Genomic DNA, 57671 nt, shown 5'->3' with positions numbered 1-57671 from the left:
CTTTGTTTGTGCTTTGGCTAAAATATCTTTTAAACTATTAGTTAAACTATTTATATCCATAATTAACCTCCAAATAATAGTCAAATTTATTTGACCTTTTTTGACTATAATGATATTATACACCCTTTGACCAAATTTGACAATAACTTTTTCAAAAAAATTTTACTTTAAGTAGAAAAAATGATAGAATAACTGTTTAGAAAATATAAAGGAATAATATTATGAATTTTATAATAAATGACAATTATCCAACTTTACGCGAATATCTAGCAAAATTTTTATTATTATCAAAAAAAAATATCCATACATTGAATATGTCCAAAAATTGTATATTTATAAATAATAAAAATGTTAATTTATATGAACGAGTTTATAAAGGAGATATTTTAAATATTACAATTGACTTAGCTAAATCTAACTATCTATATAACGATAAAATAAAAATTGATGTTGAGTATGAAGATGAATTTATTCTTATAGCATCTAAACCATTTGGTATGAAAACTCATCCTAATGACATTAATTCTGAAAATAATACACTAGTAAACTACCTAATTAAAGACTATGAATATTTAGAACCAATACATAGACTAGACGTAGATACTTTTGGTTTAGTTATATTTGCTAAAACTCCTCTTATTAAATCAAAACTTGATAATGACTTAGAAAATAAAAGGATCAAAAGATATTACAATGCTATAGTAAAAAATAGTATTTCTCCACAAAAAATAACTACAAAAATAGGAAGACATAGCGTTGAAAAAAATAAAATGGCAGTTACCAACAACGGAAAAATAGCGATAACTAATATTCTCACTTCTAATAAAACAAAAAATAATCTTTATAAAGTTGAAATTTCTCTAGAAACTGGAAGAACTCATCAAATAAGAGTTCATTTAGCATACTTAAACAATCCTATAATAGGAGATAAACTTTATTCAAAAGATTATATTAATTATACACATATGTATTTAGGAGCTTTAAAAGTTGAATTTAATCACCCTATCATTCAGAAGAAAATTATCATAAAATCTAAATATGAAAATTTATTTTTGAATATATAAAATTACCGTACTATATAAGTATATAGTACGGTAATTTGTTTGATAATTATATATTAAAATTTTAATCTAGTAGCAATAATTAGTGCTATAAATGCTATTGCAGATGATACAAAAAATACCAAGCTAGTACTAATATCCCATATAAAACCAACAACATACATTCCTAAAAATGCACTTAACTGAAATCCTACTGCACTGTATAAATTTTGCATGTCCAAAGTTTTATCCGAAGTAAATTTACTATTAAGTAATAAAATAAAAGCTATTTGCGCAAGAGCAAAAGTTAATGCATGTAATGTTTGCATAAAAACAAAAACATAAACATTTTTAAATACAGCTAAAATTAACCATCTAAAAGTAGCAACAAAACAAGCTATAAGTAAGAATTTTTTTGCACTAATATTTTTAGGTAATTTATTAGAAAATACAAAAAATAATATTTCTGATATTACCGAAATACTTACTATAAATCCTGTTAACCATTTTAAAGATATATTAAAACTCTCAAGATACAAAACATTATAATTATTATAAGCAGCGTGGCTAAGCTGTAAAAAGAAAAATACTAAAATTAATAAAATAGCATCTATATCATTTTTCATCCATAAAAATTGTTTTGATTCTTTCTTAACTTCTCCACTATATAAATCTACAGTATTCAACATATAAGGTGCAGGTATTAATGTAAATATAAAATAAATGAATACTAAACTAGCTAAAACATAAAAAATATAACTATTACTAATATATCCTAAAACCCCACCTACAATTATACCTACAATCATAAAACTAATAGAACCAAAAACCCTAACTTGCCCATAATCAACATTTCCTTCTTTCAGAAACAATGATGATGTAGTTTCTGTAAGTGGCGTAAGACTAAAATAAGTTATTCCAAACAAAAAAGTAACAAAAAATAAATTAATCTTATTATCAACGAATCCATACATCAAAACACTTATAAAACCTGAAAATCCAATTATTTTATACGATAAATGTAGACCAAATTTCTTGATTAATGCAGTACTGAGAAATATACCACTAATAAACCTAGCTAAATAAATCATAGAAAAAACTGCACTAGCTTCTAAAACAGACAAATCTTTTATAGTAGTTAAGTAAACTATCCAATATTGAAAAAACACTCCTTGCACAGCATACTGTAAAAAGTAATTTAATGCTAACCATTTTTTTGCTTCCATAATAATTATCCCCTTAAAAAATTTGTTACGCTAAATAAACTTGCACAAATAAAACTATAAAATTCATTAAAATATGCGCCAGTATGGGTGTAAGTATTCTACCTGTAATTTTATACAATATACTAAATACAATAGACATAACAACATAAACTATCATAACAGGAGAAAAACCATCGTGTGGCAAGGAAAATATAATACCGGTAACTAAGGCAGCTAACGTAAATCTTATATAATCACTTTTAGTTTCTACAATATCATAAACATAACCAAATATTGCTTTCCTAAAAACTAACTCTTCTAATATTGGAGCAAATACTATAGCATAAACTGAATATAGCGGAACTGATTTTACGATTTGTGATATAGTAGACGTATTTTGACTACCTGTCTCAATACCAAATATAACGGATATTAATTTCAAACTAATCCCTAACATCATTTGTAACATCATCATAGCTAAAAAACCTATAATTCCGTACATAATTGTTCTTATTATTCCATGTTTATTAGTCATATTCTCGATACTATTAATTTTATACTTACTAGTAAATACTAAAATTACTATCGTTGCTAATAAACAGCTAGATAACATAACGATTATTCTTGAATTTATACTAGTAAGATTAATGAATTCTAATATAACTTTTGGTAAAAAAATAGTAAATAATATATATATTGATACTACAAAAATACTTTTCCAAAATTGACCTTTTTTCAAAGATATATTCATTCTTAAACCTCCAAACTTTATATTACATCATTATACCATAATTTAAAATAAAAGAGACCTTTGATTTATAAAAAATAAATACAAGCCTCTGATAAATCAAAGGCTTGTATTTTTATCTTTTTTGATATGCTAGAGAATATAAACCTGCTACCATTACTAGACCACCTAGTAAATTACCTATCCATACAAAAAGCATATTTTCTGCAAAGTGTAAATATGTAATATGTGCTCCTGCAAACATTGCTGCTGGTATAACAAACATATTAGCTACCACGTGTTGAAATCCTATCGCTACAAAAGTCATAACTGGAAACCAAGCTCCCAAAATTTTACCTGTTACATCTTTTGCAGAAAATGATAACCAAGCTCCCATACTTACTAACCAGTTACATCCTACACCAGACACAATCATCTGAAGTGGAGTTGCATTTACTTTAGCTTCTGCGGTATGAATAGTTTTTTCTAAAACTACTCCTTCTGTAAGTCCAACTATGTGGCCAAAGAAATAAGCTACAAAAACTGCACCAACTACATTCATAAGTGTTATAATAACATAATTTTTTAAAAGTTTTTGTATATCAATTTTTTTAGATAAATACGCTGAACCTACTGCCATCATATTACTAGTAATAAGTTCTCCTCCACCTACTAAAATACATGCAAGCCCTACAGGGAAAACTGCTGCCCCTATAAAAGCACCAAAACCTCCCCACTCATGAGGAAACGTTCCTGCTATTCTTATGTAAGCTAAATAACCCACACTAATAAATGCTCCACCTAAGAATCCTAAAGCTATCATATATAGCCATCCTGCATTTGCTTTAGCTTCTCCTTTTTTAGCGGAATATTCATATATTTCTTGAGGTTCTAAATAAAGTTTAGACATATATATTACTCCTTAATTAATATTATAGTAACTATTATACAACAATCAAATATATTTTTGCAAGAGTGTAATGTAACAAAAAAACTTATGCAAGTTTATTACATAAGTTTTTATTATCTTAATTATTCTAAAGAAAATTAATACCTTATTAAGTATTATAAAATTAATAATATTTGCAAAACTTTTCTATAACATAAATAATAAATATAGAATAATTATTCTTTTATTTTCTCTAAGTTTAAACTAGATTTAGCATTTAATGTCAATGGATCTGTAAAAATTTTATTTTTATAATAATAATATCCTACTGCTCCCATCATAGCAGCATTGTCACTACAATACTCCATACTAGGTATTAATAATTCAACATTTAATTTATCTGCTAAGGCACTAGCTCGTTCACGTAATTCTCTATTCCCTGCTACTCCTCCTGCTAAAATTAATTGATTTATATTAAAATTAACTAAAGCCTTCTCTGTTTTTGTTAATAAAATATCTACCACAGCTTTTTGAAAACTTGTAGCTAAATTTTCATTTATTATCTCTTCTCCTCTTTGCTTAGAATTATGAATAATATTTATGACTGCTGATTTCATACCAGAAAAACTAAAATTATAATCATCACTATCTATCATCGCTCTAGGAATATTATAACTATCTTGTCCTAATTTAGCCAATTTATCTATTTTAGGTCCTCCTGGATATGCTAAATTTAATTGTCTTGCTACTTTATCATAGGCTTCTCCTACTGCATCATCTAAAGTGTTACCTATAATTTTAAATTTTAATTCATCTTCTATAAGAACTAATTCAGTGTGCCCACCACTAACTACCAAAGCTAATGATGGATAATTTATATTGCTTTCAATATCAGTAGCGTAAATATGTCCCGCTATATGATGAGCCGCTATTAAAGGTTTATCCAAGGTATAGCTTAATGTTTTAGCAACATTAACTCCTACCAACAAGGAACCTACAAGTCCAGGACCTTGGGTTACACATATAGCATCTATATCGTCTAAAGAAACATTAGCTGTTTCTAGACTTTGGTCTACTATTTGTAAAATAACTTCTATATGTTGTCTACTAGCTATCTCTGGTACTACTCCACCATACTTTTTATGTGTTTCTATCTGACTACTTATAATATTAGATAATACTCTTTTTCCATTTTCTACAACAGCTACACTAGTTTCATCACAACTAGTCTCTATAGCTAGAATTTTTATATTTTTCATAGATTAAAACTCCCTTACCATAACATAAGCTGTTTCTCCATTATTTTGATAATAATTTTCTCTACGACCTGACACATCAAATCCTGCTTTCACATATACCTTATAAGCTATTTTATTACTTTCTCTAACTTCAATTATAGCTCTTTTAGCATTTTTTGTTCTATAAAGTTCCATTATATATACGAGAAATAATTGTCCTATTTTTTTATTTTGATGTGGTTTATCTATAACTATCTTATTTATTTGATATTCATCTAATACATACCATCCACCACAAAATCCTAAAATTTCATCATCATTAAAAATAGCGTAATATTCTGCATTTTTATGTTCTAATTCATTTTTCAACATTTCTTTTGACCAAGGATCATCAAAATTATTATGATCTATTTCTGATAATTTATCTAAATGCTCTACTCCTACTTTATTAATTTTTATCATTTATTAAATTCCTCTCTGCTTCTGTAAGTCTTAAATAATTAGGGACTGCAGTAAAGCTATCTACTTCTTCTGAAAAATTTTTTACGAATAAATAATCTGCTGCATCAATATCTTTTATAAATACTTTATAATCTACTTCTACATCATTATACTCAAAATTATCACTATTAGTTACAAAATTAACAGCTTTATTTTCTTTATTAATATAATCTATTACTTCTTTAAATGCGTAATATCCTTCCTTTAATATCTCTTCATCTCCTAAATAAATAGCGCTATAAACATTTCCACGTCTACCATCAAACAAAGGAACAGTTAAAACATTTTTATCACAATTTGCAGAAAATAATCTCAAAGAAGATATTGTTTTTATTGGTATTTTTAGCACATAAGATAATGTTTTTGCTATTGATAAAACCACTCTAAGTGCTGTATATGATCCTGGACCACCGGTTACAATTATCTCTGTTATATCATTTTTTTTTATACTAGCATTATCAAGACAGTTGTCTACTTCTTTTAATATTATTTCTGATAAATTCCTATAACATTTTATACTACTTTTTGATAAAATTTTATCCTCTTTTATGCAACATATTGATAAATTATTATTTGAGCCATCTATAACTAAACTTACCATAAATTTATAAGCTCTCTTTCTATATTATTGTATTTTTCTCCCTCAGATATTATTTCAACAGTTCTTATATCATTATCATAACTTATTGTAAAATTTATCTTATCATTAGGTAAAAAATCCGAAATAAACTCTGACCATTCAATAACACAAATTGAATCTTCATAAAATATGTCTTCAAAGCCTAAATCTTCTTCGTTATCTTCTAATCTATATGCATCAATATGATAAAACATAGTATCTATTGCTTCATATTCTTTCAAAATATTAAAAGTAGGTGAATTAACTACCTCTGTAACACCTAAATATTTAGCAAAAAATTTAGTAAATGTAGTCTTACCTGCTCCTAAATTCCCATTCAAAGTTAAAATAAAATTTTTTGTTACTAGTTTTGCTAATACTTCTGCTAAACGTCGTGTATCTTCTAAATTTTTGAGTACAATTGTAGACATATAAAACCTCTATATTTCTTTAATTAATAATAATATAATACATTATTTATAATTCAAATGCAATATTTTGATTATAGCAATTAAGTAATAGTAAATTTAAAAATTTTATGATATTATTAGATAATCATAAGGAGGAATTTATGAATAAAAAATTATATTCTATATTAACCACTATTTTTACAATAGCAATAATTATATTTGTATATCTTTATGGTGGTAATTTATTTAATAGTACAAAATCTAATACAATAACTATAAATGGTATACAAGTAACTGGGGATACAACAAGGTATCCTGTACAATTTGTTAGAAAAATAGACGGAGATACTATAAAAGTAAAATTTAATAATCAAGATCTTACAGTAAGATACTTATTGGTAGATACACCTGAGACAGTTAAAGCTAATACAGAAGTACAACCTTACGGGCCAGAAGCTAGTGATTTAAATGAAAAAATATTAAAAAATGCTAAAAAAGTAGAAATAGAATTCGATGTGTACGAAAAGAAAGATAAATACGATAGAGCTTTAGCTTATGTTTACGCAGATGGAAAAAGTGTTCAAGAACAATTACTTAAAGAAGGATTAGCAGAAATAAAATATGTTAAAGAGCCTGATACACGTTATCTAAATAATTTTAAAAAGGCTCAAAACGAAGCTAAATCCAATAAAAAGAATTTATGGAGTAACTAAAATAAAAGAATTAGATTAGAATTTCTAATCTAATTCTTTTTTGCAATCTTCATAGCAAAAACAATCTATAAAATGATCATTAATAATACCTATTGCTTGCAAATAACTATAAATAACTGTACTACCTACAAAAGAAAATCCTCTTTTCTTCATATCTTTACTAATTTTATCTGATAATGATGATTTCCCTACTAAATCACTAGAATTTCTATTTTCATTATTGATTTTTTTATATTCTACAAAGCTCCATATGTAATTATAAAAAGTTTCAAATTCTTTTTGAACTTCAATAAAAGCTAACGCATTTTTTCTAATAGCATAAATTTTTAATTTATTTCTAATTATACCTTCATTTTCTCTCTGTTTTTCTAGAAATTCATCACTATATTTTGCACATAAATTATAATCAAAATTATCAAATGTTTTTAAATAATTTTCTCTTTTTTTTAATATTATATACCAACTTAGTCCTGCTTGCATACATTCTAACATAAGTAATTCAAATAATTTTTGTTCAGATGTTACTATTCTTCCCCATTCATTATCATGATATTCTATCAATAAATTATTACTTGCCCAACTACATCTATTTAATTTCTTCATACATTATCCTTAATTTATAGATGGTTTTATTTCTTTTACTAATTTAATAAGTCGTTTAAGAGAATACTTATCTCCTTTATCAACTTCAATTACTAAAGTATCTTTAACCATAATTCTTATATCATTACTACTAGATAATATTTCAAATAATAATTTTCCATTCAGATTATCCAAAACTTCTTTTTCAAATGTAATAATGACCTTATTTGCTAGCTCTTTAACACTATTTACTAAAATACTTAGTGAGTTAATTTTCAGTATAGTTAAATCTAGTAAATTCTCTACTTCTAAACCAAAATCCGAGAATCTATCTATCAATTCCTCCGTAATTATGGCTACATCTTCTTCTGTTTTTGCATTATTTATTTCTTTATAAAAATATATTTTATCTGCATCATTGTTGATGTAATCTTTAGGAATAAAAGCATCAATATGCAATTTTATATCAATTAAATTATCTTCCACATCAAAAATATCATATGTTACATCTCTAGTTTTTTCTTTTATAACTTGCTCATAGTACGCTATATCTTGTGTTTTATCTTCTTTAATTAAAGGTTCTAATATTTCTTTTTTCTCTGCTAATTCTTTTTCCAACATTTGTGAATACAATGTATATCCTACAGAATCAATAAATCCATGTTGTCTCCCACCTAAAACATCTCCAGAGCCTCTTATAGATAAATCTTGCATAGCTATTTTAAAACCACTTCCCAAAGAAGTAAAATCTTTTATAGCAGTAAGTCTTTTCTCAGAAGAATCTGTTAAAACTTTGAAAGGTTTATACATAAAATATGCATAGGCTTCTCTACTACTTCTTCCTACCCTACCTCTTATTTGATAAAGTTGACTTAAGCCAAACTTATCTGCATCTTCTATTATCAATGTATTAACATTAGAAATATCTATACCTGTTTCTATAATAGTTGTTGTTATAAGCATATCATATTCTTTATTTATAACATCTATCATTATATTTTCTAGCTCTTTTTGTGTCATTCTACCATGGGCATATGCTATATTTACTTCTGGTAATAATTTTTTTAATTCTAAATATTTTTCTTCTATAGTCTCTACACGGTTATAGACATAAAACACTTGCCCTTGTCTATCAACCTCTTTTAGAACCGCTTCTCTTATTACATTTGGATTTTCACTCATAACAAAAGTTTGTATAGGCTGTCTATCTCTAGGTGGAGTTTCTATAACTGATAAATCTCTTATCCCTATTAAACTCATATGTAACGATCTAGGTATAGGAGTAGCACTTAAAGTCAGAACATCAATCATATTTTTTAAATGTTTTATTTTTTCTTTATGCTTAACACCAAATCTTTGTTCTTCATCTATAATTAATAACCCTAAATCCTTATATTTAAATTTATCATTAAGCAGTTTATGTGTTCCTATAATAATATCTATTTTTCCTGATTCTAAATCATTAACTATTCTTGATATTTCTTTTGAAGTATTAAATCTACTAACTACTTCTATGTTAACTGGAAAATTGCTAAAACGTTCTTTAAAATTGTTGTAATGTTGTTCTGATAATAATGTAGTAGGTACTAATACGGCAACTTGCTTACTATCCACTACAGCTTTAAAAGCTACTCTCATTGCAACTTCAGTTTTACCAAATCCTACATCTCCACATAATAATCTATCCATTGGACGATTTTTTTCCATATCTTTCTTTATTTCTGAAGTTACTTTTTCTTGATCTTCTGTTGCAGTAAATAAAAAGTCTTGCTCAAACTCTTTTTGCATAATTCCATCTTCACTAAAAGCATACCCTACATTAAGTTCTCTTTTTATATATAATTTTATTAATTCTTCAGAAATATCTTCTATTTCTCTGCGAACTTTATTTCTAACTTGTTGCCATTTTTTAGTACCTAATTTATTTAATTTAGGCTTTCTATTATCTGTTGAAGACATATACTTTTGAATATATTTCATATTTTCTATATCAACGTATATAACATCTCCACCTTCATAAACTATTTTTAGAAAATCTTTATATACACCTGAAACTGCAATATTTTCTATTCCTTCATATATTCCTATACCGTGATGTATGTGTACTATATAATCTCCTATATTCAAATCTTGATAATTTCTTATTTTTTCTGAATTAGAATTTTTAAAGGATTTACGTTTTTTTCTACGCTTAGCATCTTTAAATATTTCAAGAGGAGTTATTAAAATGAATTTCTTTAGTTTACTTTCAAAACCCTTTAAATTATATTTAGTTTCTTCAATGTGAATTTTCCCGTGATGTATCCCTACATAAACATCATCATACAAGTTGTAATCAAAAAGAATTTTTTCAAGATAATCACGTTGTTTTTTTGAACTAACAGTAATAACTATTTCATAATCTTCAATAACCTTGTTTTTCAACTCTTTGGCTAATTGTTCTTCACTAGAATAAAATGATAAATCAGTAATATTAATATTAACTGAAGAGTCAATAAACTTTTCTGTACTTTTTAATATAGATAAATAATATTTCTTATTAATTATATTTTGTAATTTTTCAAATGCTTCATTATCAATCACATTTTGAAATATGTAATGATGATTAATTTCTCCTAGGTTAACTGTAAAATAATCTTTAAGTTCCGTTATTTTAGCATTAATTTTGGTGTAGTTATCAAATATTATAACTGAATCATTAGGTAAATAATCTACTATACTATAAGGATTATCGTAAATATAATTAGAGAAGCTAGTCAACTCATCAAAAATATTACTATCCCTATACAGCTTGATTTTATTTTTTAAATAATTTTCTATTTCTTTATAATTACTAAAATTTTTAAAATTTTGTTTAGTTAGCTCTTCCTCTAACTTAAATACTATATAATCTTTTTCTTTAACACTTAAGAAAAAATCATCGGTAGGATATATATCAACATTATCTATTTTTTCTAATGATTTTTGACTAATAGTATCAAAAATTCTTATAGTATCCAATTCTTCATCAAAATAGTCTAAACGAATAGGATATTTATTCAATGGACTATAAAAATCTATAATTCCTCCTCTTTTTGAATATTCTCCTATATTTTCTACACTATCAACTAATGTATACCCCATATCTAGTAAGCATTTAGAAAAATCACTAAAATTTATATAGTTGTCTAGAGATATATTAATACTATAGTTTTTAAAATCTTTTGGACTTTTTAAAGTTCTATATAAGGTAGCAGTAGGAATAATAAGAATCATTTTTTTCTTATTTACTAAATTATTCAAAATCTCAAGAGATAATTGTTCAAGATCATTACTTTTATTTGTAAATCTTTTTAAAATATCTATTTCTGGATAAATATAAACATCATCTTCAAACGTTAATAAATCTTGAGATAAAGTTTCTGCTGTTTTTTTATTATCAACAATAACTACTGTCGTTTTTTCACTTTTTCTAAAAATATTAACTATAGAAAGCACCTTAGTTGTAATATTATTAGAATAAAATTCAATATTTTTATAATTTTTGTCATTGTAATCTACAATATCAAATAATTTTTTTAATAGCATAATTCTCCTAATTATATTTATTCATTAATTCAGCAAATGAAAAAGTTGCAAAATCTTTTATACAATCAGTAGATTTCTTGTAAATCTTTTCAATTTCACTTAACTCATCATTAGTAAACCTACCTAACACATAATCTGCAACTTTCATACCATTGGTAGGCCTATCTATTCCAATTTTTAATCTATTAAATTTATCTGTCCCTAAATGGTTTATAGTACTTTTTATTCCATTATGCCCCCCGCTACTTCCTCTATTACGCAATCTAAAATTAGCAGTTTTCGTGTCTAAATCATCATAAATTATTAGAACATCTTCTAATTCTAAATCAAAATAATCATAAAATTTTCTTATGGCTTCTCCTGATAAATTCATATATGTTGTTGGCTTTACTAATAAATACTTTATTCCATTAACATATCCTATACTATAATCTGCATTAAATTTATTTTTGTCAAAATAAAAATTATTTTCTTCTGCAAATTTATCTACTAACATAAATCCTATGTTATGTCTAGTATTTGCATATTGCTTACCTGGATTACCAAGTCCAACTATCATTTTCATAAAAAAGCTCCTAACTTTATTTTTATAAAATTTAAAAGGCAACTTTTTCGGTTGCCTTAATAATTTATATTATTCAAATAATACACTAACTGGTTCGTTATTATGAATTTTATCTATTGCTTGACCTATTAACTCACCTACACAAAGTGGTTTCATTTTGTCAAGTTTTTTCTCATCTGGTATATCGATTGTATTAGCATATACTAATTCTTTTATAGGTGATTTTTCTATTCTCTCAATAGCTGGACCACTTAGTACTGCATGAGAGCAACTAGCATAAACTTCTTTCGCACCTTTTTCCATAAGTGCTGCGGCTGCAAGTGTTATAGTTCCTGCTGTATCAATTATATCATCAATTAAAATGCAACTTTTTCCTTCAACGTTCCCTACTATATTCATAACTTCTGCTACATTAGGCTTAGGTCTACGTTTATCTATAATTGCAATAGGGGCATTTAGTCTGTCCGCTAATTTTCTAGCACGTGTAACCCCCCCATGATCAGGAGAAACGACGACAACGTCATCTAAATTAGGTAATTTTTCTTTAAAATATTTTGCAATAATAGGTACTGCCATTAAATGATCTACAGGTATATCAAAGAATCCTTGAATTTGTAAAGCATGAAGATCAAGTGCAACTACTCTATCTGCTCCAGCTGTTTCCAAAAGATTGGCAACTAATTTAGCAGTGATAGGCTCTCTACTTCTAGCTTTTCTGTCTTGACGAGCATATCCATAGTAAGGAATTACTACGTTTATTGTATCTACAGAAGCTCGTTTCAGAGCATCTATCATTATTAATAAAGTCATTAAACTTTCATTTACAGGGCTACTAGTAGATTGAATGACAAAAACTTCACTTCCTCGTACACTTTCTTCAATGTTTATAGATACTTCTCCATCACTAAATTTTTTAACACTACATTTGCTAAGTTCTATCCCTAAATATTCTGCAATTTTTTTTGCCAATGGTATGTTTGCATCTAGCGAAAAAAGCATCAACGGTTTTTCTTCATTATACATTTTGTTTCTCCTCTATATATAAATAATTAATAATACGTACTTTATTAATTTTATCACAAATTACTTGCTATTTCTAGATTTTTATAGTATTTTTTATCGATTTCTTTTCCTATAATTTAAATATATAAACTAAAGTCAAAATATAAAACAAAAATAAAATACGATGCTAAATTATAACATCGTATTTTTTATAACTAATTATATTTTATTAAAATTTCTTTTAAAGCATCTTTAGGTCTAAATCCTGATAATTCTTCAAGAACTTCTCCATCTTTCATTACTAATAAAGTTGGAATTGACATAACACCATACTCAGAAGCGGCTTCTTGATGAGAATCAACATTTATTTTACAAAATTCTATATTTTGTAATTCTCCATCTAATTCTTCTAATACAGGTGCTAACATTTTACATGGTCCACACCATGGTGCCCAAAAATCAAATAATGTTACTGAGCTTTTTTTTGATAATTCATAAAATTCTTTATCTGTAATTTCTCTCATTTATATTCTCCTTAATTTTTGTTGTTTATATATTACTACTTTCTCTATACAATTTCAACTATTGTTACTCCCAAACCACCTTCGTTCTGTCCGCCACTACGATATGATCCTACATATTTATTATTTTTCAAATGCTCTGCAATATTTTTCTTCAAAATTCCTGAACCAACTCCATGAATAATAGTAAATGAATCATAGCCCATTAATAAAACTTTATCCAAATATTCATCAATCGCTCTTAATGCTTCTTCTGTATTTTTACCAATAACATTTATTTCTAAAGAAACATTTCCTATATTATTTTTTATATTAATATAATTTGATTCTCTTACCTTCTCTTTAGCCAAAGGTTTAACTTCTGATTTTTTTATATTTAATTTTAAAGATCCTAATTTTATTTGCAACACATCTCCTTTTATATCAAGAACAGTTGCTCGTTGATTATATTTTAAAACTAATACATCATCACCTATAACTATACTATCATTATTATTTTCCTCTATATTAAATATTGTATTAGAAAAATTAACCTTATAGCTATCAATATCTTTTATAACTTCATTGAATTCATGCTGTTTTATACTTTGATTACTTTCTTTAAATTCTGTATATATTTTCAAAAGTTTATCTTTTCTTAATTCAATATCTTGATTTAATTCACTATACATTTTCTCATACAAACTATCTTTATACTTATAATAATCTTCTAAATGATTACTAAGTGTATTTTTTATTTTTTCTGCTTCTTTAATTTCTTTATTTAAAATAATAATCTTATTATCATACTCTTGAATATTTTGATATAACTTGTCTATAAATATATTGTTTTCTTTTTCTGTTTCTTTAAGATAACTATTAGCTTCCTCTACAATATTTTCGTCCAATCCAAGTTTATACGAAATATTTATAGCGTTAGATTTTCCTGGTAATCCTATAATAAATTTGTAAGTGGGCTTTAATAAATCAAAATCAAATTCTAATGAAGCATTTTTATAATAATTTGATCTAAAACAATAATCTTTAATTTCTGGATAATGAGTTGTACATAATACAGTTGCTCCCAGTGATTTGAATTTATTTAATAATGCCATAGATAACCCTGCACCTTCACTAGGATCAGTTCCTGAACAAAGTTCATCTAATAAAACTAAACTTTTGTTATTAACTTTCTTTAAAATATCTACGATATTAGTCATATGTGAAGAAAATGTTGATAAATTATTTTCTATTGATTGATTATCTCCTATATCAATAAATACATCTTGATAGTATCCTATTTTTGAATCTACGTTAGTAGGAATATATAAACCTAAGTGTGCTAATGCTACACATAGACCTACTGTCTTTAAAATAACTGTTTTTCCCCCTGTGTTAGGTCCAGTTATTATCAAAGAATCTTTGTCATTATCTAGATAAATATCATTTTTCACCACAATATCGGGCTCTATAAGAGGATTATAAGCTTTCTTTAAGTCTATAAATTGACTATCTACCATAATAGGTTTCACAAATCCTTTATTATTAGCAAAATTAATTTTTGAAAAAATAAATTCTACATTAGCAAAATTATCTAAAGAGTATATAAGATCATCTCCGAAGTTTGCAACCTCTGAAGTAGCTTCACGTAAAATTTTTAAAATTTCTTCTTTTTCCTTACGAGAAAGAATGCTAATTTCATTATTTATAATAACATTTTCCCTAGGTTCTACATAAAAAGTATTTCCTGAAGCTGATTCATCGTGAATAATACCACCAAAATCATTTTTATATTCCGGTTTAACTAAAATAACATCTCTATCATTTCTTTTTGTAATAATTGCTTCTGTTAATTTATTAGTATTTCGTCTAATTATATTTTTCAATATATTATCTGACTTTGATTTTAATTTCCTTTTACTATCTCTAATACTTTTTAATTCAATAGAAGCATCTTCTCTAATATATCCATCCTCATCAACTATTCTGTTTAAGTAATCAATCAAACACTTATAATCTGCTATATTATCAATATATTTTGATATATACGGATAATCTACAGATTCTAATTTTTTTATATCATTAAATCTATTTTTAAATCTACTATAAGTAATTACATTTTGCAGAATATAAAATAATTCTTTTTCAGATAATATACTTTCTATTTTAGCTTTCTTTATACTATTATAATAATTATATATTTTTAATCTGAATTCGTTAGGATACTTATTAAGTAATTTTTCAACTTCTTCATTTTCATTATGAATAGCAATTAATTTATTATAATCTTTTATATATTCTAAATTTTTAAACCTTTCTTTTGATAGTTCAGAATAACAATAATTATCTACATCTTTTAACACTAAATCTATATTCAATTTTTTATTAATTGATGATTCCATAAGCTATCTCCTTGCCTACTTTTATTGTTAAAGTATACAATTACATCTTTAATTTGTCAATAATCAAGAGAAATAGTAAATGTCTTACAATAATATAAATATTTTTCAATAATAAAGTAAAAAGATATTAAACAGCTTACGAAACTATATTTCATTTTTCTATGTAATATGATATGATGTACTTTGGATTGTAAGAGGGCTTTGTCCCTTACAAAAACTTATTTTTTGCTAGTCTTCTTTCGAGAAGACTTTTTCTTTTTGTTTCTATCAATCGTTATATTTGCTATTCATATAAGTAAGATTTTCCTATACTCAACATCAACTCACTACTTTCTTCAAAGGAATTATATCCTTTTCTTTTCTTAAAACTAGGGTCTTAATAAACATTGAAATAACATTATACTCTCCTATTGTATTTTATTTTTTTTTGTAATTTTTGAAAAAAATATTGCTAAATTCAAAAATAATAGTTATAATTATAGAAAATAGTTATTAATCACTTAAATTAGAGGGATATACTTATAGCAAAATATAGCCCTCCAGAAATAGAAAGTATTTCGCAAAAAAGCTTAACCACTTATCTCAAATAAAAGGTAAACATTATATAGTTACAAATACATTTAAGTTACAATTAAAGGCGAAACTATTGATTTAAACTATATATACGATTAAAACAAAAAAGAATACAAAAATTAATATAATATTAAAAGTAGATTTTATTATGAACAAATCTAAAATTTTATTAACAACATTATTATCAGATGCTGTTATTATAAGTGGATGCTCTAGTAAAGAAGAAACAAAGTCAACAACAGAGTCTTCATCTTCATCTTCTAGCTCATCAAATAAAACAGAAACTTCTAAAGATAAAGTTTACGGATTAAATGAAGATTGGGTCGTAGATGGGCAGTGGAAATTAAAAACTGATAGTGTTACAACTACGACAGAAAGAAATCAATTTTCTGAAGACAATCCTGCACAAGTTGTTGTTATAACCTATACGTATGAAAATCTAGGTTATACGGGAGAGATACAAGATTTATTCTTTACACCTAAACAAGTCGTAGATGAAGGTAAAAAGGTAGCAAAATATATCCTGCTGGAGCTAAAAATATACAGCATCTGTACCAGAGGGTACTAGCTCAAGAAGCTTACGGTTTAATTACAGAAAGTAAAACTATTAAAGTTATATTTGAAAAATATGACAATAATAAGAAAATACAAAAAGCTACATTTGAAGTTCCTGTACAATAACTTCAATCGAAATACTATATGCTTATCCTTTAAAATTAGAAAAGGACGAAGAAAAATAAAAAAGGGAGTAACAAAGCGTTGCTCCCTTAAAACTTAATTATTAAATAATCAATTATATAGTCATCTTAAATTCACTGATTTACAATCGTAAAAAATATTAACACTATTCGTAATTACTCGTATAGTAGGTGTTTATATATTATTTTTTCAAATTAAAATTAATTCTTTACCCTCTAAATCCACTTTTCCGTCATATTTAACCGATACATTTTTACGATTATTATTTTCAGAGTCCATAGAAATTATTGCATCTTCTAAAATAAAATCATCAATTAATACTTTTGTATTATTTCTAAATGATTCAGGTAGATTATTATCTAAACTTAATAATATCCTATTACCGAATTTAAAAACTTTAATTATTTTCATTTTCTAGCAACCCCCTGAAATCTATTTTATATATTTTATTTTCGATTTAACTTCTTATCCTTATATTTAGGTAAAGTATAGCTTTCAGAATTTTTAATATATTTTTTCTTTAGTGTACTATTATCTAATTTTTAAAAATAGATATAGGACCTTCTGAATTTTTTTATCAAATATTGTTAATTGTAATCAAAAAACTAATATAAAAATAATATGTTCATGCACAATAATTTTTCCGTATAAAATTACTATATATATATATATATATATCTTTATGACATTTGTATACTTTTTAAAATCATAAAGATATACACATAGTTATATCAATGGTCTATATGTTAAATTATCTATCACCGTTAAAAATTGAATTTTTTACAATTACATAATCTACCTTTCTTAGTGAAGATACGTCTGTACCTCCAGCATACGAAATTGATGATTGTAAATCTTGTTGCATCTCAATCAAAGTATCAAACATATCACCTTTATGAAGAGTTAAAATTTTCTTGCCTTCTACATTTTTTCTCTCACCTTTTTGGAATTCTGATGCACTACCAAAATATTCTTTATATTTCTTACCATCTATTTCTATAGTTTCTCCAGGACTTTGTTCGTGACCAGCAAAAAGTGATCCTATCATTACAAATGTAGCTCCAAATCTAATTGATTTTGCTATATCACCGTGATCTCTTATACCTCCGTCAGCAATAACAGGTTTACTTGCAGCTTTTGTACACCATCTAAGTGCAGCTAGTTGCCACCCACCTGTTCCAAATCCTGTTTTTAGTTTTGTTATACATACCTTTCCTGGACCTATACCAACTTTTGTTGCATCAGCACCTGCATTCTCTAATTCACGAACAGCTTCTGGTGTACCTACATTTCCAGCAATAACAAATGATGTAGGTAAATGCTCTTTAATAAATTTAATCATTTCTATCACTTTATTAGAGTGCCCATGAGCTATATCTATAGTTATATATTCTGGCTCTAAATTATTTTTCTTTAATTCTAGAACAAAATCAAATTCTTCGTTTTTTATTCCTATACTAATTGAAGAAAATAAATTTAATTCTTTCATTTTTTTTACAAAATTTAATCTACGTTCTGGATTAAATCTATGCATTATATAGAAGTAGTCTTTGCTAGCTAGTTGCTCTGCTAAATTTTCATCAATAATAGTTTGCATATTAGCTGGAACTACTGGTAATTTAAAGCTTCTATTACCTAGTATAACTTCTGTGCTACACTCTGATCTACTATTAACAATACACTTATTTGGTATAAGTTGTACATCTTCATAATCAAATATTCTCATATCATTTATCATATGGGACCTCCCGAAAGGTTAATTATATTTGGCTTTAGCCATAAATATAATACACTAATAGAATTTATTTGTAAAGTGATTAATTTATTTTATTTTTAAGCTTAGCTATTCTATCTCTTCCATTAATATCTTTATAAATATTTACATCATAATTATTTAAATGTGCCAATTTTTCTAATTTTTCTTTTTGGTCATATCCAATTTCAAAAAATATTAATCCATTATTAGTTAAATAATCAACTGCATTTTCTAATATTTCTCTATAAAAATACATTCCATCTTCTTCTGCAAACAATGCCAAATGTGGATCATAATCTAAAACATCACTCGTCATATTTTCTTTATAATCATATGAAATATACGGAGGATTCGATACAATTATATCAAAATTATCGTATATATTTTCAAAAATATTAGATCTTATAAATTGTATATTTTCTTTGTGGTACAAAGCATTATTTTTTGCTATATGCAAAGCTTCATCACTAATATCACTAGCAGTTACATTAATATTTAAGTCCGATAATTCCTTTTTCAAAGTAATTGCTATAATTCCGCTACCAGTACACAAATCTAATATTTTTATATTATTTAAATTGTTACTTCTTATATAATCTACTACTTTATAAACAAGTTCCTCTGTTTCCATTCTAGGAGATAATACGGCTGTAGTTACTTTGAATTTTCTATCATAAAAATAATCAAATCCTACTAAATGACTAAGAGGTTTATTATATTTTATATGTTCATTAATTAATAGAAAATATTTATCAATAATTTCTTTCGTTAAATCTTCTTTATACTTATTAATAAATTTATTAGGTTTCTCGTCTAATAAGTACATCAATAAAAATCTTGCTATACTCTCTTCTTTTCCTTGTTCTCTCAAAAGAGAACAAGCTTTTGCTAAAGCCTGTTCTCTTCTCATTATAATTCATCACCTTTATTTAATTCTGCCATTTTTTCTGTCTGCTCTGCTATACGCAAAGCTTCCATTATCTCATCTAGTTTTCCGTCTACTATCTGATCTAATTTTTGGATAGTTAATCCTATTCTATGGTCAGTCACTCGATTTTGCGGATAATTATATGTTCTTATTCGTTCTGAACGATCTCCTGTTCCTACTTTTGATTTTCTTTCCGCATCAAATTTAGCTTGTTCTTCTTGTTGGAATTTATCATAAACTCTAGCACGTAAAACTTTCATTGCTTTTTCTTTATTTTTTATTTGCGAACGTTCATCTTGCATGGATACCACTACTCCTGTTGGAATATGTGTCAACCTAACTGCCGACATTGTAGTATTAACAGATTGTCCACCTGCTCCACTTGATGCAAATGTATCAACTCTTATATCATTTTCATTGATTTCTACTTCTACTTCTTCTGCCTCTGGTAATACAACTACTGTTGCTGTAGAAGTATGGATACGTCCACTTGATTCTGTCGTAGGTATTCTTTGAACCCTATGTGCTCCACTCTCAAATTTCATTTTTGAATAAACTTCATCGCCAGAAATAATAAATATAGCTTCTTTAATACCACCTATTCCTGTTTCCGAACGTTCTAATAAATCTACTTTCCAACCTTGTGTTTCTGCATAACGAGTATACATTCTTAATAAATCACCCGCAAAAAGAGCTGCTTCATCACCACCTGCTGCTCCTCTAACCTCTACTACAACGTTCTTGCTATCGTTTGGATCTTTCGGTAATAACAAAATTTTTAATTCTTCTTCCATTGGATCTACAGAAGATTCTAATTCCTTAAGCTCTTCTCTCATCATTTCTTGCATTTCTTTATCTTCTTCTATATCAAGAAGTTCTTTTGTATCTTTAATTTGATTAATTATATTTTTATATTCTCTAAATACTGAAACTGTTTTTTCTATAGATCTTTGTTCTTTAGAATAATCCATTAATTTTTTTGTATCACTAACTATATCTGGATCGCTAAGCAATTCATTTAAGCGTTCATATCTTTCTTCAACTATTTCTAGTTGTCCTAATATTTCCATAATACCTCCTAAAATTATCTATCTATTTCGTAGCAATGACGACATCTTGCTTCATAAGATTCACTAGCTCCTATAACAACAATTTCATCATCATATTTAGCTGGTTTTCCATCTAATAATCTTTGACTTCTACTAGCTTCTCTACCACATTTACTACATACTGCGTGTAATTTAGTTACTATTTCACTTATTGCCATAATTTCTGGCATTGGATAAAAAGGTTCTCCTCTAAAATCCATATCTAAACCTGCTACTATAACTCTTATTCCTTTATTTGCTAAATTATTAATTACATATACAATATCTTCATCAAAAAATTGAATTTCATCTATGCCTATAATATCATATTTTTCTTCTTTTATATATTTATAAATATCTTTTGAATTTTCTATACATATAGAATCATAGCTATTTCCATTATGTGTTGATACTTTCCCTGCTTCATATCTATTATCAATAGTAGGCTTAAACAGTAGAACATTTTGTTTAGCTATAACTCCTCTTTTAATTCTTCTTAAAAGTTCTTCTGACTTACCTGAAAACATACTCCCACATATGCATTCTATCCATCCTCTTTTTCTATCTTCAAACATATATTCTCCTGCTATCAATTATACTATTATTTACAAAAAATATAACAAAAACAGACAACTTAATAGTGTCTGTTTTTAAAATTTTACTTGATTCCGTATTTTTTGTTGAAACGTTCAACACGTCCATCTGCTTGAGCAAATCTTTGACGTCCTGTGTAGAATGGGTGTGTATCTGAACTAATTTCCACTTTTAATAATGGATACTCATTTCCATCTTCCCAAACGATTGTTTCTTTAGCTGGTTTTGTAGAACCACTTAAAAACTTAAATCCACTAGTAGTATCCATAAATACAACTTTACGGTAATCTGGATGTATTCCTTGTTTCATTTTTATTCTCTCCTTCTGCCCTGAACATTTATTATATGAACAGAGTTATTTTTGAGTGACTAAATCACATACCTAAATATTATAATTAATAATAAAAAAAAAATCAAGTATTATTTAAAATAAAATGCATTTTTTTGTCAATTATATCTATTTACCACTCTAAAAAAGTCTATTTTTACATAATAAACAGATGTCAACAAAAAAAGTTGACACTTTTCAGAAAAATCTATTGACTTTCTTAATTTATAGTGATAGAATATTTACTAGCTTAAAACTTAGCTTATTGATTCAACTTTTCATTAAATACCCATAAACACACAAATAAATAATAAAAGTTGAAGTATAAAAGGAGTATAAAAATGGCAGTAAAAATCCGTTTAAAAAGATTAGGTGCTAAAAAATCACCTTTCTACCGTATCGTTGTTGCTGATTCAAGAGCACCTCGTGATGGTCGTTCAATAGAAACTATTGGAACTTATAACGCAGTTAAAGATCCAGCAGAAGTTAAAATTGATGAAGAATTAGCTTTAAAATGGTTAGGAAATGGTGCACAACCATCTGATACTGTAAGAAGTTTATTATCAAAAGAAGGAATAATGAAAAAATTCCACGAATCTAAATTAAACAAATAATAAAAAATACCTTAATGAAATATTTCATTAAGGTATTTTTTATTAAGCTCTATTGTTAGAATTAGTTCCAATAGATGATTGATTTCTCCTAGGTGATACTTGATTCGTTCCATTATTTATATTACTGCTATTGGGTGCAACATATTGTTGTGAAGATGCTTGTTGATCTTGAGGTACTGAATTATTAGGAATTTCTTGAACATTATTACTACTATCTTGTGAATTTTGTAAATTATCTGCTACTTTATCTGAAATAACTAATTTTTCTTCATTAGCAGGAAACGTTATTGCATCAAGTGATAACCTCAATAAAGGTATTAATTTTCCTTCTATTAATTTTTCTATATTATATATATTATTTTCTTTATCTATACTTGAAAGTAATTGATCTTTCTCTTCTTGAGATAAACTACTACTATTTATCTTATCTTTATAATAATCAACTTTTTGTTCTTTTATACTTGTTACTAATACGTACCCTTTTTCATTATTATAAGTAAATTCTTTTTCTTCCATTAATCTATAGTCATTAACAATAGTATCATTATTTCTAATACTTTGACTAGTTGTCTTTTTATTTAATGAAATTTCTATAGTTTTTTCAGTATTAGCAGCAAATTTTTCTATATATACTTCTGACACCTTACTGTCTTTAACCCCTACCTCTAATACTACATCTGCTAATTCTCTACTAGAAATATTTTTTAATTTTAATATAAGTGTGTTATTATTAACTTCTGTACTAATCTCAATATTTTTTTTATTTTCTACAACTACTTCTTTAGTAGAATAATTATTTTTAACTATATTATCACTTGCTTTTGATAGTTTATCATTATGATAATAAAGTGATCCCGCTATTATCGTAAGCGACAATAATGAAACTCCAATTCCTATTTTATTAATATTATTCATTTTATATTCCCCTAATCTAAAAAAATAAACCAAGAGATATAGCTCTCCTGGTTTGTATGACGTCCCGAAAGGGATTCGAACCCCCGACCGACGGCTTAGAAGGCCGTTGCTCTATCCTGCTGAGCTATCGAGACATAAAATAATTAAGTACTTGTCTTAAGCACTATAATAGTATACCTTTTTTTAAAAAAGTTGTCAATAGTTTTTTTGAAAAAATTGCAGAAGATTAAATTCATAATCTTCTGCATAAAAAATTATCTTCTTAGTCCTAATGATTTAATTAAATCACGATATCTTTGAATATCTTTTTTAATTAGATAATCTAATAAGTGACGACGACGGAATACTTTTTTCAATAATCCACGACGTCCTGCATGATCTTTTTTATGTACTTCTAAATGTTGTGTTAAAGCTTCAATTTCAGCTGTTAACACTGCTACTTGTACTTCTGGAGAACCAGTATCTGATTCATGAGTACGGTACTTAGCGATAATTTCATTTTTTCTTTCTTGACTAATTGCTGCCATTTGGCACCTCCATAAAAATTTTTTCCCCTTAATCTTAGTATAAAATCTGGAGTTTTTCTACACCAGGAATAAGGACTTTTTATATTCTACAATATTTTTTGCGTTTTTGCAATATATTAAATAATATTTTCTAAATTTTCTTTATAAGCAATTTCTCTGTCTAATTCTAGTTGTAATTTTAAATCATCTAAATTATTAAATTTTTTTTCTGATCTTATAAACTTATAAAATTCTAATTCAATAAATTCTCCATATATCTCTTTATCAAAATCTAATATATGTGTTTCAACAAAAATCTTATCCAAATTAGATACGGTAGGATTTCTTCCTATGTTTGTAATTCCTTTATAGTACTTTCCTAGTACTTTAACCTTAGTTATATATACACCTAATTTTTCTGGAACAACACAATTATCAACTAAATTTATATTAGCTGTAGGAAAATTAATAGTTCTACCAAGTTGTCTACCCTTTACTACTTCTCCTGATAATTTATATGGTCTTCCTGTAAATTTATAGTAAGAAGATAAATCACCGTTTTTTATTAACTCTCTAATTTTAGTTGTAGATATTTTCTCACCATTTAATAACTGTTTTTCTATTACATTAACATTTATATTATAATCCGTATATTCTTTTATAAATTCAGGACTCCCTTGACCTTGGTACCCAAAAGAATAGTCATATCCGCAGTAAACATCATCTACATTCAATCTTACTAATACATCATCTACAAATTTTTCTTTAGTTAATTTTCTAAACAAATCATTAAATTCTATAATATATACTTCATCTATACCTAATTCATCAAGTATTTTTAATTTTATATGTTCGGGCGTTATAAGATTTAATTTTGTTTTAGTAAAATATTCTTTAGGACTTTTATCAAAAGTAATTAAAGTAGAAATTTTATTAGTAGCTCTAGCTTTATTTACTGTACTCACTATTATTTCTTTGTGTGCCAAATGAATACCATCAAAAAATCCTAATGCTGCTACTCTTCTTTTTGTATCTTTATTTATTTCTTTTAAATTAGAAATTTTAAAAAAATCCATAATTTTACCTTCTATCATCATTCTATTTTCTTAGGAAAAGTTGTTTTTACAGATAATAAATCATCTTCTAAATTTTTTAATATATAGACAGCTATAGCCTCATTATTATATGTAAAAACTACTCCCTTACTAAAATCTAAAGTAGGAAATTGATCTTTCCTAAATCTAAGTCCATTCATAATTTGTTTTGCTCTAAACTTAGGAACTTCATAACTAACAAACTTTTCTAAAGCATATTCTTTAGGCAATAATTTAGTAGTAATTTCTGACCCTAGGTTTTCTATTTCACCCAAAGTTAATGTATCATCAATAGTTATTTTCCCACTTGATGTTCTAGTTAATTTACTCATACAACTTGGAACATTCAACATCTCGCCTATTTGAGTAGCTAAAGTTCTTATATATGTACCCTTTCCGCACTTTATATCTATTGTAAAATAAAGCTTCCCATCTTTTTTATAAAAACTGTTTTCTAAAATATTTATACTATAAACAGTAACTTCTCTAGTAGGAATTTCAATATCAAAATTCCCCATACGAGCATACTCATAAAGCTTTTTCCCATTAACTTTTATAGCAGAATAAATCGGTGGCTTTTGAATAATATTACCTACTAAACTATCACAAACTTTTTTTATTTTATCTAAAGAAATATTTTCTATATTTACATTTTCTAAAATATCCCCACTTAAATCTTCAGTAGTAGTTTTTATTCCTAGACAAACTTCTGCTCTATATCCTTTTCCTAAATCCATTGCATAATCGCTAACCTTTGTACTATCTCCTAATAAAATTAATAATACTCCGTCAACATCTGGGTCAAGCGTTCCTGAATGTCCTACTTTTTTCATATTTAAAATTTTTCTAAGTTTAAAAACTACGTCGTGACTAGTCATACCTCTATTTTTATATACAGGTAAAATACCGTTATACATTTTCTTTCTCTTCTTTCAAACAATTTGGACAAAGTCCATAAATTTCAAACTTGTGACTATCTACTTTATAACCTTTTAATTCTTCAATATCTAATTTACTGCACAAATCAATATGAATAATTTTAGCTTTGCCACATTTTAAACAAATATGATGATGGTGATGATGATCTGTGTCTATGCAAGATACTTTGAAAAATCTTTCTCCATTTATTTCTGTCATTTCCAAAATTCCTAAATCTACATAAGTACTCAAGTTTCTATAAATAGTGTCAAAGCTAAGCCCCGGATAATCTTTCCATAGAATTTCTGAAATATATTTTGCATTTATATATCTATCTTCTTCTACCAGTACTTGTATCATTAATCTTCTTTTATCAGTGTACTTATATCCATTTTCTTTAAGAATAGTCATTAAACTATCTACTTTTTTATCGACATCACTCATATACCATCATCCCTTCTACTAAATATTTTTAAAATCTATGAATTTTTGATTGCGTAACATTTCTATTTCATATTTGTATGGCGCAAATTCTTTATTTTCTCCGTACCAAGGTGTTTCTAGAATCTTAGGAATATTAGCAAATTGATCTAAATGTACAATTCTATTTATTGCTTCAAATCCTATTCCACCATACCCTATATTTTCGTGACGGTCTTTGTGCGCTCCTAAAAAATTCTTACTATCGTTAACGTGTAAAACTTGTATTCTATTAAGACCTATTAATTTATCAAACTTTGTAAGAACGCCATCTAAGTCATTTACAATATCATATCCAGCTTCAAAGAAATGACAAGTATCGAAAGTAACAGTTAGCTTATCATTATGAACAACTCCATCAATTATTGTAGCTATTTCTTCAAAAGTTTTTCCACATTCGCTACCTTTTCCTGCCATTACTTCAAGAGAGATATTAGTTGTCATATCTTGTCTTATAACCGTGTTTAATCCTTTTATAATACTTTCAATACCTTTATCAACTCCAGCTTGAACGTGAGCGCCTGGATGAAGAACCATATTTTTAGCTCCTATTTTTTCTGTTCGTTTTATTTCTAATGTTAGAAATTCTACTGCTAACTCATATGTTTCTGGCTTTATTGTATTACCCAAATTAATAATATACGGTGCGTGTACAACTATATCAGAAATATTATTATCTTTCATAATTTGCTTTGCTTCATCTATTCTTAATTCTTCAATCGGTTTTCTTCTTGTATTTTGCGGAGCACCTGTATAAATCATAAAAGTATCACTTCCATAGCTTAATGCTTCTTTTACTGAACCTATCATCATATCTTTTCCAGACATTGAAACATGCGAACCTATTTTTAAATTTTTCATTATTTACCTCTATTCATCCTATTTTGACGTTTTGCAAATTTTCTTCTTTCTTTTTGTTTTAATTTGTCCATTTTATACTTATGTTTTTTCTTATATCCAGGTTTTACTTTTTTACTAGATTTCAACTTAGATTTTAACTTGTTTGTTAAATTATGATCTGCTACTACTTTTTGTCTATTTTGACGTTTATTTCTATCTTTTATTTCAACAAACTCTTCGTCCTTTATATCTTTATGTTCAAAAACTATACCACGTTGTTCTAATTCTTGTAATTTATCTTCATCTTTATTACTGTATATAGTTATACATTCTCCACTAAGACCTGCTCTACCTGTACGACCAGCTCTATGGATAAAGAAATCTAAATCATTAGGAATGTTATAATTTACTATATGACTTACCCCTTCTATATCTATTCCTCTACTCATTAAATCACTAGCTACAACATAAGTAAAATCTAAATTATTAATTCTCTTTTGCATTTGCTTTCTTTCTCGAGGTGTCAAATCTCCATGTAAAACACCGACATTCAAACCACGAGATATCAAGTAACTACTTATTTCTTCTACTTCTGTTTTTTTATTAGCAAAAATAATAGCCAAATAAGGATTAATTATAGTAGTTATTTCATATAATTTTTCTAATCTACTAGAACTTTTTATAGGCAATAGTATATAGTCAATTTTACCATTGTTTGCATTGTCTACTTCTATATATTGTGCATTTTTGACATATTTTTTCAAAAAATGTGACATTTGATTAGGTATTGTTGCAGAAAAAACTAAAAATTGACAATTTTTTGCTGCTCTAGTAGCTATTTTGTCAATATCTGGCATAAATCCTAAATCTATCATCATATCACATTCGTCAACAACTATAGTTTCTACTTCTTTAATAGATAATACACTAGCCCTATCTAATTCTAATATTCTAGTAGGAGTACCTATAATAATATGTGGAGCATTAGATACTCTATCAATATCTCTATTTAAATCCTGTCCTCCTATAAAAAGAGAAATTTTTATTTCTTGTTTAGAAAATTTAGCGATATGAACTGCCATATCAAACAGTTGTCTTGATAACTCTCTAGTTGGAGCCATTATTATACTTTGAGTTTTTTTATTTTCTACATTTAATTTGCTAAATATTGGTAATAAAAAAGAATGACTTTTCCCACTACCTGTTTGTGACTTTGCTACAACATTTTTGTATTTTAACACTGGTGAAAAAACTCGTTCTTGTATTTTCGTAGGATTTTTAAAACCTAAATCTACTACAGCATCATTTACAAATTTTTCAAACTTAAATTGTTCAAAAGATTTAGATAACATTTTTTAATTCTCCATTCTATTTTCAAATCATTGTTAATTATACTATAAAAAAAAGTTTTTTTCTATTTTTTAATATATATTTATAAAATAACTATAGTTCTTTATTAATAAATTACACTATAAATAATTAAATTTAACTAACCAATATTTTAATATTAACAATAGCGTAATATTAAAATTATATATAATAAAAAAATTAGAAGAAAGTCGATATCTTTCTTCTAATTTTCTTATTAGCCGTTATATTGAGCAGTATATAAATCATAATAAAAACCTTTTTGAGATAATAGTTCTTTATGATTTCCTTGTTCTAGTAGTTCTCCATCTTTTATCACTACGATTTTATCTGCATTCTCTATAGTTGATAACCTATGTGCAATTACTATAGTTGTTTTTTCTGACATTATTTTATCCATTGCTTTTTGAATAGTTTTTTCTGTTTTACTATCAATATTAGATGTTGCTTCATCTAAAATATAAATATCTGGATTACCTACTAATGCTCTAGCAATTGTTAATAATTGCTTCTGTCCTGCAGAAATATTATCCATTTTCTCATTCAAAATGGTATTGTATCCTTGAGCTGTTTGTCTTATAAATGTATCTGCTCCTGCTCGAGTAGCTGCTTTATATACATCCTCTTCAGTAGCACTATCATTACCATATTTTAAATTATCCATAATAGTTCCATTAAATAACCAAGTTTCTTGTAGAACCATTCCCATTTTTCTTCTAACTGTTTCTTTTTTATACTTAGTAATATCTGTTCCATCTAGTTTAATTTTTCCACTTGTAGCATCATAAAATCTCATTAATAAATTTATGAATGTTGTTTTACCGCTTCCTGTAGGTCCCACTATAGCTACAGTTTCTCCTGGTTTAATATTGAATGAAATATTTTTCAAAATATTTTTAGTTTTATCATATCCGAAAAATAAATTCTCTATATCTAGTTTACCTTTAACTTCTTGTAATTCCAATGTTTCGCTATTATCTTCTTCTGGATTATCCAACACCTCAAAAACTCTATCACTTGCAGCTATTGTAGACTGTAAAAGTGATGAAATATTTGCTAAGTTACCTATAGGTTGCCCTAATTGTTTTACATATTGAATCATTGATTGAACATATCCTACTTCTAAACGGCCATTTAATACTTGAGCAAAACCTATTATCGTAATTAATACATAAGTTATATTATTAATAAACAATGATGTTGGGAAAATACTTGCTGATATTTTTTCTGCTTTTATTGCTTCATTACACAATTTATCATTTAATTTTTTGAAGTCTTTTAATGTTTCTTCTTTTCTATCAAACGTATTAATAACTTCATATCCAGTAAAATACTCTTCTACATATGAATTAACACCACCTAATGCATTTTGCTTTTTTCTATACAAAGGTTGAGATTTTTTAGCTCTTTTTAATGATACAAATATCGTTATAGGAATACTTGCTAATATAACAAAAGATAAATCAACACTTACAGTAAACATTACTACTACAATAGAAATGATAGCAAATAATGATTGTAAAAATTGAGTAATAATTTGACCTAAATTGTTACCAATAACCGTAATATCATTCGTTATTTTACTCATTATTTGACCAGTTTCATTTTGATCATAATATGATATAGGTAATTTTTCAAATTTCTTACGTAAATCTTTACGTAAACTATAAACAACATCTTTTGTTAACTTTACTGCTAAATATTGCATTACATAAGTAAATACCATTGATACAGTATATAGAGTTATTAAAACTTTAATTATAGGATACAGACTTGATAATTCTATTCTTCCAGTAGAAACAAAATCATTTATTATTATAGTAGTTGCTCTACCATAATATTTTGGCATAAAAGCACTACAAATAACTGCAACCAATGTAGCAACAATTGCTATTACTATAGAAAATTTATATCTAGATAAATATTTTAATAATCTAAATGATGATTTATTGCTCATTACATTTCTACCTCCTCTACTTGTGCGAAAATATCTTTATATGTATCATTACGTTCTAAAAGATCTTTATGTGTCCCTTGATCTATCAAAACACCTTCTTGCATAAGTAATACTTTGTCTGCTCCCATTAAAGAAGACTGACGTTGAGATATTATTATCTTAATACTATCTTTTTTATAATTATTTAAGTTATCTCTTATTAAGCTCTCTGTCTTATAATCTAGTGCCGAAAAACTATCATCAAAAATATAGACATCAGCTTCTTTTACTAAAGCACGAGCCATACATAATCTTTGTTTCTGTCCACCAGAGAAATTTTCTCCGTTTTTTTCTACTTTTGCATCTAAAAAACCATCTAATTTTTCTACGAACTCATAAGCTCCTGCTTGCTTCAATGCATCTATAATTTCTTCATTAGTGGCATCTGTTTTACCTATTAACATATTACTTCTTATAGTACCTTTAAACAATTTTTTCATTTGAGGAACATAACTTATTTTCTCTTTATAACTTGATAAATTGAAATTATCTACATTTTCTCCGTTTATCAAAATTTCTCCACTCGTTTCTCTATTTAACCTTACTAAATTGTTAATTATAGTACTCTTTCCACTACCAGTTGCACCTGTAATAGCCAACGTTTCTCCTTTATTTACAATAAAAGATACTTTCCTAATCAATGGATACTCTGCATCATCTAATGCGTAAGTAACTTTATTAAATTCGATACTGTTAATATTAGTTAAAATATTAGAAGATTTTACATCTTCAACAACTATTTCTTGATTAAACATTTCATCAATTCTACGTTTTGCCATTAACGCTTGTGGTACCATAGACATAATAAATGACATCATAATAAGAGCAATTATTACTTGCATACCGTATTGTTGTAGTGATATTAAATACTCAATATTAAGCTCGCCTTTATTGATTAAATATGCTCCCAAAAACATTACTGCTAAACTTGATAAGTTTGATATTACAGGAATAATAGTTGGAAAAAGTGCTATATGTTTATTAGCTTTAAATAAACTATTCGCAAACTGTATATTTGCTTTATCAAATTTTTTTGTTTCTGTTTTTTCTTTATTAAATGCTCTTATCACCCTAATACCAGTTATAAATTCACGTACTAATTTGTTAATTTTATCTGTATATTCTCTTTGAAGCTTAAAATAAGGATTAGCAAAAAATACAATAACTGATGTCATAATAGCCATAATAGGAATAAGTAATAAAAATATAAAAGATATACTAGCATTTATTCTTATAGCCATAAATGTAGCACCTATTAGTGTTATTGGTGCTGATGCTAAGATATATAGTGCCATTGTCATAACATTAGATATTTGATCTATATCGTTAGTTACACGAGTAATATAAGATGATGTTCCATACTTTTGAATATCTAAAGAAGAAAATTTTTGGAATTTTTTGTACAATTCATATCTAATATCCTTTGCATAATTAAATGTAATTTTTGTCATAAATCTTATACCTATCAAAGAACAACTAAAAATAATTATGGAAATAATAAACATATAAAATCCATTAGTATATATACTATTTTTATTTCCCAATAAAATACCATCTTTTAATATATGAGCAACCAATTCGGGCATTAGTAAGTTTAGTAGTACTTGTAACCCTATAATTAACATATAAATTAAAATATATTTTAAATATGGTTTGAATAATTTATTACTATTCATTTTTTCCTCCTAAAAGTTTATAATTATACCTTTTTTTTCACTTAAATTTTCATTAAATTTTTTCAATACAGCTAAACAATTATAAAACTCTTCATAATCTTCTATAACTGATAGCAAAAATTTTTCACTCTCTGTACAAAAAACATTATATATTCTTAAAGATTTCTCTGTAGGAACTATTATTGATATCCTTTTATCTTCCTTAGAATTTTTTCTTACAATTAGATTTTTCAGTTCTAATTTATTAAGAATTTGTACTACTGAGGAAACTTTTACTTTAAATTCATCTTGTAATATTTTCACATTTACTTCTTTGTTGCTATTAAATTTTTCTACTATAAATAATAAAGTTATTACTTCCTTATGAGATAAATCTCCTACTTTAATTTTCTCTATAAGTAAACTTTTTAATTTCCCTGTAGTCATCCCTAATTTTTTATACAACTTATTATTCATCTTAAACTCCTTAAAACAATATACATAGGCTACCTATTGATTATATGAAATATTTTCATTGTTGTCAATTATATTTTCAAAAAAATCTTATTAAATTAAGTTTAAACTTAATTTAATAAGATTTTTGAATTAATTTTATTCTTCTGCATACTTAGCTTTTCTAGCCATTCTTTCTCTAGCTGACTTATCTAATTCTTTTTTACGAAGTCTTATAGACTCTGGAGTAACTTCTAGATATTCATCATCATTTAAGTATTCAAGACTTTCTTCTAAAGTCATAATTTTAGCCTTTTTCAATGTTACTGTTTGATCTTTAGTAGAAGAACGAACATTAGTTTGAGCTTTGGCTTTAGTTATATTGACAGTTAAGTCGTTTTCTCTGTTATTTTCACCTACTATCATACCACCATAAACGTCTGTCCCTGGTTCTATAAATACTAGACCTCTATCTTCCAAACTAGAAATAGAATAAGCTGTAGATTGTCCATTTTCAAGTGCAACTAATACACCATTTCTACGTCCTCCCACACGACCTTTTTGCATAGGTTGGTAAGAGTCAAAAGTATGGTTTAAAATACCGTATCCTTTTGTCATTGACATAAATTCTGTTCTATATCCTATAAGCCCTCTTGCTGGAACATTAAATATTAATCTAGTTTGACCATTTCCATCTGCTTGCATATCAATCATATCACCTTTGCGTTGTCCAAGTGATTCAATAACAGCTCCTACAGATTCATCTGGAGTATCAATTTGAACTCTTTCTACTGGCTCACAATCAACTCCATCTATATTTCTTATAATGACTTCTGGTTTAGAAACTTGTAATTCATAACCTTCTCTTCTCATATTTTCTATAAGAATAGATAAATGCAATTCTCCTCGACCACTTACAATCCAAGAATCACTACTAGCTTGTTCTACTCTTAATGAAACGTCTGTTTCTAATTGTTGCATTAGACGATCTTCTATTTTACTAGCTGTTACAAATTTACCTTCTTTCCCAGCGAAAGGAGAATTGTTGACTAAAAATGTCATTTGTAACGTTGGTTCATCTATATGTAATATAGGTAATGCTTCTTGATGATCAGTTGGAGTTACTGTTTCTCCAACATTTATATCGTCCATACCACTTACGGCTACAATATCTCCTGCTTTTGCTTCTTGTATTTCTTCTCTCTTTAGACCAAAGTAACCGAAAATTTTTGTTACACGGAAATTCTTTGTAGTACCATCTAATTTAATTAAACTTACAGAATCTCCTACTTTCATACTTCCTCTAAATACTCTACCTATTCCTATACGTCCTACATAATCATTATAATCTAGTAATGCTGTTTGGAATTGCAAAGGTTCTGTACTATTATCAATCGGTGCAGGCACATATTTCAAAATAGTATCATATAAACATTTCATATTTTCATCTTGACTAGATGGATCACTATCTAACGAAGCTGTACCATTTATTGCAGAAGCATAAACTACAGGAAATTCTAACTGATTTTCGTCAGCACCTAGCTCTATAAATAAATCTAACACTTCATCAACAACTTCTTCTGGTCTTGCTGAATCTTTATCAATCTTATTAACTACTACTATAGGCTTTAAATGTTGTTCTAGTGCTTTTTTTAGAACAAATCTAGTTTGAGGCATCGTTCCTTCATATGCATCAACTACTAGTAATACACCATCTACCATTTTCATAATACGTTCAACTTCTCCACCAAAATCAGCGTGTCCAGGTGTATCTAAAATATTTATTCTTTTTCCTGCATAATCTATAGCTGTATTCTTGGCTAGTATTGTTATTCCACGTTCTCTTTCTAAATCATTAGAGTCCATAGCACGTTCTTCTACATGTTCATTAGATCTAAATATCCCTGATTGCTTTAATAATTCGTCAACTAATGTAGTTTTACCATGGTCAACGTGAGCAATAATTGCAATATTTCTAATATCTTCTCTAAAATTCATTATATATCTCCTTATTAATAATACTATATTATCTAAAAATAAATCTAACTTATAAATAATACCACTAATAGCATAAATTGTAAACTTGAAAACTACAGAATAAAAGAATTTTCTTATATACAACTAAATAATTTATAATTAACATTGTTAATTACTCCTTAGTATAAAATAACTAAAAAATTAAAATTAGTATTTATATTTTTATTTATCATTTTTTAAGTTATCATTATATTTTCAGTAATCATCTAATCAGTAATTATAAATATATTATGATATAATTAAAATTATTACTAAAAGTTAGGAGAATGCGATATGAAATATATAGTTGTAGGAACATCTCATTTTGGTTATGAAGCTGTTCAAACAATACTAAAAAATCAGCCAGAGGCTGAAATTCACTTATATGAAAGAGGAGATACTGCTTCTTTTATGGGATGAGGTAGTCAATCATATTTAGATGGGACATCTAAAAAACTATCAGAATTACACTTCGCCAACGAAGAATCTTATAAAAATCAAGGCATTAACATTCATGTAAACAGTAATGTTATAGGATTAGACACTGAAAACAAATTTGTAATAGTTCAAACTAAAGACGGTGAATCTAAAGAATACTACGACAAATTATTATTAAGTCCTGGAGGAGCCGCTATTAAACCTCCTTTTGAAGGAATAGAATTAGAAAATATTCATACTTTCAGAGGTCCAGAAGATACGCAAAATGTATACAACCTTATGAAAAAAGGAAATAAAGCCATAGTTGTTGGTGGTGGCTATATAGGGATTGAAGTTGCAGAGTCATATGCAAAAAATGGTATGGAAGTTACTATAATAGATTTGGCACCATCAATTCTAAATACATATCTTGACGAAGAATTAACAAGTGTACTTACAAAAGAAGGAGAAAAAAATAATATAACTTTCCGCGGAAAAGAAAAAGTTCTTTCTTTCAAAGGAAAAGATGGAAAAGTTAGTTCTGTTATTACAGATAAAGGCGAATATCAAGCAGATGTTGTAATTTTAGCAATTGGAGTAAGAAGTGACGCTTCTTGGTTAAAAAATTCTATAGATATTGACGAGCGTGGATTCGTAATAGTTAACGACTATTTAGAAACATCAGCTAAAGACGTTTATGCTGGAGGAGATGCAACATTTATACCATATGCTCCTACAGAAACACGTATTCCTATAGCTCTAGCTACATTAGCAAGAAGACAAGGAATAATTGCTGCACTAAATGCAATGGGAATACCTACTAAAATGCCTGAAATGAACGGAACTTCTGCATTATCTTTCTTTGATTATAAATTTGTAAGTACAGGTATTTCTAATAATAGTAGCCCATTGTATAAAGGTAACGTTAAATCTGTATACGTCGAAGAGAAAATATATCCAGATTTTATGCGTAAAGAAAATAATTTAGTAAGAATGAAAATATACTTTGATGCAGATACTAAGAGAATACTTGGTGCCCAATTAATGTCAAAATATGATATAAGCTCAGCTATTGCTGCAATATCTATTGCAATATCTGCTAAATGGACACTTGAACAACTAGCGTTAGCTGACATATTCTTCCAACCAGAATTTGATAGACCTTGGCATTTCTTAAATGTATTAGCAATGGCCGCTCTTGATTACAAAATAGGTGGAGCTGACAAACTATTATTCTAGAAATAAATAAAAAAGCTTGTTTATACAAGCTTTTTTATTTATGCATTTAAAAAGTTTAATATCTCTGTTTTTCTTTTAGCACACGATTTATTTCTTTTTTAGCTTCTTTTTGTTTTAAACTATTTCTTTTATCGTAATTCTTCTTACCTTTTGCTACACCTATAAGAAGTTTAGCATAACCTTTTTTTATATATAATTTCAAAGGTATTATACTTATTCCTGAGGTATTTTGATGTTCTTGAAGTATTTTAATTTGTTTTTTATGTAATAATAATTTTCTAGTTCTTAAAGGTTCGTGATTAAATCTATTTCCTTCTTCAAAGTGGGATATATGCATATTGTATACAAAAACTTCCCCTCTTCTAGTTTGGCAGTAAGAATCTTTCAAATTGATTCTACCTCTACGTATAGATTTTATTTCTGTTCCAGTAAGTACCAAACCTGCTTCATACGTATCTTCAACAAAATAATCGTGATGAGCTTTTTTATTATTAGCAATTACTTTTATTTCTGACATAACTATATTTTCTTCCTTTTATTTCTAGTTTTCTTCATTCTATCTTTTATTATACCTTTATGGCTCAAAATTTTAAAGTCTATCTCTTGATTTTCTAAATCTACATTATCAACCTTAACTACAACTTCATCGCCTATACGATATATTTTTTTATTTCTTCTTCCTATTAAATAAATATTCTTTTCATCAAAATTATAATAATCGTCTGTCATATTTTTTATATGACATAGTCCTTCTATCATATTAGGAAGTGTAACAAATATACCAAATCTAGTTACAGAAGATATAATACCTGAAAATTTTTGTTCTTGATGACTTAGCATATACTCGCATTTTTTAATTTGATCTACTTCTCTTTCACAGTCAACTGCCCTTTTTTCACATAAAGAAGATTGTTCTGCTAGACTAGGTAAAATATCTTCAAAGTGATCTTTGTTTTTCTGACTAATATCTCCGTTAAATAAATAACTACGTATCATTCTATGAACTAATAAATCTGGATACCTTCTTATAGGAGAAGTAAAATGTGTATAATATTTAGCTGATAATGCAAAATGCCTCATATTAAAACTAGAATATCTTGCTTGATTCATAGTTCTAAGTAATACAGTTGACAGCATACTTTCAACTGCTTCACCTTTAAATTTATCTAACATATTGGCTAACATATAGGGCTCTATTTCTGTAATATTACCTCTTAATCTATATCCAAAACTAGCAGATAAATCAAAAAACTGTCTTAATTTTTCCATTTTAGGTTCTTCGTGTATTCTATAAATAAAAGGTGTTTCTAACCAATAAAAATGCTCAGCAATGATTTCATTAGCACTTAGCATAAAATCTTCTATCATTTTTTCTGCATTATCTCTTTCTCTCACAACAATATCAATAACTTTTCCATTATTATCTACTAATATTTTGGCTTCAGCTTTATCGAAATCTATTGCTCCTCTACGCTCCCTATTTTCACGAATTTTCAAAGAAAGTTCTAATGCATAATTTAACATAGGTAAATAATTTTTGTACTCATTAACTATATCTTTATCGTCATTATATACAGCATTTACTTTTTTATAAGTTAATCTTCCCTTTGATTTTATAATCGCTGGATAGATGTCATAGTCTAAAACTACTCCTGAATTATCAAAGTTCATATCGCAACATATAGTGTAACGTAAAACGTCTGGATTTAAAGAACAAATATTGTTAGAAAGTTTTCTAGGAAGCATAGGAATTACTCTATCTACTAAATAAACGCTACAACCTCTTCTAATGGCTTCTTGATCCAAAAAACTTCCTTCTACTACATATCTACTTACATCAGCAATAAAAACTTTTAGTTTATAGCCATTTTTAGTCTTTATGACTGAAATAGCATCATCTAAATCTTTAGAGTCATCACCATCTATTGTAACAACAAGTTCTTCAGTACAATCAATATATTTACTATCAAGAGAAATTTCTTCGCTTATATTATCCAATTCATTTTCTATTTCTTTGGGAAAATCTACAGGAATCTGATGTTTATAAACAGTTGACAAAATGTCAATACCTGGATCATCTTTGTGCCCTAATGACTTTATAATAATTCCTTCATGATCATCAAATTTATTCTTTGCGTACCTAGTTATCTCTACTAATACTTTATCTCCATCTAACAAATTGTTAATATCATTTTTCGTTTTTATATATTTATCAATATTTTTATCATCACTTTTAACATGAGAAAACAACTTAGACTTAATTAAAGTACCTACCGTATATTTTGTATTTCTCTCTATTACTTTTTCTACAACACCTTCAATATTCTTATCATTAGAACTAAAATCATCTACCCATACAGAAACTTTATCACCTGTCATAGCACCTTTTGTGAATCCCTTAGGTATATATACTTCTATCCCTAGGTTAGCTATATAAACAAATGCAAATCCCCCTTGATTTACCTTTATAATCCCCTCTAATTCTAATTTATCAGCTACATACAAAAATTTATCATTCTTCAATTGTATTAATTCTTTTTTAAGAATTAATTTTTCTATATTCTTTATCAATTCTACAAACTGTTTAGAATTAGTGAGTAACATAATATCTTTTAACTCTTCTACACTTAGAACTTTCTCTTTTTTAAATATTTTTAAAATTTCTTCTAACATTTTTCCTCCTAATAACACTAATAAAATTGACCCAAAATAAATTATTTTGGGTCAATTAATAATATTAAATGTTAAACCAAGTTAAGCATAATAGAGAAACAAAGAAAATTAATCCTAAAATAATTGTTATTCTTTGTAAAACTAATTCTGCTCCTCTTACCTTTTGTTTTCCAAATAATTCTTCTGCTCCACCTGTAAGACCTGATAGTCCTCCAGATTTACTCTCTTGTAACATCACTACTATAATTATTAAAATACTGCTAACTAATGCTAATGTCATTAATAAAGTATGCATATGTTCCTCCTAATTACTTATCCACATAAAGATTATGATATCATATATTTACTTAAATTACAACTATATTATTTTTGTAAAAATTATTCTTCCAGATGATGTTTGTAAAACACTCTGAACTTCTACTTCTATTTTTTTCCCTACAGATTTTTTTCCATTTTCTACAACTATCATCGTTCCATCTTCTGTATAGGCTATACCTTGATTATTCTCTTTACCTTCTCTTTGAACATTAACAGTTAACTTTTCTCCTGCTGTTAATATAGGTTTTACAGCATTCGATAAATCATTAACATTTAAAACTTTAATAGATTGAACTGTTGCTAGTTTATTTAAGTTATAATCTGTAGTTATTATTGCGCATTTATTTTTTTTAGCGTATGAAATTAACAAACCATCAACACCGTCATGTTCTTTATATTTATAATCATTATCTATAACTAAATTAACGCTATCTATCTTTTGTAAATCTTCGACGCAATCTAAGCCTAATCTACCTTTAGCTCTTTTTATAGGATCTTCTGAATCTGATATAAGTTGTAATTCTTTTAATACAAATTCTGGAACAATTACTTTTCCTTCTAAAAATCCTGTTTCAGCTACGTCATGAATTCTAGAATCTATTAACGCACTGCTATCAACAACTTTGTCGCATACAAAATTTTTATTATTTAACTTTTTATCTTCATTTCTAGAACGTGATGGTAATCTGTTAGTAAATAATCCTAAAAATTCTCCTCCACGACGATATCCTAGAATAAATCCTAAATATCCAAATACTAAATAAAATAATCCTGACAATGACGATGTTATAATTGGTATAGACACTATAGAACTTGTTGCAAGTGATAACAACGCTGCAACTAATAAACCTAAAATAAGACCTATAGTCGTAAACACAACTTTAGACATTGGTGTATTACTTAATTTTTCTTCAATTTTTTTTATAACACTAACTAATTTCGATGAAAATAATAAAGACAACAGTAAAAATAGTAATGTGATAATAATTGTAACTATTAATCTTAATACTATAGCATTTATATTTGGAAAATAATTATTACTAAAAATAAAATTAGTTATTAATGTCCCAACGGTTACACCTAATAGACCCGAAATTACTACAATCAATTTTCTTAGCATAAAATCTCTCTCCTTATTAAATTTATTTTAATATGTGTACTTAAAATTTATTTTATATATAAGTATTTATTAACACAAAATAATGAAAAATATATTTTCGCTACAAAAGTTATAAAAATACAATTGTAGCGAAAAAATACTTTTATATATAATATTATAAATATTTTTTCAATTATTTAAACAACATATCTGTAACTAATATTTATAATAACAAATTTATGAAGTTTTGTATATAGATTTAAAAGATTTGTTCAAATACTAATTCTAAACAATTATTAATATTTTTTACAGGTATTATCTCTAATCCTTCTGTTATAGTAACACTATTCTTATTGCTATATGGAATAAATATTCGCTTAAAGCCATGCTTTTTCGCTTCATTAATACGTTGATCAATTCTACTTACACGTCGAATTTCCCCAGTAAGACCAACCTCTCCTATAAAACAATCATACATATTTACAGAAACATCTTTAAAACTAGAAGCTACCGCTATTAAAACTCCTAAATCTACAGCAGGATCATCTATTTTAACACCACCTGCTACTTTTACATAGACATCTTGTTGTTGCAATAAATATCCAGCTTTTTTCTCCAATACTGCCATTAACAACACTAATTTATTATATTCTAAACCTGTTGATACCCTTCTAGGATTGTTGAATGCTGTTGGTGTTGTTAACGATTGTATTTCTACTAAAAGTGGTCTTGTTCCTTCCATAGTACCCACTATCGTAGCACCAGAAAGATCTCTACTTCTTTCCTCCAGAAAAATTTGTGACGGATTATTCATATCTACAAGACCACCCGTTTGCATTTCAAAAATTCCTAATTCATTAGTTGATCCAAATCTATTTTTTACAGCTCGAAGTATTCTATAGCTATGATGCTCTTCTCCTTCAAAATAAAGAACAGTATCTACCATATGCTCTAACATTTTAGGACCAGCTATAGTCCCCTCTTTTGTAACGTGTCCTACTATAAAAATTGCAATATTTAAACTTTTTGCTATCTTCATAAGTTGTTGTGTACATTCTCTTACTTGTGTAATACTTCCAGGAGAATTATCTAGATTCGGATTATAAACAGTCTGAATAGAATCTATTACTAAAAATTTGGGTTTAATTTTTTTTATTATTTCATATATCAAGTTCAAATCAGTTTGTGAATAAACGTATAATTCATTAGTATCATTTTTCATTCTATCCGCCCTGATTTTTACTTGTCTTACAGATTCTTCACCAGAAACATATAAAACATCATGCTCTTTTGCCAAATATGATGATATTTGTAGCAACAGTGTAGATTTTCCTATTCCTGGATCCCCTCCTAATAAAACTAGAGATCCCGGCACTACCCCACCTCCTAAAACTCTGTTTAACTCATTACTATCTGTCAAAGTTCTAGGAACATCTTGTGTTGAAATATTTTTCAGTTTATCTACTGTTATTGCTAATTTAGATTGTGACTCCTCTGAAAGAAATGTATTGTGCTTATCATTAGTTTTTAATTCTCTTACTTCTTCCATAGAATTCCATTTATAACATCTTGGACATTTACCTAAATATTTTATACTCTGATAACCACAGGCATTACATTCATATTTTGTAGAAACTTTTTTTGCCATATACTCACCTATTTGCTTTTAACAACAAATTTATCTTTTTTATAATCTATATTAATTAAACCTGTTAAATCTGGATTTTTCAATATTTCTTCACTTAATAAATCTTCTATATTTTTCTGGATACTTCTCTTAAGTGGTCTTGCTCCATATTCTTTTATACTACCATCTTCTATTATTTTATCCATTGCTTTTTTAGTTAACTTGATAGTAATATCTCTGTCTTTTAGACGTTTTGATAAGCCATCTAATAAAAGTAGAGAAATTTTTTCTAAATCTTCTTTTTCTAATGACTTAAATACTACTATATCATCTATCCTATTTAAGAATTCTGGTCTATATTGTTTTTTTAAAGCTTCCATCATTGTTTTTTGAACATTTTGATAATCGTCCTTTATAGAAGAGCTTCCTGCAAAGCCTACAAATTTTTGATCATTAAGTTCACTTACACCAACATTTGATGTCATAATAATTATAGTATTTCTAAAATCTATTAATCTTCCATTACTATCTGTTAATCTACCATCATCAAGGACTTGCAATAGAATATTAAATATTGAAGGATGAGCTTTCTCTATTTCATCAAATAATACTACAGAATAAGATTTTTGACGAACACTTTCTGATAACTGTCCTGCTGAATCATAACCGACGTAACCTGGAGGTGCTCCTATTAATCTACTCACAGAATGAGGCTCCATATATTCACTCATATCTATTCTTATCATATTATCTTCCGAACCAAATAATACTTCTGATAAGCTTTTAGCTAATTCTGTCTTTCCTACCCCTGTTGGTCCTAAGAAAATAAAACTTCCTATTGGTCTATTTTCATCTTTAAATCCACTTCTTGCTCTGCGAACAGATTTTGCAAGGCTAATCACTGCATCATCTTGTCCAATAACTCGTTTATGTAATATTTCCTCAAGATTCAACAATTTCTCACTTTCTGTTTGAGTAAGTTTTGTTACAGGTATTCCTGTCCAAGTTGCTAAAACTTCAGCTATATGTTCTTCTGTAATAACAATTTTCTCTTTTGATAAATTATCTTGCCAAGTAATTTTAAAGTCTTCGATTTTCTTGACAACTTCATTTATTTCATCACGTTTTTGTGCAGCTATTTCAAATTCTTGATTTAAAACAGCAGTATCTTTTTCTATATTTAACTTACTTAATTCATCTTCATATTCTTTTAATTCTTCTGGTGATTTATAAAATTTCAACTTAACTTTTGAACTAGCTTCATCAATTAAATCAATAGCCTTGTCTGGCAAAAATCTATCGTTTACATATGTACTACTTAGCTTAACTGCCGCTTCCAAAGCTCCATCAGTAATTTCTACATTATGATGTTCTTCGTATTTATGCCTTAATCCTTTTAATATCTCTACAGAATCATTAGCTTTAGGCTCTTCTACCTTAATAGGTTGGAATCTTCTTTCCAGAGCAGCATCACGTTCAAAGTATTTTCTATACTCCTCTATAGTAGTTGCTCCAATAACTTGAATAGTACCTCTTGATAATGCAGGTTTTAGGATATTAGAGGCGTCTGCACTCCCTTCAGTTCCTCCTGCACCTATAATTGTATGAATTTCATCAATAAACAAAATAATATTTCCAGCTGTTTCTATTTCATTTATGATATTTTTCAAACGCTCTTCAAATTCTCCACGATACTTAGTACCCGCCAATAACGTTCCCATATCCAAAACCATAACTCTTTTTCCTAAAAGATTACTAGGAATATTTTGAGAAACTATTCTTTGAGCTAATCCTTCAACAATAGCTGTTTTCCCTACACCAGGTTCCCCTATTAATACTGGATTATTTTTGGTTCTTCTATTTAAAATTTCAATCATTCTAGTAATTTCATCATCACGAGAAATTACTGGATCTAATTTATTATGTAATGCTTCTTTAGTTAAATCTTTTGCCAAAGAATTTAATAATTCAGTTTTCTCATAATTATCTTCTTGTTCTTCAACATTTCTAAATGTATCAAATAATTTCGAGAACAACCCTTGATTCTGTTTTAAAAGGTTTGTTATCTCAATAATTAAAGCATCTACATTAACATTTTTTATATCTTTTAAAATTCTAACTGCTGTGCTATCCTGCTGACTAAGTAGCGATAATAACAAATGTTCACTACTTACAGCAAAACTCCTAGTATCATCAGCAAAATTTTGACTTTGTTCTATAGTTTTTATTGCACCAGTAGTATATTCTTTAGTCATTAATACATCATTATAAAACGGTGTTTCCTTCAATTCAATTTCATAAAATTTTTCTACTTCATTTTTAAAATCATTATAAGATACACCATATCTATTTAGAATTTTTCTTTCTAAACCATCAGTAGACAAAATAGCTAGTAATAAATGTTCAGTACCTACTGCTTTTAGCCCAAAGTTCTTTGTTTCTTTTTTTGAGTTTGTAAGAACTAATAAAGCTGATTCATTAAATCTAATATACATTATTTATTCCCCTTACTATATTTTATTGTTGTCAAGAAATCAATTAGCATTTCTCTCATATTTTCAAAAATTTCTTTTCTCGCATTTTTCAAATCATCTTCATCTAATATATACTTCTCTAAATTTTTATAATTTAATAGTAGCCTGCTAAATGCTATTCCCATAATTTCAAAATCAAAATAATTTATATAATTATCATTTTTTAATATTTTCAATATTTTTAGATAATCAATATTTTCTAGAGTTTCATTTTTTATAGTCTCAACTAGATAATCAAGATAGTCGGCATTATTATGAATAGTTATTTTGGTTATTCTTATAAAGCCTCCTCCTCCTCGCTTACTCTCTATCGTAAATCCATGCTCTGGAGTGAATCTAGTTTTTATTACATAATTTAATTGAGACGGAACACAGTCGAATTTCTCGGCAACATTACTTCTCTTAAGTGTTATAAAATCTTTATCAGAATTATTAAGTAACTCTTTTATATATTGTTCTATAATGTCCGTCATATTATTCATTATATCAACCTCCTTGATTGACTAAAATTGACCTTTGTAATATTATACTATAAATAAAAATAAAATTCTACTATATATTAATTCAAGAAAAAATAATGTATAGTATTCTAAACTATACATTATTTTTTTACAAAATTTTACTGAAAAATTCTTTAGTTCTGTCTTCTTTAGGATTATTAAATATCTCATCAGCTGTCCCTTCTTCTAAAACAACACCTTCACTCATAAATAATATTCTGTCCGCTACTTCTTTTGCAAAATTCATCTCATGAGTAACGACTATCATTGTTAGCCCTTCTTCAGAAAGTTCTTTCATTACTTCTAAAACTTCTTTTACCATCTCAGGATCTAATGCACTAGTTGGTTCATCAAATAATAGCACTTCTGGATCATTAGCTAACGCTCTAGCTATTGCAACACGTTGTTTTTGTCCACCTGAAAGACTATTTGGATAACTATCTTGCTTATCTTCTAAGCCTACTCTCTTTAGTAAATATAAGGCATTATTTTTTATATCTTCTAAAGATTTATTTTTATGTAGTGTCTTTGGCGCCAACATTATATTTTCTAGAACAGTCATATTATTGAACAAATTAAAATTTTGAAATACCATACCCACTTTTTCTCTATGACTATTAACATCATAATCTTTATCTAAAATATTTTTCTTATTATAAAATATTTGACCAGAATTAGGTTTTTCTAACAAATTCAAACATCTTAAGGCTGTACTTTTTCCACTACCACTAGAGCCTAATATAACAACTTTCTCACCTCTTTTTATATTGAAATCTATTCCTTTTAATACTTCATTATTTTTAAATTTTTTAGTCAGCTTTTTTACTTCTATTAACATATTATTTCTCCTTATTTTTCAAATTTTCTCTCAAGTTTCTTAACTAGCTGAGATAATATTGATGTTATTACAAAATATATTAACGCCGCTATCAAATATGGTCCAAAAGTTTCATAAGTTGCATTTTTAATAGAATTTGCAGCAAACATAATATCACCAACACCTACAAAGTACACTATAGATGATTCTTTTACTAAAGATATAAACTCATTACCTAAAGCAGGTAAACTATTTTTGAATCCTTGTGGAATAATAATTAATTTCATAGTTTGATAATAGCTAAGACCCAGAGAACGACCTGCTTCCATCTGCCCTTTATCAATAGCATTTATTCCTGCTCTAAGTATTTCACTTACATACGCTGCTGAATTTAATGCCAAAGCTGTAACAGCAGATACAAATGGTGAAAGTGCTATTCCTATCTCTGGTAATGCAAAATATATTATCATTATTTGAACAAGAATAGGAGTATTTCTAATAACTTCAACATAAACTACCGCTATATAATTAACCAATTTAATAGTTCCTATTTTAGCTATACATATTAATACACCAAGCAATATACCTATTAGCAATGCTAAAAGTGAAACTTCTAAAGTTGTTATAGTTGCATCTATATACATCTTATAATATTCTGATAAAAAATTAAACATAATAATCCTCCTCTAATATCTAGCGACTAACTCGCCATATTTTATCAATTGTTCTTCAAATTTATTATTTTCAACTAATTCTTCTACTACCTTATTAACTTCTAGTAACAAAGTATCATTATTTCCTTTCTTAAATGCAATAGCCAATCCGTCTGATTCAGCATCTTTCTCTAAAATAAAATTACTAAGTGTTAGAGTATTTTCCTTCTTCAAAGCTATTTTACTTACATCTTCTGCTAAAAAAACTGCATCTGCATTGCCATTTTTCAAATCTTGCAGTAAATTAGGTACATCTGATAAAGATTGGATGTTATTTCTATCTAAACCTAGTTCGTCTAATAAATATTTTTCTTGAATAGAACCTTTTTGCACAGCAATTTTTTTATTTTTTAAATCATCTAAAGATTTTATATCTTCATTACTTTTATTAACTATAAAAGCACTTCCTCCTACATAATAATTTTTAGAAAAATCTACAACCTTTCTTCTCTCCTCTGATGGATTCATACCAGAAATAACCATATCAACTCTTCCTGAAGTTAATGCAGGTAATAAAGAATCAAATGATAATTGTACTATTTCTAACTCTACATCTAATTTTTTAGCAATCTCTTCTGCTAAATAAATATCTGCACCAACTACTTTTACTTCACCATTATCTGAAATAAAAAATTCATATGGTGGATAATCTGGAGATACAGCCAATGTAATCTTTCCTTTACTTTTAATTTTATCTAACTTATTAGTATTGTCTTTACTACAACCTACTACCATCGTTATTAAAAAAATGGATAATAAAAACGTAAAAATTTTCTTCATTTTATTCCTCCTTGTAAATAATAAATTATAAAAATAAAAAATCTCTTTGCAAAATATTGCAAAGAGACGTTGTTGACGCGGTACCACTCTTCTTAGTATAAAAATTATTCTAGAATAATCGACATATAAATAAAAAAGCCTCTCTGTAAGCTAATTGCTTACAAAGAGACGAATCTATCGCGTTGCCACTCTTCTTGATATAAATTATTATACCCACTCTAATTCTTTAAGGCAGAAATACCAATTATTTTTCAATAAATTACTCTGAAGTACGTTCCCCTAAATTATAATACTAATCTCACACCAACATTAGCTCGCTTTAAATAAAAGATAGAATACTACTCTTCATCAACGTATTAATATTTATTTTTTATAATTCTATACTTAAATCAATATTTTGTCAATACTTTTTTCAAACTTTTGCTTGGAAATTTTGATAGTAAAATAATATCAACTTTTTCTGTATCTTCTCATAAGTTCTTAAATTGTTGATAAATACTTATTTTATAATTTTCATTGTTTTTTCATTTATCAAATCAAAAAGTCAACTATCGTTTACTTATAATTTTCTATATTCCTACTAAAAGAAAAAGACAATTAATTTCTTATTTTAAATCAAATATCTTATTCAATTTTTATGCATTAAATAAGTGCTTTTAGTTAACATTTTATCAAAAGTTTTTTCCACTTAGTAATCTATATTGTCTATTATTCTTAAACTCTTGTTAGATAACGGTAGCTTAATGTTTGCTAGAAAACTAGCTCAATACTCGAAGCGAACCAGCCATTAAAAATATTATTTTCCAACCAAAATGTCTAGATCACTCCATACGTTTACGAAATTTTGATTTAAACAAGTACAACTACAAACTGTAATTTTGGATTATTTTATCAAGCCGTATGCTTCAAGAGTTTTTTTTGAATTGAACATTTTTGCAGACACTTCAAGCATTTCTTTAATATAGTCCCCATCACCCATGGTTGCAAAAAATAGGATATCCTCTCTTTTAAAACCATTCTTTTTAAATATTTTCTCTGGAATTTCCTTAATATTTTTTTCTAGTATAAAAAGCAGTTTTTCAGCAAAATTCCACTTTTCATCGGATGATTCAAAAAAATCCAATTCCTCGACAGCCTCAACAATATCAACTAATGGCTGATATAAGAAATCTGGACTACTTCCATTTTCCCAAGCATAATACTCATCTATATCTGTGCTACAATTCCATGCTAAATAGAATCCATAAAAATCATCAGTAGTTATAAAACTAATAGCACATGCTTTCTCTCCTTTTACATTTTGAAGAATCTTGTCAATTTCATTTGGCAGTTCTTTAGAACATTTTTCACTAAATTCCTCAAATAATTCAATATCCATTTGAGAATTCTCCTTTCAAACTCTAATTTGTCATTATCTTTATAAAGATATTATATAATAAAGAAACTGGGAAGTCATTATTTTTTGATATTGAAATAAATTATTTACAGAGATAGATATTGGTATAAATCGTTATATAAATTCTTTCATTTGTTGTAATATCATTGTAAACTTTCTAGAATTAAATCATTAAAAATCTATAAAATACAGTAATTATGAACAATTTTCAACTAAAGGTATCTTTTATAACTAGACTTTGTCCTGCATATTCATAAAAAATATTCAGTATAGATTTTTTAATCTACACTGAATATTATACACTCAATTTAATTTCTATTGTTACTAGAACTTATAATTATTAATATAAATCTCATTAATTCCATAAGAGCTACCAAAGCTGCTGCTACATAAGTCATAGCTGCGGCAGATAGAACCTTTTTGCAGTGTCTACGTTCTTGGTCATTAACTATACCTAAATCTGTAACTTGTTCTAAAGCTCTTTTTGAAGCATCAAATTCTACTGGTAATGTTACTACTTGGAATAAAACGGCAAATAACATAAGTCCTACCCCTACCCAAGCAATAGTAATTCCATATGATCCTGCTGACTTCATCAAATATGTAAGTCCTAAACCTATCATAATAAAAATCATAGATAAGTTACCACCTAAATTAGCTAGTGGTACTAAAGCGTGTCGCCAACGCATAGGTTTATAATCTGCAACCTTATCTTGAATAACATGCCCAACTTCATGAGCTGCAATAGCTACAGAAGCTACTGTCGGTTGCGAATACACTATCGGTGATAAAACTACAGTATTTGTTGAAGGATTATAGTGGTCTGAAAGCTCAGCTTCTCCTCTTACGACCTTTACATCAGTTATTCCATTAGCTTGCATTATTGCTTCTGCTACTTCTTTTCCTGTTAATCCTGATAATGTTTTTACTTTTTTATATCTTCCGTAAGCACTTTTTACCTTCCACTGTGCCCACAATGGAATTATCATTATTAATGCAAAATATAGCAAATAACTTCCCGATATTCCATAATATCCTGGTATCATCATATATAACAATCTCCTTTTTGTGAATATTATCCACATTATATCATCTCAAAGAAAATATTTCCATATATTTGACTTTTTTTGATGATTAACTTTATAAATTTTATAACTTAATTATTATCTATATTCTTGTAGCATTTTTTAATGCTTGTGAAGTGTAATATCCTGTTTTTAAATTTTTCATTATAATTTTCACGTTTGAAACGTATTTATAATACTCTTCTTCACTTATTTTAGATAACATACTATTTAAATCAAATAGAGAATCTACTACAAAACCTATTTTATTTTCTAACACAAAATCTGCTACTGCTGATTCTGACCAAACTATGACTGGTATTCCTGAAGAAATATATAATGATAATTTATGAGGATTATTGTATCTCAAATAATTTCCGGTATTCCCTGAACAAGTTTCTAACGAATCTCCATCCCAAACCAAACCAAATCCATAATTCATTTTTAAAGGAACTTCTTCTGGTAGAAATGATCCTAAATAATTAATATTACTATACTTACCATTAGGAATATCATATCCTATACCTAATAATTCAAAATCTACATTTTTTATTTCGTGTAATTTATAAACATAAGGACTTTTAAACTTACCTAAATTACCTGCAATTATAACTTTATTAGAAAATGAAATGCTTTCATCAACTTGTTTATCATTAAAGTAATCAAACATATTTAAAGTTACAATTTTATTGCTATTTATCCCTTTATCTATAAACCATTTCTTCATACTATCATTATGAACAATAAATTTATCAGCATATGTTAGCATTTCTTCAAATTCTTTTTGATAAAAATCCCCTGTAAACATATTTCTTATTAATTCTACATCATGAATTAAAGATATTATCGTTACATTTTTTTTTGATTTTAATTTTGTTAAATATTTCAACCTACCTAACTGACGTTTTCTAAATGGGTGTTGGATAACTAATATACCATTTCTTTCTATATTGTTATATATTGATTTCCAATTTTTAAAAAAAGTAACCTGTCTTTTTATCTTTGATATTAAATCATTTTTTTTATCATTAACGAAAATATTTAACTTTTCAAAATTATGTTCATCTAAAATTTTTACAACATCATTGGTAGCTTTACTGCCAGCATGTTTTAAATCACCATAATACTCTACAATCTGATACTTTTTCATCTTATTTATTTCCTAATAATATATTTTCTAATTTTTTAACTTCTAATTTTATATTAAATCCTTTTTCATTAAAAGATTGTTCAACTTCAGAATTATCAATTCTCTTTATGTCACTATCGACAAAAGACCTTGCCCAAATATCAGAAGAATCCTCTAAATCAATAGATAAATAATCTATATTATTTACAATTTTCAATTCTTTTGTAATTTTATCACTAACTAGAACAGGTAAACCATTAGCTTGAGCTTCCAATGCAGATAAAGGTAAACCCTCAAATATAGAAGGTAATACAAATATATCAAATGCACTTAACCACGATGAAATATTATATTGAGGATCTATTAACTTTACTTTATTTTGAAGATTATATTTTTCTATGTAGTCAACCAACTCTTCTTTTATAGATTCCCCACCTTTAGAACTTCCTATAATAATAAGTCTTAAATTATCATCTTTTATTGATGCTTTATAAAATGACTCTAATAAGAATTTTTGATTTTTCTGTTTAGAAAATCTACCTATATTACCTATAATTTTATTATTTTGCCAGTTTAATTTTTCTCTTATCTTTAACCTATCTTCTAAAGAAAATTGAAATCTATCTATCTCAATTGCATTTTTTATAACTATACTATTATCAATAATTTTGTCTGAATAAAGATATTTTATTGCTGGCTCTGAACAACCAAAAAAATGGGTTGCATAATTTTTTAACAAATATCTATTTATATTATGTAATAAATATTTTATTTTGCTATTGCTTAACCACATTGACGAATGACTATGTATTATACGCGTTTTAATTCCATATTTTTTAGCATATATTAACATATCTATATTACTTAGTCCCATAACATTATACCAAATTGCATCATATTCTTTTCCGTAATCTTTAAAAAATTTATCAATAATTTTTTTATAAGAAAGATAATTCTTCGATTTAGGTGGTATATAAAATATTTTAGAATTATTTTCCAAAATTTCATCTTCAAATACTAATTTTTCTTTATATCTTGAAATGAAATCTATATGAAATTTTTCTTTATCTAAATTTCTATAATACGTCATAATAAAAGTTTCAGTCCCTGCTAATACAGGAGACATCCCAAGCATTAATACTTTATACATAATTTTCTCCCAACATAATTGTATAGAATTATTTTAATTTTATTGATACTTCCAATAATTTAGGATGAATTAAAAATAATAAGTATGGTATGTAGTATTTAAAACCACATTTGTATCCTTTTAATATAAAATTAATTTTATTTTCTTTTAATTTTTCCCAAATTATTTTTTCATTTTTCTTTAGATCTTCTTTAGATCCTGTTCTATAAAGTTGTCCTAACAACCATAAAAAACTTCTAACTTCATCCAAAAGTATAAGATTTCTTTGATGTTTATTTATACCATTAATATTTTTAATATAATCAAAAGTTTTTATGACAGTCATCTTATTCTTATTCCATGTTGAATTCATAGCACTGCTCTCTTCAATTATATAATGATATAATTGTTTATTTGAAATACTAAATAAATTACAAAATTGCAAATAATTAATACAAAACTCTAAATCTTCCATAATTGTTATGTCTTCTTTGAATTTTATATTATTTTCTTTTATCAAACTATTCTTGAATAATTTATTCCAAGTATACCCTTTTACCTGTTTATTAAAAAAAACATTTTCTAAAAATTCTTCTTTATTCAAAATAATTATCTTGTCATCTTTTTTCAATAATTTTTCTGAACTTTTCAAAACACCTACAACAGACATATCTACAAATTCATTATAATCGAACTGTTCTATTAATGTACTAAAAAAGTTAGCATCAACATAATCATCTGAATCAATAAAAGAAATATACTTTCCATTTACCATTTCAAGACCTGAGTTTCTAGCATTAGATACACCTTTATTATCTTGATTTATAATTTGAATTTTTATATGGTTCTTTTTATTTTCTTTTTCTATCTCTTTAATAATTGATAATGTATTATCAGTAGATCCGTCATTAACAAAAATTATTTCAATATTTTTATAACTTTGATTTAATATGCTATTGTAACAATTTCTTATTGAATGTTCACAATTATAACATGGTATAATAACACTTATCATATTATCTTTCCTTTGGTAATTTTTTATATTCTACTAAGTGCGTAGGCACTTGTTTTTCTTTAGGGGGATATTTTACTATTTTTCCATACTGGGTATGTAAGTAATATTCTATATCGTTTGGAGCAGGATAATATCTATCTCCAAATTTTACTTTCTTTAGGGGGAATACTTTATCTTTTTGTAAAAAATAATGTTTATTTTCTTTAGTAATTCCTCTATAATCTAAACGAATAAATTTGTAACTATCATCACTACACTCTAATTTTTCTAAACTTCTTTGTCTCATATTATCAATAGGTAAAAAATGAAATAATTCATAAAAATTTCTACTGTAAAGTTGTTTTTTTACATTTTGCTTATGAATATTTGGTGTATTTTCATAAGAATCATAAGGTGTATCATCATAAACAAATATATCTATAAACAATCCCTGATGTTCGTTAGATTCAGATGACCAATAACGTCCATCATTTAAATAACTGTGTTTGTCTCGTAATTTATAAAATTTTACACTATTAAAATTTTTGTCATTACCGTACGTTTGTAAAATCATATTCTCAAATTTTGGATTTAATTTTTTCAATTTATTCCAGTTGCATCTAGTCATAGCTAAATCTAAATCATCATCCCATGGAATTATTCCTTCATGAAAATATGCTCCTATCAAAGAGCCACCTTCTAGCCAATATTCTATATCATTTTCCAAACAAAAATTATCAAAATCTTCTAGCATTCTATAGTGTATATTATTTATTTCTTCTTTTTTTTCCCAGAATAAATCTATTTTTACTCTTTCTTGAATTTTTTTCTGTCTATATTTTCTAAGTTTATCTATCATTTTTTTACCTTCTTAATATATTTATTGACAATATAAATTATAAAAATTTTAAGACAATTCCTTTTCACATGCCTTTAATGCCGCTTCTATTACTTTATCCATATCATAATATTTATATTCGCCTAATCTTCCACCAAATAAAACATTTGTTTCTTTTTCTGCTAATTTACGGTATCTATTATATAATTCATTATTTATAGAATCATTAATTGGATAATAAGGCTCATCTCCTAATTTCCATTCTTTGCTATATTCTTTACTAATCACTGTTTTAGGTTGTGTTCCAAATTCAAAATGTTTATGTTCAATTATTCTAGTATAAGGTACTTCTCTTTCTGTATAATTTACAACAGCATTGCCTTGATAATTTTCTATATCTAATAATTCATTTTCAAAAGAAATACTTCTATATGCTAATTCTCCTAGCGAATAATTAAAGTAAGCATCTATTGGACCTGTATATATAACTTTTTTAGCTAGTTTATCTAATTCTTCTTTATATACTAAATAATCCGTATTAATCTTTATATCCGCTCCCATTAACATTTTCTCAATTATAGCAGTATATCCGTTAACAGGAATTCCCTGATATCTATCATTAAAATAATTATTATCATAAGTAAATCTTACCGGTAATCTTTTTATAATAAACGCTGGTATTTCTGTACAATCTCTTTCCCATTGTTTCTCTGTATACCCTTTGATTAATTTTTCATAAATATCTCGCCCTACTAATGAAATAGCTTGTTCTTCTAAGTTTTTAGGCTCATCTTTAATTTCTTTTTTTTGTTTTTCTATAATATTTTTTGCTTCTTCTGGAGTAACAATTCCCCACATTTTAGAAAAAGTATTCATATTAAAAGGTAAATTATAAATTTCACCTTTATAATTAGCTATAGGTGCATTTATATAATTATTAAATTCTGTAAATTGATTAACATATTTCCAAACTTCTTCATTGCTTGTGTGAAAAATATGTGCCCCGTATTTATGAATATTTATTCCTTCTATTTGTTCAGTATAAATATTTCCACCAATGTGATCTCTTTTTTCTACAACAAGAACTTTCTTTCCCTTTTTCATAGCTTCATGGGCAAACACTGCTCCATAAAGTCCACTTCCTACTATCAAATAATCATACATTAAATAAACTCCATTCTATTTTTTAATTTTCTTTTTTAAAATCATCATTAATTGCGATTCTATCTCAATATATAAATCTTCTTTAAATACTTTTAGCATTAAAATATAAGTTATAAAGAATAGAATTGACGATAACATTAGCGATAAAAATGCAGAAAAACTATATAGTTTAATTATAAAAGATATAAAAGCAGCAAATATGGCTGATATTACTATTATGAAAAATTTAATATTCGGCAATATTTTCTTCAAAATATCTTTTAAATAATAACTTTGCACTAACAATACAAATAACTCTGCAATTAAATTAGATATAGCAGCTCCTATATGAGCATAAATTGGTATCAAAATAAAATTCAATATTAGATTAATTACAGCTCCTACAATAACCGAAAATAATACTACTCTCTCTTTTCCTAGTGGTACTAATATTTGTATTCCAAATAAATTTGTTAAACCAATAAATATTACAGTAGGCATTATAATTTTCATAGCTAAAATTGAAGGGATAAAATTTTCTCCTGCTAACAAGTAAATTCCCTCTTTAGCATAAATTATAAAATAAATCGTTAGTGCCAAAGATGTTAATAAAATAAAATTGAACGATTTTTTCGTCAAGTGAATAAAATCATCTTCTCTTTTTTTCTCAACATAATACGATAATCTAGGAAGCAACACAACACCTAAAGACGTTACAATGCTAAGCAATAAGGACTTAATTTTTACCGCAGTATTATAATATCCTACTGTTGCATTATCAGTTAAAAATCCTAATATAACATTATCTAAATTAGTATAAACCGTTGTTGCACAACTAAGAGCAAAGAAAATTAAAACTGGTTTTATATGTTTTTTTAAATCGTATTCTCGAACATTAAATTTAAAATCAATATACTTTCTAACATTTATAAAATTTAAAATATTAGATGCTGAACTAGCAAATATTGTTATTGCTCCATATATAATATAATCATCAATATCCTTAACAAATATCAACATTAATAAAATAGCTATAAATTTAAAAATTACGGATCTTATCGTTATATAAGTATACTGTTCTAAAGATTTGTATAACCATTCCATTCCTATAAGATTAAAGAATATTGTTGAACTAATTATTAAAAATAATAATCCTTCGTTATTAATTCTATCAATATTAAAATAAAAATATAGAAATACAAAATATGATAAAACAGACATTATTAAATTTATTATTACTAATTCGTGTACTGTCTTAGTCAATAATTGTTTATTATCTCTTACCTTTGCGCAAGCTCGTATACCGTATGTAGGTATACCTAGTTGAGCAAAAATAGCAAAATAAGTAACTATTGACGTAGCAAAAGATACTTTCCCAACTCCATCTGCTAATAATATCCTAGATATGTATGGAAAAGTTATTAAAGGAAATATTATAGATGATAAAGTTAATAAAATATTCATAAAGAAATTTACTTTAAGATTTTTCATAATTAAACTCTACCTCTTTTCGATCCATAAAAATTATAGGAACTATCGCAAAAATAAAAGGATTATTAACAATATTTAAAATATGTTGTTCAACAAATCCTGATATTGCTATTAACATTAGACATAATACCAATTTATAATCATTTATACTTATAGCTCTAAAATAAGATAATGTAAATAATATCAACATCGTTGTCGCAAAGATAATGCCATATATTAAAAGCCACTGCAAATAAGATGAATCTATAAAATTATATCCTAAAGAACTATCCCATTCCTTCAAAGTCCACCCATTACCTTGCATTTCAATTTTTTGCCCAAATAAAGTTATATCATAATTTGATAAAGATCTATTTCCTAAATACAATCTATTAGAAAGCATTTTGTTAAAATTGTACCAATTTATATTACTAGCATTATATAAATAACTTGTAATAAAACTAATTAAAAACATTATTATAAAAATAAACTTCATATATGTTCTGCTAATAAATTTTTTCAATATCTTTACATACTTTTTATCCACTAAGTAAAATAATATAGAAGCCATATAAATTAAAAATACACTAAGTCTTGCATCTGTGTATATATCTAAAAATACAGCTAACAATATTCCGAAAAATACATCGTATAATTTAATATTGTTTTTTATATATAAGTAAGCCATATAAATATAAAATATAGATGAAGCAAAGTCAGTTGCATAAATAGCACCAAAAGAATATCTTATTCCCCTATTAACATCAATAAAAGCATAATTTTCTATAATACCTACAATACTAAAGAATAAAAATAATAGAACTAGTGGTAATTTTATAACCCAAAAATACTGAACAATTTTCTTTAATTCCACCTTGTATGCCAAAATAAAAAGAACAAAGATATTAAAAATAATATATGATTTACTAAAATACATACTTAATAAAAATATACTTAATAATAAACCTAACAAAATTAAAATTTTGACTTTAATGCTATGTATATAATTC

55 protein-coding genes, 1 tRNA gene and 1 other annotated feature (1 of these 57 running past the window's edge) are annotated in these 57671 nt (G+C 26.5%); of the genes, 5 read left to right on the top strand and 51 right to left on the bottom strand.

The genetic code is table 11. The features are described from left to right. A protein-coding gene (locus HZY83_RS04305; protein WP_179942840.1) for an ATP-dependent Clp protease ATP-binding subunit crosses the window boundary here: on the bottom strand, window positions 1–60 show its beginning. 2520 nt of this gene lie to the left of the window's left edge; 60 of the gene's 2580 nt are visible here — the first part of the coding sequence; its start codon is at window positions 58–60; the stop codon falls past the left edge of the window. A gap of 161 nt (window positions 61–221) precedes the next feature. Between HZY83_RS04305 and HZY83_RS04300 the strand changes: the two genes are divergently transcribed. Beyond that, complete coding sequence (locus tag HZY83_RS04300) at window positions 222–1064, top strand: RluA family pseudouridine synthase (RefSeq protein ID WP_179942839.1); 843 nt, start codon at window positions 222–224, stop codon at window positions 1062–1064. 53 nt (window positions 1065–1117) lie between these two features. Here HZY83_RS04300 and HZY83_RS04295 read toward each other — a convergent pair whose 3' ends face one another. From HZY83_RS04295 to tsaE, 7 genes are all read right to left on the bottom strand, one after another. Further along, window positions 1118–2266 (bottom strand): MFS transporter, encoded by a 1149-nt coding sequence (locus tag HZY83_RS04295; RefSeq protein ID WP_179942838.1) that lies wholly within the window; start codon window positions 2264–2266, stop codon window positions 1118–1120. A 25-nt stretch (window positions 2267–2291) separates the two neighbouring features. Continuing rightward, complete coding sequence (locus HZY83_RS04290; RefSeq protein ID WP_179942837.1) at window positions 2292–2996, bottom strand: CPBP family intramembrane glutamic endopeptidase; 705 nt, start codon at window positions 2994–2996, stop codon at window positions 2292–2294. Window positions 2997–3108: 112 nt separating this feature from the next. Beyond that, window positions 3109–3882, bottom strand: a complete 774-nt coding sequence (locus HZY83_RS04285; RefSeq protein ID WP_179942836.1) for a formate/nitrite transporter family protein — start codon at window positions 3880–3882, stop codon at window positions 3109–3111. Window positions 3883–4097: 215 nt separating this feature from the next. Next, entirely contained in the window at window positions 4098–5120 is a 1023-nt protein-coding gene (gene tsaD, locus HZY83_RS04280) for a tRNA (adenosine(37)-N6)-threonylcarbamoyltransferase complex transferase subunit TsaD (protein ID WP_179942835.1), read from the bottom strand. A gap of 3 nt (window positions 5121–5123) precedes the next feature. Then, window positions 5124–5561, bottom strand: a complete 438-nt coding sequence (rimI, locus tag HZY83_RS04275) for a ribosomal protein S18-alanine N-acetyltransferase (protein ID WP_179942834.1) — start codon at window positions 5559–5561, stop codon at window positions 5124–5126. After that, complete coding sequence (gene tsaB, locus HZY83_RS04270) at window positions 5548–6201, bottom strand: tRNA (adenosine(37)-N6)-threonylcarbamoyltransferase complex dimerization subunit type 1 TsaB (protein ID WP_179942833.1); 654 nt, start codon at window positions 6199–6201, stop codon at window positions 5548–5550. The genes rimI and tsaB overlap by 14 nt, the downstream gene beginning before the upstream one ends. After that, complete coding sequence (tsaE, locus tag HZY83_RS04265; protein ID WP_179942832.1) at window positions 6195–6650, bottom strand: tRNA (adenosine(37)-N6)-threonylcarbamoyltransferase complex ATPase subunit type 1 TsaE; 456 nt, start codon at window positions 6648–6650, stop codon at window positions 6195–6197. The genes tsaB and tsaE overlap by 7 nt, the downstream gene beginning before the upstream one ends. Before the next feature lie 140 nt (window positions 6651–6790). Here tsaE and HZY83_RS04260 point away from each other — a divergent pair, with 140 nt between their 5' ends. Then, window positions 6791–7342, top strand: a complete 552-nt coding sequence (locus HZY83_RS04260; RefSeq protein ID WP_179942831.1) for a thermonuclease family protein — start codon at window positions 6791–6793, stop codon at window positions 7340–7342. Between the two features lie 24 nt (window positions 7343–7366). Here the strand turns inward: HZY83_RS04260 and HZY83_RS04255 are convergent, their stop codons facing one another. The 6 genes from HZY83_RS04255 to HZY83_RS04230 all read right to left on the bottom strand — a co-directional run bounded on the left by HZY83_RS04255 (window position 7367) and on the right by HZY83_RS04230 (window position 15960). Beyond that, entirely contained in the window at window positions 7367–7945 is a 579-nt protein-coding gene (locus HZY83_RS04255) for a DNA-3-methyladenine glycosylase I (protein WP_179942830.1), read from the bottom strand. Between the two features lie 9 nt (window positions 7946–7954). Further along, complete coding sequence (mfd, locus tag HZY83_RS04250; protein ID WP_179942829.1) at window positions 7955–11491, bottom strand: transcription-repair coupling factor; 3537 nt, start codon at window positions 11489–11491, stop codon at window positions 7955–7957. 7 nt (window positions 11492–11498) lie between these two features. Then, window positions 11499–12056 carry an aminoacyl-tRNA hydrolase gene (gene pth, locus HZY83_RS04245; protein ID WP_179942828.1) on the bottom strand — a complete coding sequence of 186 codons (558 nt, stop codon included), beginning with the start codon at window positions 12054–12056 and terminating at the stop codon, window positions 11499–11501. Between the two features lie 69 nt (window positions 12057–12125). After that, window positions 12126–13079: a ribose-phosphate diphosphokinase gene (locus HZY83_RS04240; RefSeq protein WP_179942827.1), complete on the bottom strand. Its 954-nt coding sequence runs from the start codon at window positions 13077–13079 to the stop codon at window positions 12126–12128. 194 nt (window positions 13080–13273) lie between these two features. Then, the gene (gene trxA / locus HZY83_RS04235) at window positions 13274–13582 is read right to left on the bottom strand and encodes a thioredoxin (RefSeq protein ID WP_179942826.1); all 309 of its coding nucleotides are present in this window, start codon (window positions 13580–13582) and stop codon (window positions 13274–13276) included. A gap of 44 nt (window positions 13583–13626) precedes the next feature. Beyond that, the gene (locus tag HZY83_RS04230) at window positions 13627–15960 is read right to left on the bottom strand and encodes an endonuclease MutS2 (protein ID WP_179942825.1); all 2334 of its coding nucleotides are present in this window, start codon (window positions 15958–15960) and stop codon (window positions 13627–13629) included. A 721-nt stretch (window positions 15961–16681) separates the two neighbouring features. On the opposite strand from HZY83_RS04230, the gene HZY83_RS04225 reads away from it, so the two are divergent. Next, window positions 16682–17101 carry a hypothetical protein gene (locus HZY83_RS04225; protein WP_228098457.1) on the top strand — a complete coding sequence of 140 codons (420 nt, stop codon included), beginning with the start codon at window positions 16682–16684 and terminating at the stop codon, window positions 17099–17101. Between the two features lie 320 nt (window positions 17102–17421). On the opposite strand, the gene HZY83_RS04220 is transcribed toward HZY83_RS04225, so the two are convergent. The 6 genes from HZY83_RS04220 to HZY83_RS04195 form a co-directional block, all read right to left on the bottom strand. After that, a complete protein-coding gene (locus HZY83_RS04220; RefSeq protein ID WP_179942824.1) occupies window positions 17422–17643 on the bottom strand; it encodes a hypothetical protein in 222 nt (73 codons plus the stop codon). Window positions 17644–17983: 340 nt separating this feature from the next. Continuing rightward, window positions 17984–18958 carry a GMP reductase gene (guaC, locus tag HZY83_RS04215; RefSeq protein ID WP_218925337.1) on the bottom strand — a complete coding sequence of 325 codons (975 nt, stop codon included), beginning with the start codon at window positions 18956–18958 and terminating at the stop codon, window positions 17984–17986. Window positions 18959–19049: 91 nt separating this feature from the next. Then, window positions 19050–19898 (bottom strand): peptide chain release factor N(5)-glutamine methyltransferase, encoded by an 849-nt coding sequence (prmC, locus tag HZY83_RS04210; RefSeq protein WP_179942822.1) that lies wholly within the window; start codon window positions 19896–19898, stop codon window positions 19050–19052. Beyond that, complete coding sequence (gene prfA / locus HZY83_RS04205; RefSeq protein WP_179942821.1) at window positions 19898–20986, bottom strand: peptide chain release factor 1; 1089 nt, start codon at window positions 20984–20986, stop codon at window positions 19898–19900. Before prfA ends, prmC begins: the two co-directional genes overlap by 1 nt. 14 nt (window positions 20987–21000) lie before the next feature. After that, window positions 21001–21579 (bottom strand): thymidine kinase, encoded by a 579-nt coding sequence (locus tag HZY83_RS04200; protein WP_179942820.1) that lies wholly within the window; start codon window positions 21577–21579, stop codon window positions 21001–21003. Window positions 21580–21662: 83 nt separating this feature from the next. After that, entirely contained in the window at window positions 21663–21908 is a 246-nt protein-coding gene (locus HZY83_RS04195; RefSeq protein ID WP_179942819.1) for a type B 50S ribosomal protein L31, read from the bottom strand. Window positions 21909–22267: 359 nt separating this feature from the next. Here HZY83_RS04195 and rpsP point away from each other — a divergent pair, with 359 nt between their 5' ends. After that, window positions 22268–22540: a 30S ribosomal protein S16 gene (rpsP, locus tag HZY83_RS04190; protein ID WP_179942818.1), complete on the top strand. Its 273-nt coding sequence runs from the start codon at window positions 22268–22270 to the stop codon at window positions 22538–22540. 42 nt (window positions 22541–22582) lie between these two features. Here the strand turns inward: rpsP and HZY83_RS04185 are convergent, their stop codons facing one another. The 12 genes from HZY83_RS04185 to typA all read right to left on the bottom strand — a co-directional run bounded on the left by HZY83_RS04185 (window position 22583) and on the right by typA (window position 34763). Next, window positions 22583–23455: a hypothetical protein gene (locus HZY83_RS04185; protein ID WP_179942817.1), complete on the bottom strand. Its 873-nt coding sequence runs from the start codon at window positions 23453–23455 to the stop codon at window positions 22583–22585. A 60-nt stretch (window positions 23456–23515) separates the two neighbouring features. Next, window positions 23516–23589 (bottom strand) — tRNA-Arg (locus HZY83_RS04180). Window positions 23590–23709: 120 nt separating this feature from the next. Continuing rightward, entirely contained in the window at window positions 23710–23982 is a 273-nt protein-coding gene (gene rpsO / locus HZY83_RS04175; protein WP_179942816.1) for a 30S ribosomal protein S15, read from the bottom strand. Between the two features lie 116 nt (window positions 23983–24098). After that, a complete protein-coding gene (locus tag HZY83_RS04170) occupies window positions 24099–25037 on the bottom strand; it encodes a bifunctional riboflavin kinase/FAD synthetase (RefSeq protein WP_179942815.1) in 939 nt (312 codons plus the stop codon). Between the two features lie 17 nt (window positions 25038–25054). Further along, the gene (truB, locus tag HZY83_RS04165) at window positions 25055–25972 is read right to left on the bottom strand and encodes a tRNA pseudouridine(55) synthase TruB (protein WP_179942814.1); all 918 of its coding nucleotides are present in this window, start codon (window positions 25970–25972) and stop codon (window positions 25055–25057) included. After that, complete coding sequence (locus tag HZY83_RS04160; protein ID WP_179942813.1) at window positions 25965–26417, bottom strand: Fur family transcriptional regulator; 453 nt, start codon at window positions 26415–26417, stop codon at window positions 25965–25967. Before HZY83_RS04160 ends, truB begins: the two co-directional genes overlap by 8 nt. A gap of 18 nt (window positions 26418–26435) precedes the next feature. After that, window positions 26436–27314, bottom strand: coding sequence for a deoxyribonuclease IV (locus tag HZY83_RS04155; RefSeq protein WP_179942812.1), 879 nt, complete (start codon window positions 27312–27314; stop codon window positions 26436–26438). Then, on the bottom strand, window positions 27314–28645 hold the full coding sequence (locus HZY83_RS04150) for a DEAD/DEAH box helicase (RefSeq protein ID WP_179942811.1): 1332 nt from the start codon (window positions 28643–28645) through the stop codon (window positions 27314–27316). Before HZY83_RS04150 ends, HZY83_RS04155 begins: the two co-directional genes overlap by 1 nt. Before the next feature lie 233 nt (window positions 28646–28878). Next, window positions 28879–30618 carry an ABC transporter ATP-binding protein gene (locus HZY83_RS04145; RefSeq protein WP_179942810.1) on the bottom strand — a complete coding sequence of 580 codons (1740 nt, stop codon included), beginning with the start codon at window positions 30616–30618 and terminating at the stop codon, window positions 28879–28881. Then, a complete protein-coding gene (locus HZY83_RS04140; RefSeq protein WP_179942809.1) occupies window positions 30618–32333 on the bottom strand; it encodes an ABC transporter ATP-binding protein in 1716 nt (571 codons plus the stop codon). Before HZY83_RS04140 ends, HZY83_RS04145 begins: the two co-directional genes overlap by 1 nt. Before the next feature lie 9 nt (window positions 32334–32342). After that, window positions 32343–32789: a MarR family winged helix-turn-helix transcriptional regulator gene (locus HZY83_RS04135; protein ID WP_179942808.1), complete on the bottom strand. Its 447-nt coding sequence runs from the start codon at window positions 32787–32789 to the stop codon at window positions 32343–32345. Between the two features lie 135 nt (window positions 32790–32924). Further along, window positions 32925–34763 carry a translational GTPase TypA gene (gene typA, locus HZY83_RS04130; protein WP_218925333.1) on the bottom strand — a complete coding sequence of 613 codons (1839 nt, stop codon included), beginning with the start codon at window positions 34761–34763 and terminating at the stop codon, window positions 32925–32927. Between the two features lie 312 nt (window positions 34764–35075). On the opposite strand from typA, the gene HZY83_RS04125 reads away from it, so the two are divergent. Beyond that, window positions 35076–36437, top strand: a complete 1362-nt coding sequence (locus HZY83_RS04125) for an NAD(P)/FAD-dependent oxidoreductase (protein WP_179942807.1) — start codon at window positions 35076–35078, stop codon at window positions 36435–36437. Between the two features lie 55 nt (window positions 36438–36492). On the opposite strand, the gene smpB is transcribed toward HZY83_RS04125, so the two are convergent. The 19 genes from smpB to HZY83_RS04030 all read right to left on the bottom strand — a co-directional run. Then, window positions 36493–36954 carry an SsrA-binding protein SmpB gene (gene smpB / locus HZY83_RS04120; RefSeq protein ID WP_179942806.1) on the bottom strand — a complete coding sequence of 154 codons (462 nt, stop codon included), beginning with the start codon at window positions 36952–36954 and terminating at the stop codon, window positions 36493–36495. 2 nt (window positions 36955–36956) lie between these two features. Beyond that, the gene (rnr, locus tag HZY83_RS04115) at window positions 36957–39110 is read right to left on the bottom strand and encodes a ribonuclease R (protein ID WP_179942805.1); all 2154 of its coding nucleotides are present in this window, start codon (window positions 39108–39110) and stop codon (window positions 36957–36959) included. Window positions 39111–39174: 64 nt separating this feature from the next. After that, window positions 39175–39405: a preprotein translocase subunit SecG gene (secG, locus tag HZY83_RS04110; protein WP_179942804.1), complete on the bottom strand. Its 231-nt coding sequence runs from the start codon at window positions 39403–39405 to the stop codon at window positions 39175–39177. 63 nt (window positions 39406–39468) lie between these two features. After that, window positions 39469–40548 (bottom strand): PIN/TRAM domain-containing protein, encoded by a 1080-nt coding sequence (locus HZY83_RS04105; protein ID WP_179942803.1) that lies wholly within the window; start codon window positions 40546–40548, stop codon window positions 39469–39471. Window positions 40549–40786: 238 nt separating this feature from the next. After that, window positions 40787–42175, bottom strand: coding sequence for a DNA repair protein RadA (radA, locus tag HZY83_RS04100; protein ID WP_179942802.1), 1389 nt, complete (start codon window positions 42173–42175; stop codon window positions 40787–40789). A gap of 8 nt (window positions 42176–42183) precedes the next feature. Continuing rightward, window positions 42184–44649: an ATP-dependent Clp protease ATP-binding subunit gene (locus HZY83_RS04095; protein ID WP_179942801.1), complete on the bottom strand. Its 2466-nt coding sequence runs from the start codon at window positions 44647–44649 to the stop codon at window positions 42184–42186. Continuing rightward, window positions 44649–45170, bottom strand: coding sequence for a CtsR family transcriptional regulator (locus tag HZY83_RS08585; protein ID WP_179942800.1), 522 nt, complete (start codon window positions 45168–45170; stop codon window positions 44649–44651). The genes HZY83_RS04095 and HZY83_RS08585 overlap by 1 nt, the downstream gene beginning before the upstream one ends. A 127-nt stretch (window positions 45171–45297) precedes the next feature. Then, a complete protein-coding gene (locus HZY83_RS04085; protein WP_179942799.1) occupies window positions 45298–46026 on the bottom strand; it encodes an amino acid ABC transporter ATP-binding protein in 729 nt (242 codons plus the stop codon). 11 nt (window positions 46027–46037) lie between these two features. Beyond that, the gene (locus HZY83_RS04080; protein ID WP_179942798.1) at window positions 46038–46679 is read right to left on the bottom strand and encodes an amino acid ABC transporter permease; all 642 of its coding nucleotides are present in this window, start codon (window positions 46677–46679) and stop codon (window positions 46038–46040) included. Between the two features lie 12 nt (window positions 46680–46691). Continuing rightward, entirely contained in the window at window positions 46692–47498 is an 807-nt protein-coding gene (locus tag HZY83_RS04075; RefSeq protein ID WP_179942797.1) for a transporter substrate-binding domain-containing protein, read from the bottom strand. Window positions 47499–47659: 161 nt separating this feature from the next. Continuing rightward, window positions 47660–47859, bottom strand: a binding site (T-box leader). Window positions 47860–48381: 522 nt separating this feature from the next. After that, window positions 48382–48876, bottom strand: coding sequence for a DUF4303 domain-containing protein (locus tag HZY83_RS04070; protein ID WP_179942796.1), 495 nt, complete (start codon window positions 48874–48876; stop codon window positions 48382–48384). A 326-nt stretch (window positions 48877–49202) separates the two neighbouring features. Further along, complete coding sequence (locus tag HZY83_RS04065; protein ID WP_218925336.1) at window positions 49203–49940, bottom strand: zinc metallopeptidase; 738 nt, start codon at window positions 49938–49940, stop codon at window positions 49203–49205. A 121-nt stretch (window positions 49941–50061) separates the two neighbouring features. Then, window positions 50062–51108, bottom strand: a complete 1047-nt coding sequence (locus tag HZY83_RS04060) for a glycosyltransferase (protein WP_179942795.1) — start codon at window positions 51106–51108, stop codon at window positions 50062–50064. Between the two features lies 1 nt (window position 51109). After that, complete coding sequence (locus HZY83_RS04055) at window positions 51110–52237, bottom strand: glycosyltransferase (protein ID WP_179942794.1); 1128 nt, start codon at window positions 52235–52237, stop codon at window positions 51110–51112. Window positions 52238–52265: 28 nt separating this feature from the next. Continuing rightward, the gene (locus tag HZY83_RS04050) at window positions 52266–53231 is read right to left on the bottom strand and encodes a glycosyltransferase family 2 protein (RefSeq protein WP_179942793.1); all 966 of its coding nucleotides are present in this window, start codon (window positions 53229–53231) and stop codon (window positions 52266–52268) included. 1 nt (window position 53232) lies between these two features. After that, window positions 53233–54069 carry a LicD family protein gene (locus HZY83_RS04045; protein ID WP_179942792.1) on the bottom strand — a complete coding sequence of 279 codons (837 nt, stop codon included), beginning with the start codon at window positions 54067–54069 and terminating at the stop codon, window positions 53233–53235. Window positions 54070–54117: 48 nt separating this feature from the next. Further along, a complete protein-coding gene (gene glf / locus HZY83_RS04040; RefSeq protein ID WP_179942791.1) occupies window positions 54118–55212 on the bottom strand; it encodes a UDP-galactopyranose mutase in 1095 nt (364 codons plus the stop codon). Between the two features lie 15 nt (window positions 55213–55227). Continuing rightward, window positions 55228–56682, bottom strand: a complete 1455-nt coding sequence (locus HZY83_RS04035) for a flippase (RefSeq protein ID WP_179942790.1) — start codon at window positions 56680–56682, stop codon at window positions 55228–55230. Next, window positions 56669–57671, bottom strand: a 1003-nt coding sequence (locus HZY83_RS04030; protein WP_218925332.1) for a hypothetical protein, incomplete at its 5' end; no start/stop codon positions are given. The genes HZY83_RS04030 and HZY83_RS04035, both read right to left, overlap by 14 nt.

Origin of the sequence: Gemella sp. GH3, assembly GCF_013415425.1 — a bacterium.
Classification (GTDB): domain Bacteria; phylum Bacillota; class Bacilli; order Staphylococcales; family Gemellaceae; genus Gemelliphila.
The sequence above is the reverse complement of the archived record's forward strand: the minus strand, read 5'-3'. Positions and strand labels throughout refer to the sequence as shown.

Excerpts from the sequence above, each read along its gene's own strand:
- HZY83_RS04055 (WP_179942794.1), bottom strand. The coding sequence starts at position 52,237 with ATGTATAAAGTATTAATGCTTGGGATGTCTCCTGTATTAGCAGGGACT.
- HZY83_RS08585 (WP_179942800.1), bottom strand. The coding sequence starts at position 45,170 with ATGAATAATATGACGGACATTATAGAACAATATATAAAAGAGTTACTT.
- HZY83_RS04225 (WP_228098457.1), top strand. The coding sequence starts at position 16,682 with ATGAACAAATCTAAAATTTTATTAACAACATTATTATCAGATGCTGTT.
- HZY83_RS04185 (WP_179942817.1), bottom strand. The coding sequence starts at position 23,455 with ATGAATAATATTAATAAAATAGGAATTGGAGTTTCATTATTGTCGCTT.
- HZY83_RS04255 (WP_179942830.1), bottom strand. The coding sequence starts at position 7,945 with ATGAAGAAATTAAATAGATGTAGTTGGGCAAGTAATAATTTATTGATA.
- rpsO (WP_179942816.1), bottom strand. The coding sequence starts at position 23,982 with ATGGCAGCAATTAGTCAAGAAAGAAAAAATGAAATTATCGCTAAGTAC.
- mfd (WP_179942829.1), bottom strand. The coding sequence starts at position 11,491 with ATGCTATTAAAAAAATTATTTGATATTGTAGATTACAATGACAAAAAT.
- HZY83_RS04050 (WP_179942793.1), bottom strand. The coding sequence starts at position 53,231 with ATGATAAGTGTTATTATACCATGTTATAATTGTGAACATTCAATAAGA.
- HZY83_RS04170 (WP_179942815.1), bottom strand. The coding sequence starts at position 25,037 with ATGGATTTTTTTAAAATTTCTAATTTAAAAGAAATAAATAAAGATACA.
- HZY83_RS04140 (WP_179942809.1), bottom strand. The coding sequence starts at position 32,333 with ATGAATAGTAATAAATTATTCAAACCATATTTAAAATATATTTTAATT.
- HZY83_RS04195 (WP_179942819.1), bottom strand. The coding sequence starts at position 21,908 with ATGAAACAAGGAATACATCCAGATTACCGTAAAGTTGTATTTATGGAT.
- radA (WP_179942802.1), bottom strand. The coding sequence starts at position 42,175 with ATGGCAAAAAAAGTTTCTACAAAATATGAATGTAATGCCTGTGGTTAT.
- HZY83_RS04155 (WP_179942812.1), bottom strand. The coding sequence starts at position 27,314 with ATGAAAAATTTAAAAATAGGTTCGCATGTTTCAATGTCTGGAAAAGAT.
- HZY83_RS04230 (WP_179942825.1), bottom strand. The coding sequence starts at position 15,960 with ATGGAATCATCAATTAATAAAAAATTGAATATAGATTTAGTGTTAAAA.
- pth (WP_179942828.1), bottom strand. The coding sequence starts at position 12,056 with ATGAAAATGATAGTTGGACTTGGTAATCCAGGTAAGCAATATGCAAAT.
- HZY83_RS04080 (WP_179942798.1), bottom strand. The coding sequence starts at position 46,679 with ATGTTTAATTTTTTATCAGAATATTATAAGATGTATATAGATGCAACT.
- prmC (WP_179942822.1), bottom strand. The coding sequence starts at position 19,898 with ATGAGAAGAGAACAGGCTTTAGCAAAAGCTTGTTCTCTTTTGAGAGAA.
- HZY83_RS04070 (WP_179942796.1), bottom strand. The coding sequence starts at position 48,876 with ATGGATATTGAATTATTTGAGGAATTTAGTGAAAAATGTTCTAAAGAA.
- rnr (WP_179942805.1), bottom strand. The coding sequence starts at position 39,110 with ATGTTAGAAGAAATTTTAAAAATATTTAAAAAAGAGAAAGTTCTAAGT.
- rimI (WP_179942834.1), bottom strand. The coding sequence starts at position 5,561 with ATGATAAAAATTAATAAAGTAGGAGTAGAGCATTTAGATAAATTATCA.
- HZY83_RS04145 (WP_179942810.1), bottom strand. The coding sequence starts at position 30,618 with ATGAGCAATAAATCATCATTTAGATTATTAAAATATTTATCTAGATAT.
- HZY83_RS04290 (WP_179942837.1), bottom strand. The coding sequence starts at position 2,996 with ATGAATATATCTTTGAAAAAAGGTCAATTTTGGAAAAGTATTTTTGTA.
- HZY83_RS04150 (WP_179942811.1), bottom strand. The coding sequence starts at position 28,645 with ATGTTATCTAAATCTTTTGAACAATTTAAGTTTGAAAAATTTGTAAAT.
- HZY83_RS04135 (WP_179942808.1), bottom strand. The coding sequence starts at position 32,789 with ATGAATAATAAGTTGTATAAAAAATTAGGGATGACTACAGGGAAATTA.
- typA (WP_218925333.1), bottom strand. The coding sequence starts at position 34,763 with ATGAATTTTAGAGAAGATATTAGAAATATTGCAATTATTGCTCACGTT.
- HZY83_RS04065 (WP_218925336.1), bottom strand. The coding sequence starts at position 49,940 with ATGATACCAGGATATTATGGAATATCGGGAAGTTATTTGCTATATTTT.
- HZY83_RS04300 (WP_179942839.1), top strand. The coding sequence starts at position 222 with ATGAATTTTATAATAAATGACAATTATCCAACTTTACGCGAATATCTA.
- prfA (WP_179942821.1), bottom strand. The coding sequence starts at position 20,986 with ATGGAAATATTAGGACAACTAGAAATAGTTGAAGAAAGATATGAACGC.
- guaC (WP_218925337.1), bottom strand. The coding sequence starts at position 18,958 with ATGAGAATATTTGATTATGAAGATGTACAACTTATACCAAATAAGTGT.
- HZY83_RS04200 (WP_179942820.1), bottom strand. The coding sequence starts at position 21,579 with ATGTTTGAAGATAGAAAAAGAGGATGGATAGAATGCATATGTGGGAGT.
- secG (WP_179942804.1), bottom strand. The coding sequence starts at position 39,405 with ATGCATACTTTATTAATGACATTAGCATTAGTTAGCAGTATTTTAATA.
- HZY83_RS04260 (WP_179942831.1), top strand. The coding sequence starts at position 6,791 with ATGAATAAAAAATTATATTCTATATTAACCACTATTTTTACAATAGCA.
- rpsP (WP_179942818.1), top strand. The coding sequence starts at position 22,268 with ATGGCAGTAAAAATCCGTTTAAAAAGATTAGGTGCTAAAAAATCACCT.
- HZY83_RS04295 (WP_179942838.1), bottom strand. The coding sequence starts at position 2,266 with ATGGAAGCAAAAAAATGGTTAGCATTAAATTACTTTTTACAGTATGCT.
- HZY83_RS04220 (WP_179942824.1), bottom strand. The coding sequence starts at position 17,643 with ATGAAAATAATTAAAGTTTTTAAATTCGGTAATAGGATATTATTAAGT.
- HZY83_RS04285 (WP_179942836.1), bottom strand. The coding sequence starts at position 3,882 with ATGTCTAAACTTTATTTAGAACCTCAAGAAATATATGAATATTCCGCT.
- trxA (WP_179942826.1), bottom strand. The coding sequence starts at position 13,582 with ATGAGAGAAATTACAGATAAAGAATTTTATGAATTATCAAAAAAAAGC.
- HZY83_RS04240 (WP_179942827.1), bottom strand. The coding sequence starts at position 13,079 with ATGTATAATGAAGAAAAACCGTTGATGCTTTTTTCGCTAGATGCAAAC.
- HZY83_RS04045 (WP_179942792.1), bottom strand. The coding sequence starts at position 54,069 with ATGATAGATAAACTTAGAAAATATAGACAGAAAAAAATTCAAGAAAGA.
- glf (WP_179942791.1), bottom strand. The coding sequence starts at position 55,212 with ATGTATGATTATTTGATAGTAGGAAGTGGACTTTATGGAGCAGTGTTT.
- HZY83_RS04060 (WP_179942795.1), bottom strand. The coding sequence starts at position 51,108 with ATGAAAAAGTATCAGATTGTAGAGTATTATGGTGATTTAAAACATGCT.
- tsaE (WP_179942832.1), bottom strand. The coding sequence starts at position 6,650 with ATGTCTACAATTGTACTCAAAAATTTAGAAGATACACGACGTTTAGCA.
- tsaD (WP_179942835.1), bottom strand. The coding sequence starts at position 5,120 with ATGAAAAATATAAAAATTCTAGCTATAGAGACTAGTTGTGATGAAACT.
- smpB (WP_179942806.1), bottom strand. The coding sequence starts at position 36,954 with ATGTCAGAAATAAAAGTAATTGCTAATAATAAAAAAGCTCATCACGAT.
- HZY83_RS04085 (WP_179942799.1), bottom strand. The coding sequence starts at position 46,026 with ATGTTAATAGAAGTAAAAAAGCTGACTAAAAAATTTAAAAATAATGAA.
- HZY83_RS04095 (WP_179942801.1), bottom strand. The coding sequence starts at position 44,649 with ATGTATATTAGATTTAATGAATCAGCTTTATTAGTTCTTACAAACTCA.
- truB (WP_179942814.1), bottom strand. The coding sequence starts at position 25,972 with ATGTATAACGGTATTTTACCTGTATATAAAAATAGAGGTATGACTAGT.
- tsaB (WP_179942833.1), bottom strand. The coding sequence starts at position 6,201 with ATGGTAAGTTTAGTTATAGATGGCTCAAATAATAATTTATCAATATGT.
- HZY83_RS04105 (WP_179942803.1), bottom strand. The coding sequence starts at position 40,548 with ATGCTAAGAAAATTGATTGTAGTAATTTCGGGTCTATTAGGTGTAACC.
- HZY83_RS04075 (WP_179942797.1), bottom strand. The coding sequence starts at position 47,498 with ATGAAGAAAATTTTTACGTTTTTATTATCCATTTTTTTAATAACGATG.
- HZY83_RS04160 (WP_179942813.1), bottom strand. The coding sequence starts at position 26,417 with ATGAGTGATGTCGATAAAAAAGTAGATAGTTTAATGACTATTCTTAAA.
- HZY83_RS04035 (WP_179942790.1), bottom strand. The coding sequence starts at position 56,682 with ATGAAAAATCTTAAAGTAAATTTCTTTATGAATATTTTATTAACTTTA.